45 protein-coding genes and 1 pseudogene (1 of these 46 running past the window's edge) are annotated in these 57,671 nt (G+C 73.5%); 16 read left to right on the top strand and 30 right to left on the bottom strand.

Annotation, left to right across the window (positions count from 1 at the left end; all coding sequences use genetic code 11):
- Together ABZ857_RS21175 and ABZ857_RS21170 are read left to right on the top strand one after the other, a co-directional pair.
- On the top strand, positions 1-30 hold the 3' portion of the coding sequence (locus ABZ857_RS21175) for a MerR family transcriptional regulator (RefSeq protein WP_357045340.1). Its footprint begins 729 nt before the window's first position; the window shows 30 of its 759 coding nt (coding positions 730-759); the start codon falls outside the window, past its left edge; its stop codon occupies positions 28-30.
- The gene (locus ABZ857_RS21170) at positions 27-572 is read left to right on the top strand and encodes a hypothetical protein (protein WP_357045338.1); all 546 of its coding nucleotides are present in this window, start codon (positions 27-29) and stop codon (positions 570-572) included. The genes ABZ857_RS21175 and ABZ857_RS21170 overlap by 4 nt, the downstream gene beginning before the upstream one ends.
- A gap of 70 nt (positions 573-642) precedes the next feature.
- Here ABZ857_RS21170 and ABZ857_RS21165 read toward each other — a convergent pair whose 3' ends face one another.
- The 4 genes from ABZ857_RS21165 to ABZ857_RS21150 form a co-directional block, all read right to left on the bottom strand.
- A complete protein-coding gene (locus tag ABZ857_RS21165; RefSeq protein WP_357045336.1) occupies positions 643-891 on the bottom strand; it encodes a hypothetical protein in 249 nt (82 codons plus the stop codon).
- Positions 892-953: 62 nt separating this feature from the next.
- Positions 954-1,874: an FAD-dependent monooxygenase gene (locus tag ABZ857_RS21160; RefSeq protein ID WP_357045334.1), complete on the bottom strand. Its 921-nt coding sequence runs from the start codon at positions 1,872-1,874 to the stop codon at positions 954-956.
- Positions 1,875-1,960: 86 nt separating this feature from the next.
- The gene (locus ABZ857_RS21155; RefSeq protein ID WP_357045333.1) at positions 1,961-2,707 is read right to left on the bottom strand and encodes an SDR family oxidoreductase; all 747 of its coding nucleotides are present in this window, start codon (positions 2,705-2,707) and stop codon (positions 1,961-1,963) included.
- Positions 2,704-3,006, bottom strand: a complete 303-nt coding sequence (locus ABZ857_RS21150; protein WP_357045331.1) for a hypothetical protein — start codon at positions 3,004-3,006, stop codon at positions 2,704-2,706. Before ABZ857_RS21150 ends, ABZ857_RS21155 begins: the two co-directional genes overlap by 4 nt.
- A gap of 85 nt (positions 3,007-3,091) precedes the next feature.
- Here ABZ857_RS21150 and ABZ857_RS21145 point away from each other — a divergent pair, with 85 nt between their 5' ends.
- Entirely contained in the window at positions 3,092-3,982 is an 891-nt protein-coding gene (locus ABZ857_RS21145; protein ID WP_357045329.1) for a LysR family transcriptional regulator, read from the top strand.
- A 74-nt stretch (positions 3,983-4,056) separates the two neighbouring features.
- On the opposite strand, the gene ABZ857_RS21140 is transcribed toward ABZ857_RS21145, so the two are convergent.
- Complete coding sequence (locus ABZ857_RS21140; RefSeq protein WP_357045327.1) at positions 4,057-4,770, bottom strand: GntR family transcriptional regulator; 714 nt, start codon at positions 4,768-4,770, stop codon at positions 4,057-4,059.
- Positions 4,771-4,956: 186 nt separating this feature from the next.
- Here ABZ857_RS21140 and ABZ857_RS21135 point away from each other — a divergent pair, with 186 nt between their 5' ends.
- Positions 4,957-6,258, top strand: a complete 1,302-nt coding sequence (locus ABZ857_RS21135) for a hydroxyacid-oxoacid transhydrogenase (RefSeq protein ID WP_357045325.1) — start codon at positions 4,957-4,959, stop codon at positions 6,256-6,258.
- A 262-nt stretch (positions 6,259-6,520) separates the two neighbouring features.
- Here the strand turns inward: ABZ857_RS21135 and ABZ857_RS21130 are convergent, their stop codons facing one another.
- On the bottom strand, positions 6,521-10,123 hold the full coding sequence (locus ABZ857_RS21130; protein ID WP_357045323.1) for an SMC family ATPase: 3,603 nt from the start codon (positions 10,121-10,123) through the stop codon (positions 6,521-6,523).
- A gap of 133 nt (positions 10,124-10,256) precedes the next feature.
- The gene (locus ABZ857_RS21125; protein ID WP_357045321.1) at positions 10,257-11,357 is read right to left on the bottom strand and encodes an exonuclease SbcCD subunit D; all 1,101 of its coding nucleotides are present in this window, start codon (positions 11,355-11,357) and stop codon (positions 10,257-10,259) included.
- 127 nt (positions 11,358-11,484) lie between these two features.
- On the opposite strand from ABZ857_RS21125, the gene ABZ857_RS21120 reads away from it, so the two are divergent.
- The gene (locus tag ABZ857_RS21120; RefSeq protein ID WP_357045319.1) at positions 11,485-12,990 is read left to right on the top strand and encodes a prolyl oligopeptidase family serine peptidase; all 1,506 of its coding nucleotides are present in this window, start codon (positions 11,485-11,487) and stop codon (positions 12,988-12,990) included.
- A 99-nt stretch (positions 12,991-13,089) separates the two neighbouring features.
- Positions 13,090-14,601, top strand: coding sequence for an LCP family protein (locus ABZ857_RS21115; RefSeq protein ID WP_357045317.1), 1,512 nt, complete (start codon positions 13,090-13,092; stop codon positions 14,599-14,601).
- A 352-nt stretch (positions 14,602-14,953) separates the two neighbouring features.
- On the opposite strand, the gene ABZ857_RS21110 is transcribed toward ABZ857_RS21115, so the two are convergent.
- The 7 genes from ABZ857_RS21110 to ABZ857_RS21080 all read right to left on the bottom strand — a co-directional run bounded on the left by ABZ857_RS21110 (position 14,954) and on the right by ABZ857_RS21080 (position 24,478).
- Positions 14,954-15,949, bottom strand: a complete 996-nt coding sequence (locus ABZ857_RS21110) for an enolase C-terminal domain-like protein (RefSeq protein ID WP_357045315.1) — start codon at positions 15,947-15,949, stop codon at positions 14,954-14,956.
- Positions 15,950-16,043: 94 nt separating this feature from the next.
- The gene (locus tag ABZ857_RS21105; protein WP_357045313.1) at positions 16,044-17,408 is read right to left on the bottom strand and encodes an MFS transporter; all 1,365 of its coding nucleotides are present in this window, start codon (positions 17,406-17,408) and stop codon (positions 16,044-16,046) included.
- A gap of 17 nt (positions 17,409-17,425) precedes the next feature.
- Positions 17,426-18,559 carry a VWA domain-containing protein gene (locus ABZ857_RS21100; protein WP_357045311.1) on the bottom strand — a complete coding sequence of 378 codons (1,134 nt, stop codon included), beginning with the start codon at positions 18,557-18,559 and terminating at the stop codon, positions 17,426-17,428.
- On the bottom strand, positions 18,559-20,916 hold the full coding sequence (locus ABZ857_RS21095; protein ID WP_357045309.1) for a DUF5682 family protein: 2,358 nt from the start codon (positions 20,914-20,916) through the stop codon (positions 18,559-18,561). The genes ABZ857_RS21100 and ABZ857_RS21095 overlap by 1 nt, the downstream gene beginning before the upstream one ends.
- Before the next feature lie 46 nt (positions 20,917-20,962).
- A complete protein-coding gene (locus ABZ857_RS21090) occupies positions 20,963-22,030 on the bottom strand; it encodes an AAA family ATPase (RefSeq protein WP_357045307.1) in 1,068 nt (355 codons plus the stop codon).
- Positions 22,027-23,382: a DUF5691 domain-containing protein gene (locus ABZ857_RS21085; RefSeq protein ID WP_357045305.1), complete on the bottom strand. Its 1,356-nt coding sequence runs from the start codon at positions 23,380-23,382 to the stop codon at positions 22,027-22,029. Before ABZ857_RS21085 ends, ABZ857_RS21090 begins: the two co-directional genes overlap by 4 nt.
- An 88-nt stretch (positions 23,383-23,470) precedes the next feature.
- On the bottom strand, positions 23,471-24,478 hold the full coding sequence (locus tag ABZ857_RS21080) for an SWIM zinc finger family protein (RefSeq protein ID WP_357045303.1): 1,008 nt from the start codon (positions 24,476-24,478) through the stop codon (positions 23,471-23,473).
- A 115-nt stretch (positions 24,479-24,593) separates the two neighbouring features.
- On the opposite strand from ABZ857_RS21080, the gene ABZ857_RS21075 reads away from it, so the two are divergent.
- Positions 24,594-25,139: a DinB family protein gene (locus tag ABZ857_RS21075; protein WP_357045301.1), complete on the top strand. Its 546-nt coding sequence runs from the start codon at positions 24,594-24,596 to the stop codon at positions 25,137-25,139.
- Between the two features lie 207 nt (positions 25,140-25,346).
- On the opposite strand, the gene ABZ857_RS21070 is transcribed toward ABZ857_RS21075, so the two are convergent.
- Positions 25,347-26,087 carry an SDR family oxidoreductase gene (locus ABZ857_RS21070; protein WP_357045299.1) on the bottom strand — a complete coding sequence of 247 codons (741 nt, stop codon included), beginning with the start codon at positions 26,085-26,087 and terminating at the stop codon, positions 25,347-25,349.
- Positions 26,088-26,211: 124 nt separating this feature from the next.
- Between ABZ857_RS21070 and ABZ857_RS21065 the strand changes: the two genes are divergently transcribed.
- Positions 26,212-26,598, top strand: a complete 387-nt coding sequence (locus ABZ857_RS21065) for a helix-turn-helix domain-containing protein (RefSeq protein WP_357045297.1) — start codon at positions 26,212-26,214, stop codon at positions 26,596-26,598.
- Positions 26,599-26,661: 63 nt separating this feature from the next.
- On the opposite strand, the gene ABZ857_RS21060 is transcribed toward ABZ857_RS21065, so the two are convergent.
- The 11 genes from ABZ857_RS21060 to ABZ857_RS21010 all read right to left on the bottom strand — a co-directional run bounded on the left by ABZ857_RS21060 (position 26,662) and on the right by ABZ857_RS21010 (position 39,654).
- Positions 26,662-27,531, bottom strand: a complete 870-nt coding sequence (locus ABZ857_RS21060; RefSeq protein WP_357045295.1) for a fumarylacetoacetate hydrolase family protein — start codon at positions 27,529-27,531, stop codon at positions 26,662-26,664.
- Between the two features lie 317 nt (positions 27,532-27,848).
- Positions 27,849-30,338 carry a hypothetical protein gene (locus ABZ857_RS21055; protein WP_357045293.1) on the bottom strand — a complete coding sequence of 830 codons (2,490 nt, stop codon included), beginning with the start codon at positions 30,336-30,338 and terminating at the stop codon, positions 27,849-27,851.
- Positions 30,311-31,567 carry a hypothetical protein gene (locus ABZ857_RS21050; protein WP_357045291.1) on the bottom strand — a complete coding sequence of 419 codons (1,257 nt, stop codon included), beginning with the start codon at positions 31,565-31,567 and terminating at the stop codon, positions 30,311-30,313. The genes ABZ857_RS21055 and ABZ857_RS21050 overlap by 28 nt, the downstream gene beginning before the upstream one ends.
- Positions 31,567-32,304 carry an SDR family NAD(P)-dependent oxidoreductase gene (locus ABZ857_RS21045; protein ID WP_357045289.1) on the bottom strand — a complete coding sequence of 246 codons (738 nt, stop codon included), beginning with the start codon at positions 32,302-32,304 and terminating at the stop codon, positions 31,567-31,569. Before ABZ857_RS21045 ends, ABZ857_RS21050 begins: the two co-directional genes overlap by 1 nt.
- The gene (locus tag ABZ857_RS21040; RefSeq protein ID WP_357045287.1) at positions 32,301-33,101 is read right to left on the bottom strand and encodes an amidohydrolase family protein; all 801 of its coding nucleotides are present in this window, start codon (positions 33,099-33,101) and stop codon (positions 32,301-32,303) included. Before ABZ857_RS21040 ends, ABZ857_RS21045 begins: the two co-directional genes overlap by 4 nt.
- On the bottom strand, positions 33,091-33,906 hold the full coding sequence (locus ABZ857_RS21035) for an amidohydrolase family protein (protein WP_357045285.1): 816 nt from the start codon (positions 33,904-33,906) through the stop codon (positions 33,091-33,093). The genes ABZ857_RS21040 and ABZ857_RS21035 overlap by 11 nt, the downstream gene beginning before the upstream one ends.
- 14 nt (positions 33,907-33,920) lie before the next feature.
- Positions 33,921-35,060: a mandelate racemase/muconate lactonizing enzyme family protein gene (locus ABZ857_RS21030; RefSeq protein ID WP_357045283.1), complete on the bottom strand. Its 1,140-nt coding sequence runs from the start codon at positions 35,058-35,060 to the stop codon at positions 33,921-33,923.
- 5 nt (positions 35,061-35,065) lie between these two features.
- Entirely contained in the window at positions 35,066-35,914 is an 849-nt protein-coding gene (locus ABZ857_RS21025; RefSeq protein WP_357045281.1) for a carbohydrate ABC transporter permease, read from the bottom strand.
- Complete coding sequence (locus ABZ857_RS21020) at positions 35,911-36,843, bottom strand: sugar ABC transporter permease (protein ID WP_357045279.1); 933 nt, start codon at positions 36,841-36,843, stop codon at positions 35,911-35,913. The genes ABZ857_RS21025 and ABZ857_RS21020 overlap by 4 nt, the downstream gene beginning before the upstream one ends.
- Entirely contained in the window at positions 36,840-38,156 is a 1,317-nt protein-coding gene (locus tag ABZ857_RS21015) for an extracellular solute-binding protein (RefSeq protein ID WP_357045277.1), read from the bottom strand. Before ABZ857_RS21015 ends, ABZ857_RS21020 begins: the two co-directional genes overlap by 4 nt.
- A 133-nt stretch (positions 38,157-38,289) precedes the next feature.
- Positions 38,290-39,654 carry a hypothetical protein gene (locus ABZ857_RS21010; protein ID WP_357045274.1) on the bottom strand — a complete coding sequence of 455 codons (1,365 nt, stop codon included), beginning with the start codon at positions 39,652-39,654 and terminating at the stop codon, positions 38,290-38,292.
- Positions 39,655-39,872: 218 nt separating this feature from the next.
- Between ABZ857_RS21010 and ABZ857_RS21005 the strand changes: the two genes are divergently transcribed.
- On the top strand, positions 39,873-40,622 hold the full coding sequence (locus ABZ857_RS21005; RefSeq protein ID WP_357045272.1) for a creatininase family protein: 750 nt from the start codon (positions 39,873-39,875) through the stop codon (positions 40,620-40,622).
- Between the two features lie 387 nt (positions 40,623-41,009).
- The gene (locus ABZ857_RS21000; RefSeq protein ID WP_357045552.1) at positions 41,010-42,545 is read left to right on the top strand and encodes an aldehyde dehydrogenase family protein; all 1,536 of its coding nucleotides are present in this window, start codon (positions 41,010-41,012) and stop codon (positions 42,543-42,545) included.
- 207 nt (positions 42,546-42,752) lie between these two features.
- Here ABZ857_RS21000 and ABZ857_RS20995 read toward each other — a convergent pair whose 3' ends face one another.
- Complete coding sequence (locus ABZ857_RS20995; RefSeq protein WP_357045270.1) at positions 42,753-43,856, bottom strand: glycoside hydrolase family 11 protein; 1,104 nt, start codon at positions 43,854-43,856, stop codon at positions 42,753-42,755.
- Positions 43,857-44,242: 386 nt separating this feature from the next.
- Here ABZ857_RS20995 and ABZ857_RS20990 point away from each other — a divergent pair, with 386 nt between their 5' ends.
- Both ABZ857_RS20990 and ABZ857_RS20985 read left to right on the top strand, forming a co-directional pair.
- A complete protein-coding gene (locus tag ABZ857_RS20990; RefSeq protein WP_357045268.1) occupies positions 44,243-47,239 on the top strand; it encodes an AAA family ATPase in 2,997 nt (998 codons plus the stop codon).
- Positions 47,240-47,278: 39 nt separating this feature from the next.
- A complete protein-coding gene (locus ABZ857_RS20985) occupies positions 47,279-48,784 on the top strand; it encodes an aldehyde dehydrogenase family protein (protein WP_357045266.1) in 1,506 nt (501 codons plus the stop codon).
- 99 nt (positions 48,785-48,883) lie between these two features.
- On the opposite strand, the gene ABZ857_RS20980 is transcribed toward ABZ857_RS20985, so the two are convergent.
- Together ABZ857_RS20980 and ABZ857_RS20975 are read right to left on the bottom strand one after the other, a co-directional pair.
- A complete protein-coding gene (locus ABZ857_RS20980) occupies positions 48,884-51,856 on the bottom strand; it encodes an AAA family ATPase (protein ID WP_357045264.1) in 2,973 nt (990 codons plus the stop codon).
- A gap of 13 nt (positions 51,857-51,869) precedes the next feature.
- Positions 51,870-52,544 carry a hypothetical protein gene (locus ABZ857_RS20975; protein WP_357045262.1) on the bottom strand — a complete coding sequence of 225 codons (675 nt, stop codon included), beginning with the start codon at positions 52,542-52,544 and terminating at the stop codon, positions 51,870-51,872.
- 383 nt (positions 52,545-52,927) lie between these two features.
- Between ABZ857_RS20975 and ABZ857_RS20970 the strand changes: the two genes are divergently transcribed.
- Positions 52,928-53,254: a carboxymuconolactone decarboxylase family protein gene (locus tag ABZ857_RS20970; RefSeq protein WP_357045260.1), complete on the top strand. Its 327-nt coding sequence runs from the start codon at positions 52,928-52,930 to the stop codon at positions 53,252-53,254.
- 76 nt (positions 53,255-53,330) lie between these two features.
- A complete protein-coding gene (locus tag ABZ857_RS20965; protein WP_357045258.1) occupies positions 53,331-54,080 on the top strand; it encodes an SDR family oxidoreductase in 750 nt (249 codons plus the stop codon).
- Position 54,081: 1 nt separating this feature from the next.
- Here the strand turns inward: ABZ857_RS20965 and ABZ857_RS20960 are convergent, their stop codons facing one another.
- Positions 54,082-55,320, bottom strand: coding sequence for a nucleotide sugar dehydrogenase (locus tag ABZ857_RS20960; RefSeq protein WP_357045256.1), 1,239 nt, complete (start codon positions 55,318-55,320; stop codon positions 54,082-54,084).
- A 166-nt stretch (positions 55,321-55,486) separates the two neighbouring features.
- Here ABZ857_RS20960 and ABZ857_RS20955 point away from each other — a divergent pair, with 166 nt between their 5' ends.
- Both ABZ857_RS20955 and ABZ857_RS20950 read left to right on the top strand, forming a co-directional pair.
- Entirely contained in the window at positions 55,487-56,656 is a 1,170-nt protein-coding gene (locus tag ABZ857_RS20955) for a glycosyltransferase (protein ID WP_357045254.1), read from the top strand.
- Positions 56,653-57,671, top strand: a pseudogene (locus tag ABZ857_RS20950) (hypothetical protein); the annotation flags it as partial. The gene ABZ857_RS20955 and the pseudogene ABZ857_RS20950, both read left to right, overlap by 4 nt.

The raw sequence follows: 57,671 nt of genomic DNA, 5'->3' as shown, positions 1-57,671 counted from the left end.
GCGCTGCTGGCGGGCGGGGAGTCGTCGTGAGGCACGCCGTGAGCTACAGCCGGGAGCAGACGCCGACGATGGCGGCGCTGCTGTTCGTGCTGGTCCTGGAGACCGTGGGGGCGGATCTGCTGCTGCGCCGGTTCGGGCTGCCGGACCTGCCGCGCCTGGTGATCCTGGTCCTCGACGCGGCGTCGGCCCTCGGCGTCCTCGGCGTCATGGTGAGCTGCGCCCGCCGCCCGCACACCGTGTCACCGGACGGGCTGCGCCTGCGCTACGGCCGCCTGTTCAGCCTGGACGTCCCGGCGGAGCTCATCGCGTCGGCGCGGATCGATCGCCGCTACGACGAGCGGAAGCTCGTACGTCTGTCGGACGGCGAGCTCGCCCTCGCGGTCTCGTCGCAGACGAACATGGTGGCCGAGTTGCGCGAACCGATCGAGGTGCCCCGTCCGCGCCGTCCTTGGCGGGCCGTACACACGGCGGCGGCCGTCCGGCGGGTGCGGTTCTTCGCCGACGACCCGGCGGCGGCGCTGCGGGCCGTCGCCGCGCTCACCACGACGATCACGGGCGAGCGCGCTCCCTGACCTGCCGTTCATCACCTCATGTCGGTCGGTCTGGTGCGGTCACCCCAGGTCATCCCGGTGGCGTACGGCTTCATGTGCTCACTTCCTGGGTCGACATGATCCGGGCCAGGTCCTTCGTCGCCGTCTCCAGCTCCGTCGTGTTACCGGCCACGGCGAACGTGTAGCGGTCCGGGCGGATGACGGCCGCGGTCGCCGAGTTCGCGGCCAGCCAGTCGTCGACGTACGGGCCGGTGTCCGTGACGACCACGACGCCGAGTCGCCGCCACAGCTTCGCGATCTCGGCCGACACGGCCGCGGTCACGTCTCGCCTGCCGACCACGGCGAAGTTGTATCTGGTGGCGTCGTCGAGTTTCGCGCCGTCGGCGGCACGGGGCTGGGGGCTCAGCAGGCCGGCCGCCCCGTCCGGTCGCTCGGCGAGCCCGGGCCCCAGTGGCGGCCGAAATGGCGGGAGGGTTTGGGGTTCGGCCAGTTCCGGGTGGGTCTCGCCGGTTCCGAAGGATTCGATGAGGTTGGATTGCCGCGCTGATTCGATGATGTACGGGCGGACGTGCGCGACGTCGCCGGCGAGGAGCAGCCTTCCTGATCGCCAGCCGTGCGCGAGCCGGGCGTGCCACTCGTAGGTGTCGGTTCGCATGATATGCGGTAGCTGCCCGGTTCGATCCAGGGGCTGAGCTTGTCGTACACCGACTGCGGGCGTTCGAGTTCGGCGGCGTCGTCCCCGTCGAGCAGCATGAACTCGAATCGCAGCATCGGCGGGAAGATCGGCACGTACGTGACGGGGCGCTGTCCCTGGCACAGGATGAAGCCGGTCGCCGGGGGGAGCGCCGAGGGGTGCCGGAACGGATGGATGTCGACGATGAGCGAGCGCTGCGTGCCCCGCAGGTCCTCGAGGTCGGTGCCCATCGCCTGCCTGACGAACGAGTTCGCACCGTCGCAACCCACGGCGTAGGCCGCCTTCAACGCGGTCACCCGGTTCGTCGTACGGTCCACCAGCGTGAGGTTCACCGCGCTGGAGTCCTGATCGATCGCCGTGACCGCCCAGCCGAACCACAGGTGACGTGCGGGCCGACCGAACACAGCGGCCGGGACATCGCCGCGGAGCACAAACTCATCTGCGAACGCGCCATCGAGCGAGATGTCCCGGGCACGATCGAAGCACTTCGCGACCACATCGAGCGCACCACGACGATACTGCTCGACGAGTACGGACGCCGGCGCGGCGACCTCGACGCGAACCCGGCCTGAGCGACACCGGACGCGCCCGGCCCGAGCGACACCGGACGCGCCCGGCCTGAGCGACACGGACGCGCCCGGCCTGAGCGACACGGACGCGCCCGGTCGTGCGGCGGCCGATCTCCGCGATGCCGTTGAGCCGAGCGCGATGCCCCTCAGGCCCGTCGCCCGCCGTCTACCGACATCGCGATCCCGGTGACGTAGGACGCGGCGTCCGAGCAGAGCCAGACCGCCGCCGCCGCGACCTCCTCCGGCGTGGCCAGCCGGCCGAGCGGCGTGATCGCCTCCTGCCGCGCGATCATGTCGGTGCCCGCCGCCACCTTCTCTAACCCGGCGGTGTGGGTCGGGCCGGGGCAGACGGCGTTGACCCGGATGTTGTCCGGCGCGTAGTCGACCGCGGCGACCTTGGTGAGGCCGATGATGCCGTGCTTGGCTGCTACATAGGCGGGGGCGGTCGGGATCGCGTACAGGCCGCCGTTGGAGGCGATGTTGACGATCGCGCCGCCGCCTTTGAGCAAGGGCAGCTCATACTTCATGCACAGGAAGGTCCCGGCCAGGTTGACGTGGACCACGCGCTCGAACTCGCTCAGGGTCATCTCGTCGAGCCGGCGGTGGTGCGAGGCCATGCCTGCGTTGTTCACGGCGAAATCGAGGCCACCGTACGCCGTGACCGTGCGCGCGACGGCCGCCTGCACGGAGCGTTCGTCGGCGATGTCGACGGTGACGGTCAGCGCTTCCCCGCCATCTTTTCTGATCATCTCGGTGGTCTCGGCCGCCGTGCTCTCGTCGATGTCCAGGACGGCGACCGAGGCGCCGCCCTGGGCGAATGCCAGTGCCGTCGCGCGGCCGATCCCGCTGCCGGCGCCGGTGACCAGGCCCACCTTTCCGGAAATGTCGCTCATGTCAGTGGTTCGTGGTTCGCCCAGGCGACCTTGTACGGGTGCCGCGACTGCCAGCGGTCGATGACCTCGTGCAGGCTGGGCGCGGTGAACGCCTTCGCCAGTGTGTCGATGTCGGCCAGGGAGACCTGCACGATCGCGGTCGCGATCAGCGCTGGAATGGCCTCCTCGCCGGGGATGGGGATGTGCCGCCGGGCCACGACCGACTGCGCCAAACCGGTGTCGAGCATGGCCCGTTCGATATCCGCGAGGTACTGGTCGAGTTCGGCGGCAGGCAGCGGCTGATCGAAGGAAACGATCATCGTATGGGTTATCACGCGTCAATTCTTGATGGTGTGCACCGTCGGTGTCCAAGACCGCTTCGACATTCGGCGATAACCTGGAGGCATGGTCGAACTGGAGACTCGCGAGCTCGAATACTTCATGGCGGTCGCCGACGAGCTGCACTTCGGCCGGGCCGCCGTCCGGCTCTCGATCGCCCAGCCGGCGCTGTCGAAGGCGATCCGGCGGATCGAGACCCGGCTCGGCGTCCCGCTGTTCGTCCGCTCCAGCCGCCACGTCGAGCTCACCCCGGCCGGTGAGGCGTTGCGGGAACACGGGCGCCATGCGCTCAACGCGGTCGCTGCCGCCGTCCGGAACGCCCGGCGCGCCGGCGACGCCCAGACCCACCTGCGGCTCGTGCTCAAGCCCGGCGGCGACGCCGGCCTGCTGTCCGGGATCCTGGCCGCGTACGCCCACCAGCCCGACGCCCGCCGGGTCGACGTCCTGTTCAGCGGCCCCGCCGACCGCTCCGACTTCCTGCGCGACGGCCGGGCCGACGTCGGCCTGCTCTACGTGCCGTTCGACGATCTCGACGGCCTGGCCCACGAGACGTTGCACACCGAGGACCGCGTGGCCATCGTGCCGTCCGGGCACCGGCTGGCCGGGCAGGTCTCGGCGCGAATGTCCGATCTGGAGGATGAGACGCTGCCGCGCTGGAAGGGGGTCCCCGGAGGGAACGGCGCCGGTCCCGAGGTCGCCGACGTGGTCCAATTGCTTCACATGATCACGCTGGGCCGGATGATCGGGGTGCTGCCCCGCTCACTGGTCGAACCGGCCCCGGCCGGCCTGGTCTGCGTCCCGGTGGCCGACGCGCCGCCCAGCAGTCTCGTGCTCGCCTGGAACGAGCAGGACCGCCGGCCGCTGGTCGCGTCGTTCGTGGCCGCCGCGCTGGATGCCCGGTCACATCGGACGATCTCGGGGCGGGTACAGCAGCTGCCTTCGGCCTCCACCCGATGACGGTCTTGCCGACCACGGCCCGGGCGGCTCCGGCCCCTGATGCCTGCTCACCGTTCGGCGGCGCGCTGCGTCCTTTACATCGTAGATTCGTTGGATGCGTCGTGGATGAGAGCGATGTCGGCGGGGTCGGCGGGCCCCCCGTTCTCGGCGGCGGCCTGGGCCACGAGGAGCTCGCCGGTGTGGGCCACGTGGGCGCGCATCGCCGCGGCGGCGGCGGCCGGGTCGCCCCCGAGGACGGCGGCGAGGATCGGCTCGTGCTCTGCGGCGACGTCCGCCAGTGAGCGGGACCGGTCGACGGTGGAGGCGCCCAGCGTCACCGTGGCGTCCCTGAGCCCGGCGACGACCCCGGCGAGCCGCCGGTTGGCCCCGGCGGCGAGGATCGCGTCGTGGAACGCCCGGTCGTGCCGCATGAACCGCGGCTCGTCGTGGTCGGCCGCAGCGGCGCGCATGGCCTCCAGCTCCTCGCGCAGCGCGCGGGCGAGGCCGGGACCGGCGTGGCGGGCCGCCCGCCGGGTCGCCGGCACCTCGAGCAGCAGCCGCAGGTGGAACACCTCCGCGATCTCCCGGGGATCGCGGCGCAGCACCCGGAAACCCCGGCTCCGCTCGAAGCGCACCAGGCCGGCCTCCGCCAGCCGGAGCATCGCCTCGCGTACGGGGGTGCGGGAGACGTTGAGCTGCTCGGCGAGCCGGTACACCGAATAGAGCTCTCCGGGCCGCAGCTCTCCCGAGAGGATGGCCTCCCTGACCGCCTCGATGACCTGCTCGGTGAGACTGGACGTGCCGGCCACCGCTCGCACCGTCTGACCACCCTCCGGAGGGTCGTGGGCCCGCCCGCGTACGGCGGTGCATTGACATGCAGCATGCTACATGTCAGGTTGCCCATCAGGTATGGCCCCGGGTCCGGGCGCAGGAGACGCCCGGGAACCGCGGCTTTCCCGGCACCGGCATCGCGCGTGCCCTCATGACCCCCGCGAGTGGAAGGCCCAGCGATCGTGATCGTCCCGAGCAACCCCGAGTCCGTCTTCACGTACGGCGCGCCCGCGCTGAAGTTCGGCCCCGGCGCGTCCGCCGAGATCGGCTTCGACCTCGGGCAGTACGGCGTGCGCCGCGTGCTGGTGGTGACCGACGCCGGCGTGGCGGCGACGGGCGCTCCGGCGCGGATCGCGGAGCAGATCGCCGGGTTCGGCATGCACGCGGAGGTGTACGACGGCGTGCGCGTCGAGCCCACCGACGAGAGCCTGCTCGCGGCGATCGGGCACGCCCGCGCGAGCGGCCCGTGGGACGCCTTCGTGGCGGTCGGGGGCGGGTCGAGCATCGACACGGCCAAGGCCGTCAACCTGCTGACGACGAATCCGGGCGAGCTGATGGACTACGTCAACGCGCCGATCGGCGCGGGCCGCGCCCCCTCTCGGCCGCTCAAGCCGCTGGTCGCGGTGCCCACGACCACGGGCACCGGCTCGGAGAGCACCACGATCTGCGTGCTCGACGTGCTCGGGCTGAAGGTCAAGACGGGGATCAGCCACGCCCGCCTCCGCCCGGTGCTGGCCGTCGTGGACCCCGGCCTCACGATGACGCAGCCGCCCGAGGTGACCGCAGCGGCGGGGATGGACATCCTCTGTCACGCCCTGGAGAGCTACACCGCCCGGCCCTACACCTCCTACGAGCGCAGGCGGCCGGAGGAGCGCGTGCCGTACTGCGGGTCGAACCCGGTGGCGGACATGTGGTCGGAGCAGGCGATCCGGCTGCTCGCGGGCTCGTTCCGCACCGCCGTACGGCACGGCGACGACGCGGAGGCGAGGGGCGCGATGGCGCTGGCGGCGACGTTCGCGGGGCTGGGATTCGGCAACGCGGGCGTGCACATCCCGCACGCCAACGCCTATCCGATCGCGGGCCGTGTGAGGGACTTCCACCCACGGGGCTATCCCGGTGGCGAGCCGATGGTCCCGCACGGCATGGCCGTGGCGCTGACCGCGCCGGAGGCGTTCCGGTTCACCTTCGAGGCGGACCCGGCGCGGCACCTGCGCGCGGCCGAGCTGCTCGATCCCTCGGCGGCGAAGCCGGACGAGCCGGCGGAGTTCCTGCCCGGCGTGCTGACCGCGCTCATGCGCGACGTGGGCATCCCGAACGGCATCGGCGGCGTGGGATACGCGGAGGGCGACGTGCCGGCGCTGGTGGAGGGGGCGATAAAGCAGCAGCGTCTGCTCACCACCGCCCCCAGGCCCGTGGAGGAGGAGGACCTCACCGGCATCCTGACCCGGTCGCTCGCCCTCTGGTGAGCCCGCCTTTCCCCCCGCGCTCCCGCGGAGGTGGAAGCGGCCCAGGGATGTGGACGTCCTCAGCAGTGCTTGGGCAGCGACATGCGTGTGATCAGGGGGTACAGGCCGGGGTCGAACCGGCCCTCGGCGTGCCATCGATACTCCCGCGGCCAGGCGAGGGGCAGGCTCTTGACGAACTCGGTGCTGGTGCCGCACGGTTGCGGAGCGCTTGACCTTCTCCTGCCCGTGACCGCTCCTGCCCCGACCGCTCTTTGCCCCGGGGTCAGCGGTGCGACAGCGTGGAACCGGAACGGCCCTTGACCACGCGGAGCTGGGCGGGGATGCGCACCCGAAGCTCGGCGACGTGGCTGACCACGCCGACGGCCCGGCCACCCTCGCGCAGGCCGTCGAGGATGTCGAGCACGTCGTCGAGCGTCTCATCGTCGAGGGTGCCGAAGCCCTCGTCCACGAAGAGGCTGCCGATCTCCGCGCCGCCCGCCTCGGCGGTCACCACGTCGGCCAGGCCCAGCGCCAGGGCCAGCGAGGTGATAAAGCTCTCGCCGCCGGAGAGCGTGGCGGGGTCGCGTTCCACGCCGGTCCAGGCGTCGAGCACGCGCAGGCCCAGCCCGCCGCCCGAACGGCCCCGGTCGCCCGCGGACCGGTTCAGGTCGTGCCGCAGCAGGTAGCGCCCGCTCGACATGCGGTCGAGGCGCTCGTTCGCCGCGTCGACGACCTGGCGGAGGCGCTCGCCCAGCACGTACGCCGACAGCCTCATGTGCCACCGGTTGTCACCGGACGTGCCGGTCGCCAGCTCGGCGAGCCGGCGCGCCAGGCCGTGGCGCTCCTCGGCGGGCCGGTAGGCGCGCAGGGCGGCGTCCAGTTCGCCGGCGAGCCCCGTGAGCTGGTCGAGCCTGCCCTTGGCCCGGTCGTGCGCCGAGGTGCGGGCGGCGTGGTCCCGCTCGGCCCGCTCGTGTCCGGCCTCCAGCTCCGGCAGGTTCGCGGCGGGCTCGGCCGCCGCCGCGACCAGTTCGGGATCGGCGAGCAGCCCTTCGACCGTGGCCCTCTCGGCGTCCAGGTGTCCCAGCCGCTCGGACATCGCCTCCCGGTCCTCCGGAGTGCGCACGGCGGCCGCCGCGTGCTCCACGCTCGCGAACCCCTCGCCGGTGGCGGCCCTGGCCGCCTCGGCCAGCGCCGTCTCGCTCTCGCGGTCGGCGGCCGCCGCCTCGGCCGCCGCCTCGGCGGCCTCCCTGAGCAGGTCCGCCTCCTCGTTCAGCCGGTCGAGGCGGACGCCGAGCGAGGCGTCGCCGCCGCGGGCGGCGTCGATCACCTCGGCCAGCCTGCGCTCGTCGGCCGCCAGCCTGTCCCGGTGCGCGCGTGCCTCGGCGAGCGCGGCGCCGGTGCGCGCCACCCGCGCGCCCAGCTCCTCCAGCTCGGCCGCGAGCCGGGTGGTACGCGCGGCCAGCTCCTCCTCGGCCGCGGCCAGGGACCGGGCGCGTTCCAGGTCCGCCTCCGCCGTCGGGAGGTCGCCCTCCAGACCGGCGGCGAGCCGCTCGCCCTCCGCGAGCAGGGCGTCCCGCCTGGTCCTGGTCTCGGTCAGCAGCCCGGTCAGCTCCGCGGCGCGGTCGCGGGCCGCCTCCAGCTCAGCGGCGAGCCGCCCGGTCTCGTCCTCGGCCGCCGGGACCGCCGTCTCGGCCGCGCGCAGCCGCGACAGCTCCTCGCCCGCGTCCGCGAGGGCGGCGGACGCGTCCTCCTGGGACAGGTCCCCGGCGCGCGCCGCCGCGTCGCCGAGCCGCGACGAGAGCGCGGCGACGGTCGCCTCCGCCTCCTCCCGAGCCCGCTGCGCGGCCTCGAACGCATCCTGCGCCGCCTGCTCGTCGTCCGCGGTGGCGGCCCGTCCGGCGGGCACGGCAGGACGGGGGTGTTCCGTGGCGCCGCAGACGGCGCAGGGCGCCCCGGCCACGAGCCCCGCAGCCAGTTCGGCGGCCATGCCGTCGATCCTGGCCTGGCGGACCTCCTGGAGCCGGTCCCGGCGCTCCTGCGCCAGGTCGACGGCCGCGCGCCGGTCGTGCTCGGCCGCCTCCAGCTCGGCGGTCAACGCGTCGCGCAGCCGCGCGGCCTCCAGCCGCTCCCCCGCGAGTTGGGCGGCGGCCTCCAGCGCGGGGACGCGCGCGGCCATGTCGCGCAGGCCCCTGAGCCGCTGCTCGGCGCCGGACAGCAGCGCGGGCAGCTCCGCCTGCGCGGCCCGTGCCCGCGCCTCGTCCTCGGCGAGCCGCGTCAGTTCGTCGTCCAGCAGCGCGGCCTGCCCGGTGACCTCCCGCAGCCGCAGCGCGGCGTCCCTGGCGGCCGTCAGGCCCGGCAGGCTCGCCGCCGCCGTACGCGCCCGGGCGAGCCGTTCCTCGACGTCGAGCCGCTCGGCGGGCAGGGCCGCCAGCCGCCGCGTCAGCTCCGCCTCCTGCTCGGTCAGCTCCGCCAGGCCGCGTTCGGCGTCCGCGCGTTCGTTCCGCACCCGCCGCAGGCGCGCCTCCTCCGGGAGGATCTGGCGCACCCGGGCGACCTCGTCGCGCCGCTCCCGCTCCAGCACGGCCAGTCGCTCGGGATCCGGCCGCTCGGAGTCCAGCCGCTCGGAGTCCGGCCGCTCGGAGTCCAGCCGCTCGGAGTCCAGCCGCTCGGAGTCCAGCCGCTCGGAGTCCAGCCGCTCGGGATCCGGCCGCTCGGGGTCCGGTCCCCGCACGTGCCCCGCGGTGTCGTCGGCGCCCGGCCACGTGACACCCGGCCACTCCGCGCCCGAGTCCGCACGCCTCTCCGCGCCCGGTCCGGCGTCGAGGCGCGAGGCCGCCAGGCCGGGAAGCGCGCGGAGCACGGCGTCGGCGGCCACCCGCCGCGCCTTGGCCGCGGCCTCCGCCCGCTGGCCGGCCTGCCGGATCAGCGGCGCGACCCGGTCGGCCCGCGCGGCCTCGTCGAGCATCGCCTCCAGGTCCGACCGCTCGTCCGCCGCCGCGTCGAGCTCCTGCCGCCTGGCGAGGGCGGCGGCGTGCCTGCGCTGCCGGTCGGCCAGGGCCTTGCCCTCCTCCAGCCGGGCGCGGGCCGACAGCAGCGCCTCCTGGCTCGCCGTGCGGGCCGCGACCGCGCCGGCGAGCGCGCCGCGGGCGAGGTCGAGCACCTCCCGCGCCCAGGCCGCGGGATCGTCGGCGTCCTCCGGCAGCGGCAGGTCGTCGCCCGCCGCGCCGCGCATGCGGTCGAGCACCGACTCGACCCGCTGGCCCAGCTCCTGCGCCTCCCGCCAGGTGCGCGTGCGGTGGTCGGCCAGCCATCGCTCCACGTCACTGAACACGCGCACCGAGAAGAGCCGCTCGAGCAGCTCCCGCCGCTCCTCGCCGCCGGCCCGCAGGAACTTCGCGAACTCGCCCTGCGGCAGCATCGCGACCTGGCAGAACTGGGCCGCGGTCATGCCCGTCAGCGTGTTCACGAAGTCGCCGGCCTCGTCGCTGCGGGTGCTGCGCACGATCCACTGCCCGCCGGGCTCGGTCAGCTCCTCGATCCGGGCTTTGGCCTTCTCCTCCACGAGGCCCGAGCCCCTCAGCTTCGGCCGCATCCAGGCGGGCGAGCGGGTGATGCGCAGGCGCCTGCCCCGGATCGTCAGCTCCAGCGTGACCGACGGCCCCCGGTCGGGCGGCGCGTGGTCGCAGCGCAGGCTCCGGGCGCTCTCCCGCTGGCCGGGCACCCTGCCGTACAACGCGTAGCAGACGGCGTCGAGCACGGTCGTCTTGCCGGCGCCGGTCGGCCCGTGGATCAGGAACAGGCCCGCCTCGCCGAGCGCGTCGAAGTCGACCTCCTCCGTCCCGGGGAACGACCCGAACGCGACCAGGCGCAGCCGATGCAGCCTCACCGGACCTCCTCACTCGTCCACGGGCCGGGCGGGCCGCTCATGCCACCCCTCGCCTGGCGGCTCGGGTCTCGTCGTGCCGGAGACCGCAGGTGGCCGCGTCGCGAATCGCGACTGTGCTTACCGATTCGCTCGCTCACGCGCTCTCCTTGATGCGGCACGCCTCGACCGCCTCCTGCAGCAGGCGCCGTTCGTCGTCGTCCGCGGGCTCACCGCGGACCTCGCGGACGAAGTCGAGCGCCACCTCGATCTCGGGCCGACCGGCGATCCTGGCGCGGCCCACCGGTCCCGCAGCCGCGCCGTCCGGCTCGAAGGCGAGCGCCAGCGTGTGCGGGAAGCGCCGGCGCAGCCGCTCCATCGCCTCGCGCGGCCGCACCGGATCGGTCAGCGTCACCTGCAGCCAGTGGTCCTCGTACCGCTCGAAGCGGCCGTCGGTCAGCAGGTCGTCGATGCGGCCCCGCACCGTGCTCACCGGCCGGGGCACGGGTGCGGGGACGAACTCCGTCCGGCCCGCGTCAAGGTCGGCCAGCCACGAGCCCTTGGTGTGGCCGGCCTCGGAGAAGGAGTAGGCGATCGGCGAGCCGCTGTAGCGGACCGTCTCGCTCATCACCTGACGGCCGTGCAGGTGCCCCAGCGCCGCGTAGTCGACCCCGGAGAACGCGCTCAACGGCACGTGCGAGACCCCGCCGACGCTGATGTCCCGCTCGCTGTCGCTGGCCTCTCCCCCGGTGACGAACGCGTGCGCGAGCACCACCTTGCGCGCCGCCGGATGCGCCCGCACGCGGTCCATCGCGTACGTGACGGCCGCGGTGTGGCTGCGCTCGGCCAGCTCCCACGGCCCCCGGACGAGCTCGGGCTCGAGGTAGGGGATGCCGAAGAACGCCACGTCGCCGATCACGACCGGTTCCCAGGCCCTGCCGGGGTCGGTGCGCAGGTGCACCCGCTCCATGAGGTCGGCGCCGAAGCCCAGCCGTACGGCGGAGTCGTGGTTGCCGCTGATCAGCACGGTGTGCGCGCCGAGGGCCTTGAGCCTGGCCAGCGCCTCGTTGCACAGCGCGACCGCGTCGACGGGAGGCAGGGCCCGGTCGTAGACATCGCCGGAGACAACCACGACGTCCACGCGCTCGGCCCGCACGGTCTCGACCAGGTGGTCGACGAACGCGGCCTGGGCGCCGAGCAGGCTCTCGCGGTGGAACGACCGGCCGAGGTGCCAGTCGGAGCTGTGCAGGACACGCATGTCGCAGGAAGCTAACAGGTCCCGCCGACAAACGCGGCCCCAACCGCCCCTCTGGTGCACGACGCAAAGGAGGAGTAATGACTTAGCCTGGGTTCGGTATCGCGAGCACGCATGGGGGAGCGGCCTCATGAACGTCGGCCGGGGCACTCTCGGGGTGATCGCCGGTGTGCTGATGGTGGTCCTCGCCGCCGTCGGCCATCTGCTCTCCCCACCGGCCTTCGATCCCCCACCTCTGTCCGCTTCGCCCCAGTTTCGCGATATACCTCCCCAGCCCGCCGCCGAAGTGCGGCCGGTCGCCCGCACCGACCGGTTCCGTACCGAGACGCTGCTCGTACCGGCGAAGAACGAGACGCTGAAGGCGACGATCAGGGCGCCCCTGTCCCCGGGACGCCACCCCGCGATGGTGTTCGTGCAGGGCTCGGGGTCGGGCGACGGCGGGGAGTTCACCCAGCAGGCCGAGTGGCTCGCCCAGGCGGGCATCGTGACGCTGGCGTACGACAAGCGGACGGTGGGCTACTCCTTCCGCAGCCGCGACTTCGGGCTGCTCGCCGACGACGCCCTGCGCATGCTGCGGGTGCTGCGCGGGCGTCCCGACGTCGACCCGGCGCGGGCCGGCCTGTGGGGCGTCAGCGAGGGCGGCTGGGTCGTCCCGATCGCCGCCGCGCGCGACCCGCGGGCCGCGTTCGTGGTCCTGGTCTCCTCTCCGAACGTCTCGCCGCTGCGCCAGGTCGCCTGGGCGCTGAACGAGCAGCTGCTGCGCCTGCACGCCCCGACCGGCGTACGCGACCTGCTCACCCGGGCGATGGGCGGGGTCGGCTTCGACTTCCTGCGGTACGACGGGGTGCCCGCCCTGCGCGGGATCACCCAGCCCGTCCTGGCGCTGTACGGCACCGACGACCCGTCCATCCCGTTCGTGGAGAGCACCGAGACGCTCACCCGCGCCCTGACCAAGGGCGGCAACACCGACTACACGATCCGCTTCCTCGCCGGGGCCGACCACGCCATGCGGATCCGCGGCGGACCGTACGCGGCGGACTACCTGCCCGCGCTGGCCAACTGGATCAAGGACCTGCCGCGTACGGCGAGGCCCTCGGTGGCGATCGCGGGGGCGACGCCGGTGCAGCGCTTCGAGGCGGCCGACGTGCCGGCCGCGCCGTGGTGGGGGAACAGCACCATCCTGTGGCTCACGCTCTGCCTGGCCGCGGTCGGATACGTCGCGGCGCCGGTCACCGAGATGGTCGTCCGGCTGCGCGGTCGCGACCTGCGGCTGCAGGCCAGGATGGAGGCCAGCGTGCGGCTGTGGCCCACCATCAGGCGGCGGCTGCGCCGGATGGCCTGGACCGGGCTGGGGGAGCTCGCCGCCGTCCTGGCGTTCATCACCCTCATCGTGCTGTTCTCGGTCAACCAGGCCGGCGCCTGGCCCGCCGTTCAGGCCGGATGGCTGGTCGTACGCCTGCTCGCCATCGTGATGCTCGTGCAGACGGTCACGACGTTCGCGGCGGTGATCGGCGGCCTGCGGGACGGCTGGGAGCCCACGCCCTGGCAGAAGAGCGTCCTCGCCGGTGTGCTCGGCGGAACCGCGCTGCTACTGGTGACCGCCGCCTACTACGGCCTGTTCGCCTTCCCCTGGTAGGCCGAGCCGCGGGTCGAGCCTCGGTCAAATGCCGGTATGGACTGCTCCGGCTCGGGCCGGTCACGGGTTTTCGGCGGCCGGTGTCGCTTCAATTGACGCGTGGTCACCCCTGATCTGGCACCTCCGAACGGCGCCCCGCAGGCGACGCGTCGCGGCGGGCCGGCGTTCAGAGCCGCCGCGCTCATCGGGTGGGTGGCGCTGTCGGCGGTGCTGCCCGGCGCGGCGCACCTGCGAGCGGGCCGGTGGCGCGCCGGGCTGCTCCTGCTCGGCGGCTACCTGACCGTGGTCGCCTGTGTCGCGGGCGTGGCCGTGGGCGCCGACGCGGGCCTCGCCGGACGCGCGCTGGGCTGGCTGGGCCAGATCTCACTGGTGTTCGCGGCCTGTGCCGTCGCCTGGTTCTGGCTGGTCATCCGCTCGTACGTCGTCCTGCGTCCCGGGCGGCTGCCCCGCTCGGGGCAGGTCCTCACCGGGCTGGCCGCGGGCGTGCTCGCGGTCGTCGTCGCGGTGCCGTTCGCGGTCGCCGCCCGGTATGTACGCGTGTCCGAGCGGACTCTCGACTCCCTGTTCGCCGCGCCGGGCGGGGCCGTCCAGGCGGGCGGCGCCGTACGCCCGGACGACCCGTGGGCGGGCCGCGACCGGGTCAACGTGCTCCTGCTCGGCGGCGACTGGGGCAGCAACCGGATCGGGATGCGCACCGACAGCATCAACGTCGCCAGCGTGGACGTGCGGACGGGCAACACCGTGCTGCTCGGCCTGCCCCGCAACCTGGAACACGTCCGCTTCCCTCCGGGCAGCCCCATGGCCGCCCGGTTCCCGTTCGGTTTCCAGCTCCCGGAGTATCGCCCCGGCTGGCGCGAGGACCTGCTGTTCTCTGTCTGGCAGTACGCCGACGACCACCCCGAGCTGTTCGGCGGACGGCGGCACATGGGCGCCGAGGTCCTCAAGGAGACGGTCGGCCACATCCTGGGCCTACGGATCGACTGGTACGCGCTGGTCAACATCTGGGGCTTCGCGAAGATGATCGACGCGCTCGGCGGGCTCGTCATGACGGTGGACCGCGACATCGTGTACGGCCTGCACAACGAGGGCGCCGTCAGGGCGGGCACCCGGCGGCTGAACGGCAGCGAGGCGCTGTGGTACGCCCGCTCCCGCACCTTCAGCGACGACTTCGACCGGATGCACCGGCAGCGATGCGTCCTCGGGGCCCTGCTCTCCCAGGCCGACCCGGCCACGGTGCTGACGCGGTTCACCGAGATCGCGGCGGTCACGCGCAGGATCGTCCGCACCGACGTGCCCCGGCCCATGCTGGAGCACCTGGTGCCGCTGGCCTGGAAGGTCAAGCATGCCTCGATCACCAGCCTGCAGTTCGTGCCGCCCCTGATCAACACCGCCTATCCCGACTGGGAGCGGATCCGGCTGCTCACGGCCAGGGCGATCCACGCCTCGGTCCACGCCCAGGCCGGCCCCTCCGCCACGCCCTCGCCCGCTCCGGGGCCGCGCCGGCACCGGCACTCCCCGACGCCCTCCCCCACGCCCGTGCTCTCGCCGCCGGGGACGCCGAGCCCGATCGACGACGGCTGCGGGGCGCCCCACACGGCGATGGCACGCTGACCCCGCCGGCGGCGAGAGCGCCACACGGCGATGGCGCGCTGACCCCGTCACTTCCCGTCCGCGGCGGTGAGCGCACGCGGGGGCCGGCGGCCGGAGACTCGCCGCGCACCGGGCAGGGGGCTCAGCCCCGCTCCTCGTCCCGGCGGTCCCGGCGTTCCGCGACGCCCGTCTCGTACGACCCGACCAGGCGGGCCAGCTGACGGCCCGCCGCGCGCAGGGCTCTTCGCCGCGGAGGACCTGGGCCGTCACTTCGGCGCCTTCCAGCGTGCTGATGACCGTGGTCGCCAGGTCCCGCGCGTCCTCGTCGCGGACGCCCGCGTGCAGCAGCCGTCGGACGCCGCCGGCTCGCGGATCAGACGCGGAACGACTCGCGGGCCATGCGGCGCACCCGGTCCTCGTCCACGGTGTGCCCGAGACCGGGCTGGGTCAGCGGCACGGCGACGACCCCGCCGGACGCGCCGACCGGCGGGAGCACCACCTGGGCGCTGCGCGGCGGCTCGGCCACGTCGCTGGGCAGCGAGCAGCCCGGCAGGCTGGCGACGGCGACCGTCGCGGCCCGGGCCAGCCCCGCGCCGAGGCCGCCGGCGCAGACGATGTCCCACCCGGCCTCCACCGCGCGGTCGTGCGCGAGCCGTACGGCGCCGAGCGAGCCGAACCTCGCGGGGCGCAGCAGCATCGCCCGGCCCGCCTTGAGGCTCACCGCCTCGTCGAGCTCGCTCACGGAGGTCACCTCGACCGCGACCGCGGCAGACACCCGGTCCTGCAGGTCGGCGCTGGTCAGCAGGTCCTTGAAGGGGCGTTCGATGGCCACCACCCCGTAGGCGTCCAGCGCCTCCAGCTGGGCGATCTCGGTGTAGGCGCCGCGCCCGTCCACCGCGATGGCCAGGCCGGGGTAGGCGGCGCGCACGGCGCGCAGCGGCTCGACGTCCCAGCCGGGATGGACGTCCAGCGTCACGTGCCCGTAGCCCGCGCAGACGTGCCGGTTCACCCGGGCGACCATGCTCTCCAGCGAGCGGTCCGCCGCCAGCCTGACGGTCGCGATCAGCGACGTACGGCTGCCGCCGAGGGCGTGGGCGAGCGGGACGCCGTTCATGCGGCCCCACAGGTCCCAGCAGGCCATATCGCCGGCCGCGCCGCCGGGGATCTCCCCCAGCTCCGACGGGTGCTCCCAGTCGAGGCCGATGAGCGCGGGCAGGGCCCGCTCCAGCGGGCCGGCCTCGGCGGGATCGACGGCCTCGCCCCAGCCGACCATGCCGCCGTAGTCCGTGATCTTGATCAGGACGGTCTCCGGACGCCTGCCGTACGGCAGGGTCATCCTGAAGACCTCCAGTTCCCGGACACGCGGCACTCGGATCCCCTCGCTTCTTTCCCCGGATCCCGCCGGCGGCTCGGGGAGCCTTGCGTCCGGCCGGCCTGCTCCACGGCGGGATTTCCGGGATTCCCTAGACCTCCATGGTGCCCGCTTCGCGGCGGTGCTCGAAACGGCCCCCGACGAGCGTGGCCGTGCCCGCCATGACGACGAGCAGGCCCAGGCACGTCAGGTAGACCCACGGCCGACCCCCGTACGCGGCGAACAGCGCCCCCGTGATCGCGACGGCGACGACGGAGAAGACCGACTCGCCGATGCTCAGCGACGCGCTGTTGCGGCCCTCCTCCCCCGGCGCCGACAGCTCCAGCACCAGCACCGACAGTGTCGGGAAGACCATGCCGATGCCCAGGCCCGCCACCACCCAGCCCGCGAAGACCACGACGGCCGGCGTGGCGGGGATGACGATCAGAGCGGTGACGCAGATGCCGGCGGCGATCAGCGTCGCGCCGAGGCGGATGGTCAGCGCCCGCGCGTGGGGCCTGCGCCCCTGGATCCACGAGCCGAGCGACCATGCGAGGGCCCCTCCGGTGAGCGCGAGCCCGGCCTCGGCCGTGTTCAGGTGCCGCTCCTGCACCAGCATCAGCGGGACGAACACCTCGGCGGCGAAGAACGACCCGGCGGCCAGGCCGCGCAGCGCGATCACGGTGGGCAGGCCGCGGGCCGCGCGCAGCGTCCCCTGCGGCAGCAGTCTCGGCAACGTCAGCGCGAGGACCGCCAGCCCGGCGACCGCCAGAAGGATCCCCGCGCCCGCCGCGCCGCTGCCGTACTGCAGCAGGGCCGCGCCGACGGCGGCGCACACACCCCAGGCGAACCGGGGCAGGAAGGCCCGGCCCATCGCCTCCTTCGGCTGCCCGGCCGACGCGGGCAGGCCCCGCCACATGATCAGCGCGGCGGGGACCGACAGCACCGCCACGCCCAGGAAGATCCAGCGCCAGCTCAAGGTCTCCGCGACGGATCCGGTGACGGCCGGGCCGACCACGGACGGCAGCACCCACGCCGCGGCCAGCGCCGAGAACACCCGTGGATGCATGGCGGAGGGGTACGCCTGGGCGACGAGGACGTACAACGCCACGTTGAACAGACCGCCGCCGAGCCCCTGGAGGAACCGGCCGACGAGGAAGATCTCCATGGCGGGCGCGAACCCGGAGACGGCCAGCCCGGCGACGAATCCCGCCACGCCCGTCCACAGGGCGGGGAACGGCCCCCGCGCGTCGCTCCAGCGCCCGCCGACCACCGTCGCGATGACGTTGGCCGCCATGCCGCCGCTGAACGCCAGGCCGTAGAGGTGGTAGCCGTTCAGCTCGCGGCCGATCAGGGGCATCGCGGTGGCCACCGCCAGATACTCGAACGCCACCAACATCACCAGGGCCACGATCCCGACGCTCAGGGCGCGGTATCGCTGGCTGAAAACAGTTGGGGCGGTCATTACCGAAGTCATGATACGGACATTACAAATCACCGGCCGGGAGCGGCCATGCGACCTTGGTCGTAGGACCGGCGCTCGATGGCGGCCGCCATGAGACCGGGAAAGGCGTCCGGCGTGCAGGCGAAGGCCGGGACGCCCATCGCGGCCAGCGCCGCCGCGTTGTCGTGATCGTACTGCGGCGCCCCCTCGTCCGACAGCGCGAGCAGCACGATCACCTGCACTCCGGCGGCGGTCATGGCGGCGATCCGGCGCAGCATCTCCTCTCGCGGCCCGCCCTCGTACAGGTCGCTGATCAGCAGGAAGATCGTGTCGGCCGGCCGGGTGACGAGGCTCTGGCAGTAGGCCACGGCCCGGTTGATGTCGGTGCCGCCGCCCAGCTGGGTGCCGAACAGCACCTCGACGGGGTCGCGCAGCCGGTCGGTGAGGTCGGCCACGGCCGTGTCGAAGGCCACGAGCGAGGTCTTGAGCGAGCGCATCGAGGCGAGCACCGCCGCGAAGACGCCCGCGTACACGACCGAGGCGGCCATCGATCCGCTCTGGTCGACGGCCAGCACGACCTCCCGCCGGACGGCCCGCTGCCCGCGGGCGTACCCGACCAGCCGGGACGGCACGACGGTCTTCCGCTCGGGGAGGTAGTTGCGCAGGTTCGCCCGGATCGTACGGTCCCAGTCGACCTCGGCCGCCCTCCTGGGCCGGTGGGTCCTGGCCGAGCGGTCGAGGGCGCCGGTGACGGCCGCGACGGTGCGCCGCGTCAGCCGCGCCTCCAGCTCCCGCACGACCGTGCGGACGACGGCCCTGGCCGACTCGCGGGCCCGCTCCGGCATCAGCCGGTTGAGGGACAGCAGCGTGCCCACCAGGTGCACGTCGGGCTCGACGGCCTCCAGCATCTCGGGCTCCAGCAGCAGCCGGGTCAGGTCGAGCCGCTCGATGGCGTCCTTCTGCATGACCTGCACGACGCCGGCGGGGAAGTGTTCCCGGATGTCCCCCAGCCATCGGGCCACCCGTGGCGCGGACGCGCCGAGGCCGGCGCCGCGCCGCTCCTGCCCGTCGTAGAGAGCCGTGAGGGCGGCGTCCATGCGGGCGTCCGCTCCCTCCAGCGTCCCCTCCGCCGCGCCGCCCAGCACCAGCCGCCAGCGGCGCAGCCGCTCGTCCTCGCCGCCCATCAGGGCCTCCCGCCCGTCTCTCGTCCCAGGATTTCGCGCACGGTTCGCACGGCCCCCGCCGCCAGGCCGTCGTCGCAGTCCGCCCCCTCGGCGCCGCCCGCTTCCGAGGAGCCCGGTGCGGAGGAACGGAGTGTGGAACCGGAGCGGACCCGCCCGCCGATCATCCGCCGCTCCGGCGCCGGGAACGCCCCGAACGTGCGCCGCAGCAACGGCAGCACGTCCACGAACGCCTCGGGGGACAGGCCGGTGAGCCAGGCGTCCACGGTGGCGAGCAGGCGCGTGTCGTGGACGAGCAGCAGGCCGCCCCCGGACAGGAAGCCCTCCATCCAGGCCGCCGACCGGGCCGGGGGGTTGCCGGGCGACATCGACCGCGCCATGCGGGCGGCCACATCGTCCTCCAGGGCCTCGGCGTCGGACAGGATCCGCACGATCCGGCCGTCGAGCAGCCCCGGCAGGTCGTCGCGCCGGGCGATCCCGGCGAGCGTCGTGAGCCACCGGCCGCTCCCCATCAGCCCGGCCGCGGTGTGGACGCCGTCCATCAGCGCCGCCATCTCGCGGGCCGCGTCCTCGTCCAGCCCCGTCAGGGCGGGCGACAGCCCGGCGCAGATCCGCGCGAGCATCGACTCGGTGACGCCCGCGAGGCCCTCGGTGCCGCGCACGTCCCCGTAGCGGCGGGCCCGCACGAGCGCGGGCAGCGCCCCCATGAGGTGGCGCACCTCGCCGTCGAGCGCCGCCCGGTCCTCGATCCGCCCCAGGACGTACGGCAGCGCGTCCGGCAGGTGGGCGAGCAGGCAGCGCTCGACCAGCGCGGCCAGCTCGGGCAGGCCCGCGCCGCCCGCGAGGGCCCGCACCCGGGCCGCCGCCGCCGCCTCGACCGTGATCCCCCACACGGCGGCCTCGATGAGGGCCACGTCGAGCTCAGGACGCCACTCCAGCGACCACGACTCCTTGAACGTCCCCTTGCTCCGGGCCCGCCGGGCCGTCCCCCAGGGCACGTCGAGCAGGGCGAGCCGGTGCAGCAGCCGGCTGCGGCCGAGGTCGAGCGGCCTGCGCAGGTCGAGGTCGTGCTCCCCGGCCATGGCCTCGGGCTTCATGCGCAGCCGCCGCTGCTCGTCGCGCAGGTCCCGCCGCAGCGGCACCATCGGCGTGGCGTCCGGCACCCGCCCGAGCCGCTCCCCCACGACCATCCGCCGCTGGACCAGCTCGACCGGCAGCTCGTCGCCGTCGCACAGCACCGCCCTGACCGCCTCGGTGACCTCCGACAGCCCGGCGAGCGGCCTGCCGCGCAGCGCCGCCAGTCCCTCGGCCAGCCGTACGGCCTCGATGACGTGCGCGGAGGAGACGGGCAGGTCCTCCTCCCGCAGGATCGCGGCGGCGCGGGCGAGCCAGCGCTCCACCGGGCGGTCGGGCGCCGTGAACAGGTGCTCGTACCATCCGGGCGCGGCGACGCCCGCGCCGTAGCCCGCGCCCGCGGCGAGCCGTCCGTGGGTCCACGGCACCCACGTCATCTCGACCCTGACCTTGGGCAGGCCGCGCAGCAGCCGCTCGTCCTCGGCCGCGGAGGGCGGGCGGCCCGGCCCGTCCGGCGCCTCCGGGCCGGACCCGGCGGTGAGTCCGGACCCCCGGGCGCGGCGTCCCGGCGGGGACGGCGTGGGCGGGGTCAGCGTGGGCGGGGTCAGCGCGGGCAGGGTCAGCGCGGGCAGGGTCAGCGCGGGCAGGGTCAGCGCGGGCAGGGTCAGCGCGGGCGGGGTCAGCGCGGGCAGGTGCCAGGCCCCGCATACCACCGCGATCCGGGCGAAGCCCTCCCGTGCCGCCTTCCGCACCGTCCTGCGCATGTACGCCTCGCGCCGGGCCTCGACGCCCTCCGCGGCGTGCCCCTCGCGCACGGCCCGCATCGCCTCGGCGACCACGTCGAGCGTCCCGGCCTCGCCCCGGTGCTCGACCAGGTCCTCCCACCACCGCTCCGGGTCGTCGTACCCCGCCGCACGGGCCAGCTCGCCGATGGGGTCGCGGCGTACGGGGTCGGCGCCCAGCGCGAGACCGTGCGCGGCGGGCAGGTCGCAGAACCGCACCTCGACGCCCGCCCTGGCGGCGTAGGCGATCGCCTGCCACTCCGGAGAGAACTCCGCGAACGGCCAGAAGGCGGCCCGCGACGGCTCCCCCGGCACGTACGCCAGCAGCGCGACGGGCGGGCGCATGCCGGGGTCGGCGGCGAGCGCCAGCAGGTTGTCGGCCTCGGGCGGGCCCTCGACGAGCACCAGGTCGGGCCGGATCCTGTCCAGCTCGTCACGCACGGCCCTGGCCGATCCCGGCCCGTGGTGCCGCACCCCCAGCACCGTCAAACGCGGTACCGACAAACGCGGCACCGACACCTCCGGGCCGGACGAGGCACCGGCGGCGATCTCAGCCGGCATCGCGGCAGGCCCGGTAGAAGTCGCGCCAGTCGCCGCGGTCGCGGACGACGGTCTCCAGATACTCCTGCCACACCACGCGGTCGGACACCGGGTCCTGGACCACCGCTCCGACGATGCCGCCCGCGACGTCGGCCGGGCGCAGCACACCGTCCCCAAAGTGGGCGGCGAGCACGATCCCGTTGGTGACGACCGAGATGGCCTCCGCCGTGCTGAGCGTGCCGCTGGGCGACTTGACCTTGGTCCGCCCGTCGGCGGTCACGCCCGCGCGCAGCTCCCGGAAGACCGTCACCACGCGGCGGATCTCCTCCAGCCCGGTCACGGTCTCCGGCAGCTCCAGTGAGCGGCCGAGCTGCGCCACGCGCCGGGCGACGATGTCGACCTCCTCCTCCGTGGTGGCCGGGACCGGCAGCACGACGGTGTTGAACCGCCTGCGCAGCGCGCTCGACAGGTCGTTGACCCCGCGGTCGCGGTCGTTGGCGGTGGCGATGACGTTGAAGCCCTTGGCCGCCTGCGCCTCCTCCCCCAGCTCCGGGATCGGCAGCGTCTTCTCCGACAGCACGGTGATCAGGGCGTCCTGCACGTCGGACGGCATGCGGGTGAGCTCCTCGATCCGGGCCAGCCGTCCCTCCGCCATCGCCCGCATGACGGGGCTCGGCGTCAGCGCCCGGCGGGAGGGGCCCTCCGACAGCAGCCGCGCGTAGTTCCACCCGTAGCGGACGGCCTCCTCCGCCGTGCCGGCCGTGCCCTGCACGAGCAGGGTCGAGTCGCCGCTGATCGCCGCGGCGAGGTGCTCGGACAGCCAGGTCTTGGCCGTGCCGGGCACGCCGAGCAGCAACAGCGCCCTGTCGGTGGCGAGCGTCGCCACCGCGACCTCGACGATCCTGCGCGGGCCGATGTACTTCGGCGTGATCTGGCCGCCGTCCCCCAGCACGTACGTCGTCACCGCCCAGGGCGACAGCCGCCAGCCCGGCGGGCGCGGCCGGTCGTCGGTCTTCGCGAGGATCGCCAGCTCGTCGGCGAACTGGTCCTCCGCGTGCGGGCGCAGAACGGTGGTCACGCAAGCTCCTTCAGCATGTCGAAGCGGAATCGCAGGGTCGCGGCCAGTTCGGGGACCTCCCCGGCGTGCTCGTGCATCGCGGGGTCGAACCGCTCGCCCGCCAGCCGGATCAGCTCGCCGGCGTTCCACGGCTGCGTGCGCGTGGTCTCTACGATCTTCTTGAGCACGGCCCTCGCCAGCCGGTGCCCCCACGGCCGCGGCACGCCGCCCAGCATCATGACCATCTGGCCGTCCACCGGATGGCCCGCCACCAGCTCGGCCGCCCGGTGGGACCGCTCCTCCGGCGGGAGCACGGCCAGCAGGTCGGTCAGCGGCTCGGCCTCGAACAGGGCGCGCGCCCACGTCGCGTCCCGCTGCAGGATGGCGGCCCGGGTCCAGCCCATGCGGACCTCCCGCTCCCAGTCGCCGATCCCGGCCCCGGCGATCTCGTCCGGCGGCATGCCGAGGTGACCCGGCCAGAACGACAGCGGCGTGTGCGCCACCACCTGCTGCAGCCACCAGCCCCGCGTCTCCATCCCGGCGGGCGGCCGCGCCCTGACGCCGTCGCGCTCCATCGCGGCGTCGCAGGCCGGCGGCGGCTCCGCCCGGAGCCCGGAGCCGTTCCCGGTCACGAACCGGCGCGCCCGTGCGGTCATGCGGAGCGCCAGCCGCGACCGCGGCAGGCGGGTGAGGAGGTCGGCGGCGGCCTGCCGCACCTCGCGGCGCCGGTCGTCGAGCACCGCCTCCAGGAACGGCTCGTCGGCCATGCCGAGGCCGTCGGCGAGGATCGTCACGAAGACGGCCCGGTCCTCCGGTGTCTCCGCGCTCCAGCCGCGTTCCAGCAGTTCCCGCGCCGCCGCGGGGTCTCGGCGGCGCAGCGCGGTCAAAAAGGCGCGCCTGTCGCCGCTCGTGCCGAGCTCCCACACCTCGTCGGGCGGCACGGGCGCCGGCTCCGCCAGCAGGTACGCCCAGGCGGAGTTGAGACCGGCGAGCCAGCGGCCCCGGGCACCGGTGACCGCCCCCACGCAGGCGCGGATCGACCGGTCCCGCGCCCCGAGGTCGAGCAGCCCGGGGATCATTTCGGCCGGAACGCGCACCCGCCGCGCGGCGGCCGTCTCCAGCCACTCGGTCAGCAGCCTGCTCTGCTCACCGGCGAGCATGCGGGCCAGCCGGTCCGCGGCGGCGGCGGGCACGAGCGGCAGCGTCTCCGCCGCCGCCGGGGCCGGCGGCCCGCCCCTGCCCGGCCGCCGGCCCGCGCGCATCCGGACCACCTGCTCGGCGGCCTGCTCCAGCAGGCTCTCCGGCGGGACGGCGCGGCGGTCGGCGCCCACCAGCGCGGTGGACACCGTCTCCTCCCAGGAAGCGGTCACCATGCGGCACTCCTCCTTCCGGGAAAGCCGCGAAGCCTTCTCTCGCGGGAACACCAGGCGCCACGCTCCGCGGGGAGCGGCCTGACCGGGGTCATAACCGCACCACCGCGCCTTCCTCGTCCCAGGTCGTGAGCGGGAGCATCCCGCGCGGCGTCCACTCGGCGGCGACCGTCACCGGCCGCCCGCCGGAGACGGCCAGCAGCCGCCACGGGACGCCCGCCGACGGGTGCAGGGGCAGCGCGTTCCCCTCCTCGTCGGCGAGGCCGTCCTGGCAGGGGATGACGCCGGCGAGCACCAGCGGCCAGGAGTCGGTCCAGGGATCGGCCGCGAGCACCTCGGCGATCAGCGCGGGCACCCGGGAGACGTTCGTCCCCGGCGGCGGTCCAGCGTCGACGAGGCCCCGCCGCTCGGCCACCAGGGCCCGCAGCGGCGACGCCCCCGGGTAGAAGGCCAGATCCGCGTCGATCGTCGTGCCAGGAGGCGGGAACGGGTCGAGCGGCTGCCCGACCGGCGCGAACGACAGCACCATCGCCACCCGGCCCGTCGTGCGGCCCGCCAGCCACACCCGCCGGGCGACCAGGCGCTCCTGCTCCTCGTCGCGTGTGCCCACGACGTCCCAGTGGTCCCGCACCGCCGGGGTGGCCAGGACGGACTCCCTGGTGACCGGGAAGCCGACCCGTGCCCGCACGGTCTGCCGCAGCGGCCCGGGCAGGGCGGCGGCGCGGCGGTAGGCGACCGCGAGCAGATGCAGCAGCGCGTACTCCTCGAGGAGAAGGCTCGGCCAGTCGTCGGCGGCGAGCACGCGAGAGAGCCGGGTGACCGTGCCGGCCACGCCGGGGGCCTGCGCGTCGACCAGCCGCCTGGCCAGGTCGTCCCAGTCCGCCGGGCCTGTCTGGCGTGCCGGTGCGATCCCCTGCCCGATCTGGTCGGCGAGCCACCGCTCCAGCTCCGACAGGCCCGCCGCGACCCTGCGCTCCCGTTGCTCGGCCTGGGTGCGCCTGGCCGCCGCCCGGCCACCGGCCTCGGCGCCGGCTCGGGCGCGGCCTGCCTCGGCGTCGCCCGTGCTCTGGGTCGCGGCCCGGCCCCACCGTTCCTTCACCCGCCGCACAGTAGCCACGCACTCCGACAAAACCGGGCCCGGCCGCGGACGGCCGCCGCACCGGCCAGGAGCGCGGCGGGCGGAACTGTCGGGGCCGTCTGGCAGGGTCGAACCCATGAGCGAGATTCCCGAGGCGAACTACTCGAAGAAGTGGGACGACGACTCCCGGACCGCCCCTCCCCTCGTCGGCGACGAGCGGGAGGTCCTCACGGCCTGCCTCGACTGGCACCGTGAGACGTTCGCGCTCAAGTGCTCGGGCGTTCCGAAGGAGCGGCTGTCGGACAAGGGGGTTCCGCCGTCCGGGCTCAGTCTCCACGGCATCCTTCGTCACCTCGGGGGCGTCGAGCGGTGGTGGTTCCGCATCCAGTTCGCCGGTGAGGACGTTCCGCTCCTCTACTACTCGGACGACGACCCCGACCAGGACTTCGAGGATCTGGGCGGGGACGTCGACGAGGCGTTCGCCGTGTGGCGGGCGGAGTGCGAGCGCTCCCGCGAGATCGTGGCCGCCGCCCGCTCACTGGACGAGACCGGAGTGCACCGCGCCAGCGGACAGCCGATCTCGCTGCGCCGCATCCTGGTGGACATGATCGCCGAGTACGCGCGCCACAACGGGCACGCCGACCTGCTCCGCGAGCGGATCGACGGCGCCACCGGCCGGTGAGGCACGCGAGGCGGGCACAACCTGGACGATCGGCCGACGCGCGCCGCCGGAGCCGTCTCGCCTCCCCGATCCGGCCTGCTCGCCCCTCACGGCCGCTCCGGGCGCCTGGCGCTCCGCGCGGGAGCAGCCGACGCCATGCCGACGTCATGCCGACTTCATGCCGATGTCATGCCAAGGTGCCGTCCGGGCGGTCGCGCGACCGCCGCCTCACTGGTCGAGGAGAATGCCGTGTCCGGCGTCCACGGTGACGCGGGTCCCGGTGACGGCGTGGAAGCCCCCGTCGGCGACCGTGGCGATCACCGCGGCCACGTCCTCGGGCTCCAGCATGCGCCCCAGGACCGAACGCCTGCCCAGTGCGGCCTCCACGTCGGGGGTGCGAAGCCCTGCCGAGGCGTCGGTGCGAACCGCGCCGGGGGCCACGATGTTGACGGTGATCCCGCACGGCCCGGCCTCTCCGGCCACCTGCCGGGCGAAGGCCTCGAGCGCCGCCTTCGCGGACGCGTGCGCGACGCCTCCCGGACGGACGAGGCCGGCGGCGACGCTGGAGACGTACACGATCCGGCCCTGTCGCTCCTCGCGCATCCTCGCGAGAGCGAGCTTGCTGACGTGGAACACGGCGGCGAGTTCACCGGTCACCTTCCCGGCGAAGTCCTCCCAGGCCATCAGCTCCAACGGGGCGAACGGCGGCTGGATGTTCGCGTTGCACACCAGGACGTCGAGGCGGCGGCAGGCCGCGATCAGGTCCTCCACCTGCCGCGGCTCGCGCACGTCGGCCCGGACGGGCTCGGCGGTCCCCCCGGCCTCCTCGATCGCGTCGACCACTGCTTTGACCGCCGCCTCGTCCCGGCGGTAGTTCACGATCACGTGATATCCCCGCGTCGCCAGTTCCCGGGCGGTCGCGGCGCCGATCCCCCGGCCGGCACCTGTCACGAGTGCGACCTTCTCCATCTCCGTCTCCTCTCGGCTCGATGAGTCACGATAGGAAGCGGGCTTTCTTCTGGTAAGGACGTACCTTTAGGTAAGCTCATGAGATTAAAGTCGGGACCCAGGCCGGACGGTGGAGGCGGAGCCGTTGAGTGACGCGTTTCACAGCGACTGCGCCGCACGCATGGTGCTGGAGCATGTCACGAGCCGCTGGGGCGTGCTGGTGCTGACCGCGTTGTCCGGCGGACCGCACCGGTTCTTCGAGCTACGCGAGAAGATCGAGGGCATCAGCGAGAAGATGCTCTCCCAGACGTTGCGCACGCTCGCCCAGGACGGCCTGGTGCACCGCACCGTCGTGCCGTCGGCGCCGCCCCAGGTGAGTTACCGGCTGACGCCGCTGGGCGCCGGCATCAGCGAACCACTGCGCGGCCTGACGGCCTGGATCCGCGACCACGCGGACGCCATCGTCGCCGCCCGGGCGGCGCACGGCACGCCGGCCGCCTCGCCCGGCGAGCAGGCGAGCGCCTCACCGTGAGCGCCCTCATGCCGTGCGAGGCCGCCGGCCCCCTGACGCCCGATCACCGGCCGGCTGCCCCGGTCACAGGTCGATGTCCGCGACCGTGCCCACGGGGGTGACCAGACGGCCCAGGCCGTCGATCTCGATGCGCACCTCGTCGCCGGGCGTCAGGGTGAAATCCGACTCGGGCACCAGGCAGGTGCCGGTGGCCAGCACCACCCCGTACGGATACCGGTCGGCGCGCAGGAGGTGCTCCACCAGGTCGTCGATCCGCCGGTGCAGCTGGCCGGTGCTCGCCGAGCCCGCCCAGATCTCCCGGGAACCGCGCGAGATGCCGAGACGGATGCCGAGGGCGTAGGGGTCCGGCACCTCCCAGGCGGGGCGGATCCCCGGCCCCAGCGCGGTGCCGCCGAGGTAGACCTTCGCCTGCGGGAGGTACAGCGGGTTCTCGCCCTCGATGGAACGGGAGCTCACGTCGTCGCAGATGGTGTAACCGGCGATCTCCCCGTTGGCGCAGACGACCACGGCCAGCTCAGGCTCCGGGACGTTCCAGGACGAGTCGGGCCGTACGGCGATCGCCTGCCCGTGCCCGCGCACCCGCCAGCCGAGCGACTTGAAGAACAGCTCGGGGCGGGGAGCGTCGTACACCATCTCGTAGACGTCGGGGGCGCGGCTCTCCTCTCTGCGCGCCTCCCGCGATCTGCGGTAGGTGACCCCGGCGGCCCAGACCTCCGTCCAGTGGTCCACGGGGGCCGCGAGCGAGGCCAGCGTCACGGCCTCGCCGGTCGCCGCCGCGAGGGACCGGCGGAAGTGGCCGAGGCCGGACGAGAGCGCCTCCCCGAGCGAGAAGTCCTCGGGAAGCAGGCGGTCGCCCTCCTCGTCGCGGACCGCCCAGCGCGCGGGGCCCGAGGCGCCGGTGTGATCGAGGAGGTAACCACGAACAAGTCGCATATGTACGCCTTCACGAGTCGATGGGAGGTGCCGCCCCCAGCCTGTACGAGCCGGGCCCGGCAGGGGAAGAACGACGGCCGACCCGCGGCCGGGGCGCTTATGTCGGGCGCCCCGGCCGTACGACGAGCAGCATGCCGTCGCGGATCACCCCGAGCGGAGGTGGCGGGCGGGGCCGCGGAGCCCAACCGGGCCCCGCCCGCCTGCTGCCGGGGCGGCGCGCCATCGCCAGTTCGCCGCCGCGGCAGGCCGGTAAGCGTGGCAGCGGTGCCGTCACGCCGAGACGCCCGGTCAGACCGGCCGGTGGGAGATCGGGCCGGTCAGCGCGAGAACCGCGCCGTCACGGTGACGTGCCCGCTCAGGCCGGTGAGGTCGATCGTGTCGCCGGTCACCGGCAGCGTACGGCCGCCCGCCTTCGCCCCGGTCAGGGTGTGACCGGCGGGCACGCGCAGCCTCAGCTTCACCGCGGCGCCGCGGAGGCCGGAGGGCAGCCGCACGTCGGCGCGGACCACTCCCTTCGACAGCTGGGAGGTCAGCGTGTAGCCGACCGGGCCGTAGACGGTGGGCAGGTCGCCGGCTCCCACGGTCTTGCCGTCCGCCAGCCAGCCGCGGGGTGTGGCCGAGGCGAGCCGCAGGCCGGTGGGCCTGCCGAGCTCGTCGCCCTCCTCGTGCACCAGCATCTCCCGCAGATCCTTGAGGAACGAGGCGTTGTTGGCGCTCAGCGGCGACAACCAGGTGCCGCGGTGGAACTTGCCGGGGCACGGGTCGAGGTTCGCCCCCTCCCCGACCATGAACGTGTCGCGGGAGAACCCGTGGGCGAGCTGCCCGTAGAAGGAGAGCACCTGCCGGTCTGCCTCGTCGTTGTTCGCGAGGAACCGGTTGTACTGGTAGCCGTAGACCTGGTCCACGCCGGTGCCCTCGTAGCCCGCGAGCCCGTCGGGCTTGCAGTCGCCGATCGCCTGGCCGGTGTAGTTGAACCGCACCATGCCGAGGAAGGTGCCGCCGTGCGTGTGGACGTACTTCAGCAGCTTCGCGTTCTCCTCCTGGGTGAAGAAGCCCGAGGCGTAGCCGTAGTAGGCCAGCAGGTTCCAGTAGCTGGAGTCGCGGCTCTGCGTGATCGTCTCGTACGGCTGGTCGCCGGACAGCAGTTCCCTGGGCACGAACAGGGATCCGTCGGGCAGTTCCACCTTCGACGCGTCGATCACCGTCCGCAGGTTGCGGCCGAAGGTGTCGAACGGCCCCGCGTAGGCGTCCACCAGGTCCTGCCGGCCGGTCCGCCGGAACACCTCGACCATGTCACGCCAGCCCCACCACGAGACGAGCTGGGCGTGCGTCCAGTATCCGGCGTTCCAGTTGTCCTCGCAGCAGCGCTGCTTCTCCAGGATGCCGTGCGGGTCGGCTGCGGCCTGCCGGACGTAGTCGTCCAGGTAGCCCCGCAGCTTGTCCAGGTTGCGCTCGACGAACTTCCGGTCGCCGGTGAGCCGGTAGTAGCGGGCGGCGGCCAGCAGCTTGGCGCCCTGCTCCCAGTTCCGGTACATGACGGGGTAGGCGGGGCCGCCCTCCTTCGTCAGGTCGAGCAGCGTCTGCAGGTTGTTGCGGTAGTCGTCGGTGAAGCCGAACTCGCCCAGCGCGGACACCGTGTCGACCATCTCCGGCACGTACTGCTGCTCGTAGAAGTTGCCGATGCTGTAGCGCCAGCCCATGGTGAGGTTCTGGATCAGCAGGTTGCGCAGCGCGTCGGTCGCGTACTCCTCGGGGATGGAGATCTTCGCCCCGCCGTCGAGCTTGCCGCGCCAGTAGCGCGCCACGTCCTCGCGCGCCGCTTGGTACCTGCGCAGCGCGGAGACGCCGTCGCCGCGCACCTCGGCGGGGTTGTTGAGCACGACGAGGGTGACGGTGCGCGCGCCCCTCGACAGGTCCAGGTCGTAGGTCAGGTCGCCGCCGGTGAGCGCGGGCCGGCCGTCGGCGAGCAGGTAGACGTTCCGCCCGGCCTTCACCTTGTGCCCGTCCAGCGTCAGGCCGGGGCTCTTCGGGTCCCGTACGTGGACGCGGAACCTCGCGGCACGAGCGGTCCCCCTGCCGGTGGCGGTGATCTTCACGAAGCTCACCAAGGAGGAGGTCTCGGGCACGCGGGCGGCGAAGGACTCCTGGACGTAGTCCACCCCGGCGGCGTCGCGGTAGCCCGTGCGCAGGACCGGCAGGTAGCCGTCGAGCAGGGTCTGCCCGGTCAGTCTGCCGAGGTCGGAGCCGTAGCGCTCGGCGCCGTCGGCACCCACGAAGAACTGGGCCTGCCAGAAGTTCGCGCAGCGGGCGGTGAACGCCTCCGAGTAGTCCTTGGTCCAGGGCGCGGCCTCGCACGGGGTGTGCCAGTCGGCGGTGACGCCGCTGCCGTCCGCGGTGTGCAGCGCGTAGTGGTTGGAGGTCGGCTCGGGCGGCGACTGCGTCTTCGCCGTGTCGCCCTGCGGCAGCGTGAGCGGCAGGTAGTGGTAGCCCGTGTCGGAGACGCCGAGGGCGCCGTTGTCCGGCTCGCCGGTCGCGACGCCGCCCGTCGCGATGGGCACCAGGTAGTCCTTGATGTTCTCGAAGGTGGGGCCCTCCGGCATGGAGATCAGGTGCTCGCCCCACAGGTCCGTCCCGGACCGCAGCGCCTCCCGCACGCCCTCGACGTACGGCTCGCTCAGGTTCGGCCAGACCTGCTGACCGCCCAGGGGCGGGGGCACCGGCTCGGCCTGCGCGGGGGCCTGTAATGGCCCCGCGCAGATCGTCGCCGCGACGATCCCGGCTAAGAGGATGCTTCGACGTCGGTGCATCCGGGTTCCTCCTCGGTGTGGGTTCGGCGTGCGGCGATGGCGCGTGCTTGGCGGATGCGGTCGAGGGCCGCGAGCGGGCTCAGACCGTAGTGATAGAAATCCACGCGATCCAGGCAGAGATCGCGGGCGACGCCGAGTTTGCGGGCGAGGTTCTCGGCGGAGTCGCAGTCGGGGCTCATCGGGCGCAGGGCGACGCCGAGACGCGCCGCGGGCCCGGCCTGGGCCCGGTAGGCGGCCGTCTCTGCGCGCACCCGCATCGGGTCGCGAGCGTAGGCGGTGACGGTGATCGGGCAGATGCGGCCGACCCCGGCCGGGTCCACCCCCAGTTCCCCGGTCGCGGCGACACCGGGCGGGCCCTCGGGACGGCCGTCCGCCCAGCCGAGCAGCCCGGCGGACAGGTCGAGCAGCCGGAATCCGGCCCCGGCGCGGGCGGCCGCCGCGGCCAGGTCGGCGACCAGCGCGGTCACCCGCTCGCACCGCGCGGCGAGGTACTCCCGCAGCCCGGCCCGCCACACCCGGCCGGCCGGGCCGGGCGCGGGCGGGTCGCCGGTGAGACAGGCCTCGACGTGCGCCCAGGCCGCGGCGAGCAGGTCCGGCACGTCCACCCCGCGTTCGCCGCCCGCCTGGCGGCAGTGCCGGCAGAAGCACAGCCCGAGCAGGAGCGCGGCGGCCGGGTCGAGGGAAACCGACCGGCGTTCGTGCCCGTGGCCGTGCTCGAACGGCAGCCAGTGCGGCGCCTCCGCAAGCACCGTGCCGATCGGATAGCGGCACACGTCCTCGGTGAGCGCCACCGCGTACGCCCGCACCTCCGGGGAGGCGGGGCACAGCACGTGCGGGTACGCGTCGCCGTACAGGTTGCGCACCACACCGGGCCGCGCCCCTGGGCCATCGTCGTGGAGGTACACGATCCAGGCGTCCACCTTCACGCCGTACGACCCGGCGGCGCCGCACAGCTCGCCGAGCAGGTCACGGCCCATGGCGAACTCGCTTTCCGCGGGCCGCAGGGCCGGGCCCGGATAGCGGTCCCACTCCGGCCTGAAGCAGACGCCGGCGCCGCCGTCCGCCACCGCCCGCAGGGGGTTGTGCGGCAGCAGGTCGCGGGCCGCGTGGTAGGCCACGGCCGGCGCGATCCGCTCGACGCCCGCGCGCTCGCGGACGTTGCCCAGGACCGTGCCGACGCCCTCCCCCGCCAGGTCCAGCGGGCCGCAGAAGATCGAGAACTGGGTCACTACATGCCGACCGTGAGGCCGCCGTCGACGACGAGCGCGTGACCCGTCACGTACGAGGCGTCGTCCCCGGCGAGGAACGCCACCGCCGCGGCGATCTCCTCGGGGGCGGCGAACCGGTGCAGCGGGATCCGGCCGGTGAAGTGGGCCTTGGTCTCCTCGTCCCAGCCGCTCTCCGCCCAGATCTCGGTCCACGTCGAGCCCGGGCAGACCGCGTTCACCCGCACGCCGAACCGCGCGTACTCGACCGCGAGCGTCTGGGTGACCGATACCAGCGCCGCCTTGGACGCGTTGTAGTGCAGCATGTCGGGCTGGCCGCGCATCGCGTTGACCGACGCCACGTTGACGATGGAGCCGCGGCCGGCCGCGCACATCGCCCGCCCGGCCTCCCTGCTGATGAAGACGGCGGCCTCCACGTTGACCCGCAGCGTCTCCCGCAGGTCCTCGGGGCTCAGGTCGGCCAGCGGGATGCGCGGCGCGACGGCCGCGTTGTTCACCACCACGTCGTACGGCACCGGCCGCGCGCCGATCAGGCGGGCCATCGCGGCGTGGTCGGCGACGTCGGCGACCAGGGGTTCCACCTCGCCGCTGAGTTCCGCCACCGCGGCCGCGAGCCGGTCGGCCTGGACGTCGCAGGCGGTGACGCGGGCGCCCTCGGCGGCGAGGCGGGCGGCGACGGCGCGGCCGATGCCGCGGGCCGCCCCCGTCACCAGGGCGGTGCGTCCGGCGAGCCGGGTCATGCCGGCACCTCCGTCATGGTGTCCACCCGGAAGAGCGCGGCGGCGTTGGCCCCGAGGATGCGCTCCTTGTCCTCGCGGTCCACCCGGGCGTACACGCATCCGCCCAGTTGGAGCGCGGCGTTCATGAACGGCATGTCGCTGCCGTAGACCAGGCGCCCGGACCCGAGCTCGCGCACCAGGAACTCGACGACGCCGTCCCAGGAGAGCGGTCCTGTGAGGTCGAGGTGGATGTTCGGGCGGCCGGCGACCACGTCCACGACCCGGTCGAGGCCGTAGTCGAGACCGGCGTGACCGAGCAGGAGCGGCACCGAGGGATACTCGTCGGCCAGGGCCGCGAACACCGCGAGCGGATCGCCCGCGAAGTAGCTGTGCGACAGCACCGGCACGCCCCGCTCCGCGGCGAACTCCCAGACCGGCCGGTACGCGGGCCCGTCGAGCGGATAGTCGCCGTGCAGCTCGGGGTGCAGTTTGACGCCGCGGAAGGCCGGGTCGGCGAAGCACCGCTCCAGCTCGTCGCGGACCTCCCCCGCGTAGTTGGGGTTGATGCAGCAGTAGCCGAGCACCCGGCCGGGATGCCGCCGCGCGGCCTCCATCACCTGGTCGTTGCCGAACCGGTAGTCGGCGTAGATGCCGGCGTGCGCCGCCACCACGGCGACGTCCACGCCGAGCAGGTCCATGACGCCGACCATCGCGTCGATGTCGTTGCCGGGGATGTGGAAGTTGCGGAACGCGCCGAGGTGGCAGTGGGCGTCCACGACCAGCGGCCAATCAGTGGGCGGGGTCCTGTCAGCGGGCATCGGCGACCGTCTCCTTGATCTCGACGTCGGACAGCAGCCGGGTCAGCGTTCCCGACGCGATGAGCTCCTTGTCCGCCTCGGGCAGGTCGGCGCGGTCGAGGTGCAGCCGGGCCCCGCCCAGGGAGCGGAGGGGGAAACCCGACCCGAAGACCACCCGGTGCGGGCCGAAGCGGGCGACCAGGTCCTCCAGGCCGCGGTGCACGTTGAACCCGGCCGACTGCACGAGCAGGTTGCCGAACCGCTTCAGCAGGGGATACAGGGTGCGGTTGTTGCGGCCCTGGATGTCCATCAGGATCACCGGCAGCCCGGGATGGTTGTCGGCCAGGTCGTGGATCTCCCGCCACGGCGGCTCGCCGCGCCGGAAGAGGGTGAAGTCGACCGCGAGCGGGATGCGCACGCGCTCGAGCTCGGCCAGCAGCTCTCCGGAGCACCATGAGGCGAGCGAGAACCGATGCCCGGCCATCACCGACGACGGGAACACCCGCGCCATGCGCACGCCCGCCGCCAGCAGATCGGCCACCAGGCGCTCCGGCTCCGGCATCTCCCCGGTGTGGGGCGGCAGCACCACGCCGACCGGGCGCAGCCGCTCCCGCACCCCCTCCTGCGCCTGCTCCAGCTCGCGCAGCAGCAGGTCGTTGCCGGTCTGCGGGGCGTACTCGTGGGCGAGCACGTGGTAGACCGCCGCCTCGTGGACGCCGACCCGGTCCATCTCGGCGACCAGGTCGGCCGCGCTCACCGCGCGGGTGAGGTGGGGCCGGTGCCCCGCCGGGCGGCCGATGAAGGTGTTGCAGTCGAGATAACGCAAAAGATCCTCGCTTGTCAGGACACACGGAGTGAGGGACGGACCATCGCGCCGGGGTCGATCCGGTAGGCGTCGAGCTTGTCGCGGTCGAGCTCGACCCCCAGCCCGGGACCGGTCGGCGGCAGCAGGAACCCGTCCTCGACGACCAGGCCGGTGCGGACCACGTCGTCGGCGTGGTAGAGGTGCCCGGCCACGTCGCTCGGCTGGTCGAGCCGGGGCGAGCTGAAGGCCACGTGCGCGGCGGCGGCCGTGCCGATGCCCAGTTCCGGCATGCTCCCGATGGCCACCCCGGTCCCGGCGGTCGCGCAGAGGTCCGCGATCCGCCGGGCCCGGACCGGTCCGCCGGACTCGGGCACGTACACGTTCACGATGTCGGCGGCACGCGCGCGCAGCACCCGCCAGGCGTCCCCCGGCGACCACACGCTCTCGTCGGCCATCACCGGCACGGGTGAAAGGGCGCACAGCTCCGCCATGCCGTCCACGTCGTCGGCCGGCAGCGGCTGCTCGACCGACATCACGTCGTACGGCTCCAGCCTGCGGATGAGCCGCAGCGCGTCCTTGGCCAGAGGGCAGGCCATGTTGAGGTCCACCCGGATGCCGAGCCGGGGCCCGAACTCGGCCCGCAGGGCGGCGACGACCTCGACGAGCCTGTCGTGGTCGCCGCCGCCCTTGGCCTTGAGCGTGCCGAAGCCCTCCCCCACCAGCCGGCGGGCCCGGTCCAGGACCTCTTCCACCGGCGCGATGGGCAGCGACATGGACAGCGGCACGCGGTCGCGCGCCCGGCCGCCCAGCAGGTTGTAGACCGGCTGCCCGGCGGCCTTCCCGGCCAGGTCGAGCAGCGCGGTCTCGACCGCGGCGACGGCGGCCAGCGTGTGCCTGCCGAAGGCGAGCAGTTCCGCCGCCGCGGCCTCGAACCGGGTCAGCTCGAACGGATCGGCGCCGGCGACCGCCGGGGCCAGCAGCCGTTCGACGAGGTCGCAGAGCGCGGCGCCGTTGCCGTGCCAGATGAGGGAGATCTCGCCGAGACCGATCGTGCCGTCGTCGGCCTCGGCGATGACGATCCCGTAGTCGGAGGTCGCCTGGACGCCCAGCGCGGAGGTGAACGGCTCGCGCAGCGGCACCGAGACGGGCACGGCCTCCAGCCGTGTCACTTTCATGCGGTTCATCCCTTGGTCGATCCGGCCAGGACGTCGGAGAAGAAGAAGCGCTGGAGCACGAGGAAGATGACCACCACCGGCAGCGACGCGATGACCGCGATGGCCGCGATGTGGTGCCAGTTCGAGGTCAGGGTCGACATGAAGTACTGCAGGCCGACCGAGATGGTGAACTTCGCGTGGTCCCGCATGATCACCAGGGGCCACAGGAACTCGCTCCACGTGAGGGTGAAGACGAGGATCGCCGACGTGGCCAGCGGCGCCTTCACCAGCGGCAGCATCACCCGCAGGAGCAGCCGCGGCGGCGAGCAGCCGTCGATGACGGCGGCCTCCTCCAGCTCGTCCGGCAGTCCACGGAACGCCTCGCGGAGGATGTAGACCGACAGCCAGAGGGTCATCGCGCTGGTCGGGATGATGATCCCGAGCAGGTTGTCGGTGAGGCCCATCTCCTTCACGGCGATGAACAGCGGCAGCATGATGGCCGGGAAGGGGATGACCATGGTGCTGAGACCGAGCAGGAACAGCAGGCCCCGCCCCCTGAAGTCGAACCTGCCGAGGGCGAACCCGAGCAGCGCCGCGGCCGACACGTTCAGCAGGACCGTCCCCAGCGACACCAGGAGGCTGTTGGCGAAGTAGCGCTGCACATCGGCCTGGCCCCACACGTACGCGTAGTTGTCCAGCGTCGGATGGGCCGGGACGATCTCCGGCGGCACCGTGAAGACGTCGCCGCGGCTCTTGAACGAGGTGGACACGAGCCACAGCAGCGGCCCGGCCGCGACGAGCGAGGCGACGCCCAGCACGGCGACGATCACGACACGGCCGGCCGGGCCGAACGCCCCCTTGGTTCCCGCGCTCACGACGCCCTCCTCGCGAGCCGCAGCCCGAGGAGCACCAGCCCGAGGACGACCACCAGCAGCACGACCGCCATCGCGCTGCCGTACCCGAACTTGAAGAACGAGAAGGCCGACTCCCAGATGTGATAGGCGGTGTTCTTGCTGGCGTTCACGGGACCGCCCCCGGTCATGACGTAGATCTCGTCGAAGGTGCGCATCGCGGCGACGAACGCGATGACGGAGCTCAGCACGATCGAGCCGCGTAGCTGCGGCACCACGATGCTCGCGAAGGTCCGCGCGTGCCCGGCCCCGTCGAGGGAGGCCGCCTCGAACAGGTCGCCCGGCATGGTCGACAGCCCGGCCAGGTAGATCAGCAGGTAGATCCCGAACGCCCGCCACACGATGACCCCCACCACCGACCAGATGGCCCAGGCCGGGTCGGAGAGCCAGGAGACGGGACGGCCCACGACGCCCAGGGTCACCAGGACGTAGTTGACCAGCCCGTTGTCGTCCAGCAGCCACTTCCACGCCACGGACGAGACGATGATCGGCACCACCACGGGCAGGTAGAGCACGGTGCGGAAGAACCGCCGGAACGGGATGCCCCGGTGGATCCAGTACGCCACCGGGAGCGGCAGGCAGACGAGCAGGACGGTCACCACCACGGTGATGACGAGCGAGTTGAGCAGGGTCTGCCTGAAGACGGCGTCCGAGGCGAGCGCGGTGTAGTTCCCCGCGCCGACCCAGGAGGCGGGGGTCAGCCCGTTGAAGTCGGTGAAGCTGAAGACGAGCGTGTTGAGCGCGGGATAGAGGACGAAACCGCCGATCAGCCCCACGGCGGGGACGGCCAGGAGCCATCCCCAGCGTGAGTCCCTGACCCGGCGCCAGGAGCGCGCCGCCCGGCGGCCGCCGGCCGCGCGGATCCGGCCGGTCGGGAGTGCCGATTCGCTCACTGGGTCCCCGAAAGGATGCGGTCCCAGTCTCCGGCCGCCTCGTCGAGCGCCGCCTTCGGCGTCTTCTGGCCCAGCAGCGCGGCCTGGAAGCGCGTACGGAGGGAGGCGAACAGCTCGGCGACGGCGGGATGCTTGGGCCAGTAGAACTTCACCTCCTGGTCGACCAGCACCTTGGTCTCGGGGGACGACTGGAAGTAGGGGTCCTTGCCGACGGAGGCGAGCCCGGGGATCACCGGGGCCTGCTTGGCCAGTTCGAGCACGGTGGAGCTGAAGTAGCGGGCGAAGTCGAGCGCCTGCTTGGGGTTCTTGCCGGCCTTGGGGATCGCGAACTGCTGGAGGAATCCGTTGGCCGCGCCTCCCGCGCCCTTCGGGTGCTCGGCGACCCTGAACTGCTTGAAGGTCGCCTCGTCGGTGTTGTCCTTCAGCCAGCGCAGGATCCACGGCCCGAGGAAGACCATGGCCGTCTTGCCCTGGGCGAGGACCTTGGCCCCGTCCATGACCGCGCCGTTCACGGAGGTGCGGTCGATCCAGCCCTCCTTGACTCCCGTGGCGTACTGCTCCAGGTGGGCGACCGCCTCGGGGGTGGCGAAGGCCGCCTTCTTCCCGTCCGGGGACAGTAGCGGCACGCCGGCCTGACCCGCGAGGATGTCGGACGGGTTACCCGCGTCGTCGAAGTCGTCCAGCGTCTGCACGAACCCGGAGGCGCCGGTCTTCTCATGGATCTTCCGGGCGGCGGCGAAGACCTCGTCCCAGTTCGCCGGGGGTTTGTCCGGGTCGAGCCCGGCCTTCCGGAACAGCTCCGCGTTGTAGATGAGCGCGGAGACGCTGCCGTAGAAGGGGATGGCGTACGCCTTGCCGCCGATGACGCCGGCGTCCCACAGGCCGGGGGTGTACTCGGCCCCGATCGACTGGACGTCGGGGGCCAGCTCGTCGATCGAGTAGATCGTGTTGGTCGACGCGAACTTCGGCAGGATGAACGGGGTCATGTTGACCACGTCCGGAGTGGCGCCGCCGCTGATGGCGGCCAGCAGCTTGCTCTGGGTCTGCTCGAAGTCGGGGATGTCCACCCACTTGATCTTCACGCCGCTGTGCTGCTGCTCGTAGGTGCGGATCGCGCCCTCGATGTACGGCGTGTAGCCCTCTTTGAGGTTGATGGTCCAGAACTCCAGGGAGACCGGGCCGGAGCCCGAGGACGAACCGGATGACGCCGTCCCGCCGGTCGTGCCTCCGAAGACACCGCAGGCGCTGAGCACGCCCGCGGTGAGCAGGAGGGCACCTGCCCTGAGGAGGTTGCGACGCTGTATCGGCTCCACGGTCTGCTCCTTTCTCCCCTGGGGCTCCGGGGAGGGGCAAGGATTTACGACTATGTTCGGAAATAGTTCGTTTAGTTGCCCTAGTGTGCAGGCCCCCGTGGGGCGCGTCAAGAGTCCGAAATGCGGGCTTCGGTCAGGCCGACCGGCCGGCGCCCTTCAGCCGGCTGTTGATGTCCAGCCGGTACAGGCTCTTGGGCCGGCCCCGCTTGGCGGGCTGGGAGAGCCCGACCGGAAGGGCGAGGCCGTTCTCCCGCAGGACGCGGATGATCCGCCGGCCGCTCGGTACGCTGACCCGCAGCGCCTGCCCGATCTCCTCCGCGCTGGCGCCCGCGCCGTCCAGGCGCCGCTCCAGGTCGGCGAGGCGCGACAGCGTGGACACGCCGAGGCCGACCCGCCCGGCCAGCTCGCGCAGCCCGCGGTCGTCGGTGCGGTCGTCGGCCTTGTAGGTGTAGCGCAGCGGGTCGGTCGCGACCCCGATCGGGCCGATGACCAGGCCGTCCTCGGTCATGAGATAACCGGCGTCGCCGCCCTCGGCCATGGCCCGGCGCACCGCCATCTCCGCGTGCCGCACCGAGTCCCTGACCGACTCCCCCACCCCGAAGCCGACCGCCATGCGCACGCCGAGCCGGGACCGCGCGTCCTCCAGCAGCGGCACCGCGGTCCAGGAGGCCGTGATCTGCTCGAGCAGGCCCTTGTGCGCGAAGACCAGCACGGACTGGTCCCCCCGCGGCTCGATCCAGGCCTCGCCGAACTCCGGCGCGTCGAAGAACATGCGCAGGGTGTTGACCCGCTCTACGCCCGCCTCGTACAGACCGGAGTCCTCCAGCAGCCGGTACACGGCGGCGGCGAAGCGGAGGTTGGAGTGCCGGGCCGACACCGCGCGCAGCACCACCTCGTTCATCGCGGACCGGATCGAGGCCACCGTCGGCACCGAGCGGAGCACCGGGACGTCCATGCTCTCCAGCAGCCGCGCGTAGACGCCGCTGCGCCCCGTCACCGCGTAGTGGGTCTGGTGGCGCCGCCGCGTCTCCAGGTGGAACCGCACGATGTCCTCGACGTCCTGCCCCGGCGCGTACGGCAGCGCGCGCATCGCCATCACCGGCAGGCCGAGCTCGCGGGCGAGCTCCTCCACCACGTGCTCGTCGAAGGTGTCCACGCTCGCCGGGGCGAGAGCCAGCCCCCGCTCTCGGGCGCGCAGCAGGGCCAGCGCCAGGTCGATCGGGCCCTGGCGGGCCGCGGCGACCGGCATCTCCTCGGGCAGCAGCGCCCGGCACCGGTCCAGGGGCATCGGCCCGGCGAAGAACACCGCGTCGACGTCCTGGAGGACCTCGCGGACCGCGAGCTCTATCTCCCCCTCGTCCTCGTAGCGCACCCACCGGGCCTCCACGCCCTGCAGGCCGGCCAGGGCCGATTCGAAAACGCTCTCGCTGGACGTGGGCACCACGAGGCCGAGCCGGGTGCGCATCGGCGACCGGGTCTCCAGAGGGATGGGCTGCATTTCGGACACGCTAACAAAATAGTTCGTAACGACCCGTCTCGCGGCCCGTCCGGCAGAGTCGCGGGCCCCGCGGAGGCTCCGGGCGTCCGGAACCCCGGCGAGATCGGAAGGCCTTCCCCTCTCGACGGTGTGCGTAAATAGCTCGTAATGTGGGTGCCCGACCCCGCCGCGGCGATGCCCGGCCGGGCGGAAAGCCGTTCACGCGCATTGGAGCCAGCATGCGGTCCCACGTCCTGAGCGAACTCACCAGCGCCGAACTCGCCTCGCTGTCGCCGGAGGCGACCCTGGTCATCCCGGTCGGAGCGACCGAACAGCACGGATCCCGCCTCCCGGTGGGCACCGACGCCGTCGTGAGCGAGTGCGTCGCGGGCATGGCCGCGGCGAGGACGCGCTCGGCCGTCCTCGTCGCGCCCGTCCTCGCGTACGGCTCCTCGCATCACCATCTGCCGTTCGCCGGAACGCTCTCGCTGCGGGGCCGGACGCTGCTCGTCGTGCTGGGCGACCTGCTCGACAGCGCGGCGCGTACGGGCTTCCGCAGGATCGTCGTCTTCAACGGCCACGGCGGCAACGACGACCTCGTCCGCCAGGCCGCCAGGGACGCCGTGCTCGACCACGACGTCACGGTGGCCGCCGCCTCATACTGGTCGCTCGGCGGCGACAGGCTCGCGACCATGGCGGGCGAGGCGGGAATCTCCCACGTCCCTGGCCACGCCGGGGCCTTCGAGGCGGCCCTGCTCCTCGGCCTGGGCGTGCCGATCGCCGAGGACGGCACCGCACCCGAGCGAGCCGGCGGCGTGCTTCCGATGACGGCGGACGGCGTCTTCGTCGCCGAGCACGGCTGGATCGCCCGGATGAACGGCACCACCGACCCCGTCACCCCGGCGACCCCCGAAGCGGGACGCCGTCTGCTCGACCACCTCGTCGCCGAGTTCGCCGGGTTCCTCGACCGCTTCGCGCAAGCCGCCTGACCACGAGCCCTCTCACCACGAGCCGCCCGGGCACGAGCCGCCCGGGCACGAGTCGCCCAGGCACGGGCCGCTCAGCCCCTGGAACGACCTTCGCGCGCCCGTCCGGGGCGGCAGGTCCATCCCGCACGCCACCGGGGCCGGCCGCGCCGCCGAGCCGCGCCCGCCGATCGCCCGCCCGCCGATCGCCCCTGCCAGGCCGAACGCGGCGTACGTACGCCGGCGGGTGTCTCGCGCCGGCGTCCGGACCCCGCAGGCAGCCCGAGTAGCCGTCACTCCGAACGGAGCCACGTGTCCCCCGAGATCAGCACCGAGATCACCACCGAGATCACGCCCGAAGACACCACCGCGGCCGGCCCCGGCACGGGCCGCGGGACCACACCCGAGGGCCTGGACGCCGTCCTCGCCGCGAGCGCGGCGAGCGCGCGGGCCCTCGCCCGGACGACGCCCGAGCAGCGGGCCGCGATGCTGGACGCCCTCGCCGCCGCGCTCGACGCCGACGCCGGAGAACTCGTCCCGCTCGCGCGCGCCGAGACGCACCTGCCGGACTCCCGGCTGAGCGGCGAACTGCGGCGGACCTCCTTCCAGGCCCGTCTGCTGGCGGCGCGGCTGCGGGAGGGACTACTGGCCGACGTACGCGTCGACCACGCCGATCCGGACTGGCCGATGGGACCCCGCCCGGACCTGCGCCGCACGACGGTGCCGCTCGGACCCGTGCTGGTGTTCGCCGCCGGCAACTTCCCCTTCGCCTTCGGCGTGGCCGGGGGCGACACCGTCAGCGCCCTGGCCGCCGGCTGCCCGGTCGTGCTGAAGGCGCACCCCGGATACCCCGGCCTGTCGAGGCGTACGGCCGAAGCGGTGGCCGGAGCCCTGACGGCGGCCGGGGCGCCTGAGGGGGCGTTCGCCCTCGTCGAGGGCGTGGAAGCGGGGGTCGCCGCCGTACGGGACGAGCGGATCCGCGCGGTGGCGTTCACCGGCTCGCAGCGGGCCGGCCGTCACCTGTTCGACCTGGCCTGCGCGCGCGAGACGCCGATCCCGTTTTACGGCGAGCTCGGCAGCACCAATCCCGTCGTGGTCACGCCGGCCGCGTGGCGGGAGCGGGCCGGCGAGATCGCGCGGGGGCTGGCCGCCTCCTTCACCCTCGGCTCCGGGCAGTTCTGCACCAAGCCCGGGGTCGTGCTCGTGCCCGACGCCGCGGCGCTCGCCGCCGCCCTGCCGCCCCTCACCGCGGGACGGATGCTGACGCCGGAGACGGCCGGGCGCTTCCGCGGGTCGCTCGCGGAGCTGGCGGCCGAGCCGGGGGTCGAGGTCGCGCTGTGTGGCGAAAACCTGTGTGACGAAAACCCGGGTGGCGAAAACCTGTGTGGCGAAAACCTGCGTGGTGACGACCCGGGTGGCGGGGCACCGCGTGGCGAGAGGCCGCGCGGCGGGAACCCTCGGGGCGAGGAGACGTGTGACGCCGAGGTGGTCCCCGTGGTGCTGCGTACGACCGCCGCCGCCGCGCTGGCCAGGCCCTCGATTCTCGCCACCGAGTGTTTCGGCCCCTCGACTCTGCTGGTGGAGTACACGGACGAGGCCGAGGTGTACGACGTCGTCGCCGCGCTGGGCGGGCACCTCACGGCCACCGTCCAGGCCGGATCGGACGGCGACCGGCTCGCGCTCGCGCTGGTGCCGCTGCTCGCCGAGCACGCCGGGCGCGTGCTGTGGAACGACTGGCCGACCGGCGTGACGGTGAGCGACGCCCAGCAGCACGGCGGCCCCTACCCGGCCTCCACCGCACCGGCGACGACGTCGGTGGGAACCGCCGCCGTGGCACGCTTCCTGCGGCCCGTGGCCTTCCAGAACGTCCCGGAGGCCGCGCTGCCGGCCGAGCTGCGCGACGGCGCGCCCGGCCCCCGCCTCGTGGACGGCCGCCGGGCCGGCTGACCACATCGCGGAGAATCGCAGAAGGGATCACCGGGATCAGCACGCGACGGGCCTTGCGGTGAACGCTCCGGTGCGGCGGATTCCACCGCACCGGAGCCCTCCGTCACCAGGAAGGGGAGGATCGGCGGGTGCGCCCGTCGCGAGGATGTGCCGTCCTCGCCCGGGAGGGCGCCGCACAGGGCAGGGACTGCCCGAGGCCCTCAGGGATCAGCTCCGGGTCCATTTCTGATTGTCGCCGCCCCAGCAGGAGTAGAGCTGGATCTGGGTGCCGTTGCTCGTGCCCGCGCCGACGGCGTCCAGGCACAGGTTCGACTGCACGCCGACGATGGTCCCGTCGGAGTTGAGGCGCCACTTCTGGTTGTCGCCACCCCAGCAGCTGTAGATCTGGACCTTGGCGCCGTTGCCGGTGCCCGCGGCGTCCAGGCACTTGTTGCCGTAGACCCGCAACTCCTGGGCGGAGGTGTAGGCCCACTGCTGGTTGCTCTGACCGTTGCAGTCCCACAGCTGCACCTGGGTGCCGTCCGCCGTGCCGGCGTTCGGCACGTCCAGGCAGCGGCCGGAGGCGACGCTCTTGATCTGGCCGCCGCCGCCGCTCGGGGGCGGGCTGGAGCTGCCGGTGGGGGAAGAGCCGCCTATGGTGATGTTGGAGTTTCCGCTGCTCTGGTATCCCTCGGTGGCGAGGATCTGGTAGTCGTGGCTGCCCAGGTTCATGCCGTAGCGGGCCCACGCGTCGAAGTGGTTGCCGGTGGTGATGCTTCCGCCGGTCCTCTTCTGCTGCCGGACGCTCCAGTACTGGTTGAACGTCTTGTTGCCCTCGATGGAGGGCGCGTTGTAGCGGGTCGTCTGGTAGATGTCGTAGGTGCCGCCGTCGGTGGTGACGGTCCCCTTGTAGGTCCCCGTGGGCCGGTAGGTGCCCCAGTTGTCGACGACGTAGTACTCCACGAGCGGGTTTCTCGTCCACCCGTAGAGAGCCAGGTACGCGTTGCCGGACGGGTTGAAGCTGCCCGAGTAGGTCACGGTCCTGCGCCCGCCGGTGCTCCAGCCCTTGCCGGCGACGAAGTTGCCGGTGTTGCGCCAGGAGGTGCTGTAGTTGCCGCCGGACCCCAGCTCCATGGAGACCGTTCCCTGGCTGTCGGTCCAGAACGAGTAGAAGTAGCCGTTGTTGGTGCCCGTCTGGTTCGTGGTCACGGCCGCGTGGGCGACACCGGGCAGCATCGCCACGGCCGCGGCCAGCACCACGGCGCAGGCCCGGCCGACCAGCAGCCGGACGCGGCCGCGTCTGCGGCCTTTCCAGTGAGCGGGGGCGTTCATTGCGCGCTTCCTCCTCATGAAGGCTGGCGGGGGGCCAGGCAGCGTGGGCTGGGGCGGCCGACGTGAGCGCCACCCCGCGCGCCGGCGTCGCTACTGCGAAACTATCGGCGCAGTGGCGAAAGTATCGGCTCGCCTCGCCGAGCCGTCAACGAATTCCCGACCGTTTCGAAAAGGTTCTCTCGATCCCGCATCACGAGAAGGAAGACATCGTCCCTGGTGAATGGCGACGCCTATGCGATTGAGCACTCAGTGCCCGGAGCGACGTCGCTGAAAATTACAGGGCCTTCCCGATAACGCTTCGCCGGTCAGGTACGGCCGCATCGGATCCCTGGGCAGGTGGAAGCGCGGGGGCGGTTCTGTCGGAGCCGCGTGTCATACTCACCTGCGTGGTTGCGCGTACGCCGCAGAAGGTGCTGATCGGGCGTTCCGCCGAGCTCGATCGGCTCGTGGGCGTGCTCGACGCCGCCGCGGCCGGGCTCGCGGGGGTCGCCCTGGTGGGCGGCGACGCGGGGATCGGCAAGACGCGGATCGTCACCGAGCTCTGCGACCTCGCGCAGCGGCGGGGGTTCGTGACACTCGTCGGCCAGTGCGCCGAGCTCGGCGACGCTTTGCCGTACCTGCCGCTCGCGGACGCCCTGCGCGGCGCCGCCGCCGATCCCGGCGGCCCGGTGGGCACGGCCACCGCGGCCCGCCCCGCCCTGCGGCGGCTGCTGCCCGGCGACGAGTCGGGCCCGGCGGAGGCGACCACCGGCGGGCTCGCCCAGCAGCGCCTGTTCGGGTCGGTGCTCGACATGCTGTCGGAGGTGGCCGGGCGGCAGCCGGTCCTGTTCGTGTTCGAGGACCTCCACTGGGCCGACCGCTCGACCCGTGACCTGCTGGTCTTCCTCACCCGCATGCTGCAGCGCGAACGGGTCTGCCTCGTCGGCACCTACCGGACCGACGACCTCCACCGCCGCCACCCGCTCCGCCCGGTCCTGGCCGGCCTGCGGCGGCTGCCGCTGGTCACCTCCGTCGAACTGCCGCCGCTCCGCGACGACGAGATGGCGGAGTATCTCGCCGCCCTCGACCGGTACGGCGAGGGCGCCGCGGGATCGGCGGCGGAGCGCGGCCTGACGACCGTGATCGAGCGCGCCGGGGGCAACCCGTTCTTCGCCGAGGAACTGCTGGCGGCCGGCGCCGAACGGGCGCGACTGCCGGGAACCCTCGCCGACCTGCTGCTCGCGCGGGTGGAGGCCCTGTCGGACACCGCCCGCCAGGTGCTGCGGGTCGCCGCGGTGGCCGGCCGCCGGGTCGGCCACGACCTGCTGCGCGACGCGACCGGGCTCGGCGACCTGCCGCTGGAGGACGCGCTGCGCGAGATCGTCTCGCGGCGGCTGCTCACCGCGGGCAGCGACGGCTACGCGTTCCGGCACGCGCTCCTCCAGGAGGCCGTCTACGACGACCTGCTGCCGGGCGAGCGGACCCGCCTGCACACCACGTTCGCCGCGCTGCTCGCCGAACGCGGCGGCTCCCCCGCCGAGCTGGCCCATCACCACCTCGCCGGGCACGACCTGCCGGGCGCGCTGCGTGCGTCGGTGGAGGCCGGGCGGCTGGCCGCCGGGCTCGGCGCGCCGGCGGAGGCGCACCGGCACTTCGAGCGGGCGCTGGAGGTCTGGGACCAGGTGCCCGGGGCCGAACAGTTGGCCGGGGAGAGCCGGGCGAGGATCGCGCTGGCCAGCTCCGCCGCGGCGGCAGCGGGCGGCGACTACCACCGGGCGGCGGAGCAGTTGCGGCGGCTGCGCCGCGAGGCGAGCGACCCGGTCCTGATCGCCGAGACCGGTGAGCGCCTGTCCTACTATCTGGCGGACGCGGGCGGCGACGAGGCCGAGGCGACCACCGCGGCCCGGGAGGCGGTGGACCTCGCGCCGCACAGCCCGCTGCTGGCCAGGGCCCTGGCCACCTACGCCCGCGCCCTGTCCCGGGAGTACCGCTTCGGGGAGGCGGCGACGACGGCGTCCAGGGCGCTGGAGGTCGCGCAGGCGACCGGCGCCCGCGACGCCGAGGCCAGCGCCCTCGTCTCGCTCGCCGTGATCGATGAGGAGATCGGGAGCAGCGTCGAACGCGCCGTCGACCTGCTCACGCGGGCCACCCGCCGCCCCTCGGGCGACCTGTCCATCGACCTGCGGGCGCGCTTCAACCTCGCCCGCATCCATTACGAGAACGGCGCCCTCTCGCTGGCCGCCCGCATCACCGAGGACGGCGTACGGCTGGCCGGGGAGACCGGGCTCGCCTGGAGCACGTTCGGCACCGACCTGCGCTTCCTGCACTACCTGGTTCACTACGCGGACGGCGACTGGGACACCGCGGAACGGCTGGCGGGAGGGTTCGGCGTCCGGGTCGGCACCCGGGCCGAGGCCCAGCTGTCGTCGTTCGCCCTCTTCGTGGAGGTGGGCCGGGGACGCCCGGGCGCCGACGAGAGACTGCGGTGGCTGTCCCGCTTCTGGCCGGACACGCTGGTCGGCTACATGGCGCGCGGCATGGCGGCCGAGCAGGCGCTGTGGCGCGGCGACCCGCACACCGCGCTCGACCACGTCGACGCGATCATCGCGGCGCTCGAGCCGTTCGATCCCAGCGTGATCCGCATCGCGGCCACCGGCCTGTGGGCGCTGGCCGACCTCGGCCGGACCGGCGAGCCCTGCGACGACCTGCTGCGGCGGGCGCGGTGGGCGGCGGAGAACGGGCCGAACGGCCCGCGCGCCCGGCTGGGGCCGGAAGGGGTCGCCTGGCTGGCCCGGGCGGAGGCCGAGTGGCACCGCGCCCACGGCACGGCGGACCCGGAGGTGTGGCGGCGCGCCACCGCGGCCTTCGGATTCGGCTTCGTCTACGAGGAGGCGCGGTCGCGGTGGCGCCTGGCCGAGAGCCTGCTGCGGACGGGCGACCGCGCGGCGGCCCGCGCCGAGTGGGAGCGCACGGTGCGCGTCGCCGCCACGCTGGGAGCCCGGCCCTTCCTGGAGACGCTCAGGTCGGTCGGCGCGCGGGCCGGCTTCCCCGATCCCACAACCACCGGCCACACGACCACCGGCGCGACGGCCACCACGACCGACCCCGCGCCGGGGGTCCCCGGGGCGCGGAACGGGACGGCCGGCATGAACGGCCAGGAAGCCGCGCGGGAACCGGGACGGCTGGCCGCGCTCACCGCGCGCGAGCGGGAGGTGCTCGCCCACGTCGCGGACGGCCTGGCCAACCGGGAGATCGGCGAGCGGCTGTTCATCTCGCAGAAGACGGTCAGCGTGCACGTCTCGAACATCCTGGCCAAGCTCGGCGTGACCAGCCGCACCCAGGCCGCCGCGATCGCCCTCCAGGAGGGGCTGTCGACGGGCAGCGCGGGCGGAAATACTGTGTAATCGAGGCTCGGCACCAGAAACAATTTCCGGAGGTCAGCGGTGACTCGGCAGATCGTTTCCGTCGTGGCGGGTGAGGAGCTCCCTTCGGGCACGCCGTACGAGTCCGTCAACCCGGCGCGGCCCGCGGAGACCGTGGCGACCGTCCTGCTCGCCGGCGCGGACGACTTCGCCGGCGCCTGCCGCGCCGCGGCGGCGGCCCAGCGGGAGTGGGCGCGTGTCCCCGCCCCGGTGCGCGGACGGGTGATCGCCTCGATCGGCCGCCTGGTCGAGGCCAACACCGAGGCGCTGGCCCGGCTGGTGACCGAGGAGATCGGCAAGCCGTACGCCGAGGCGCTGGGCGAGGTCCGCGAGATCGTGGACACCTGCGACTTCTTCCTGGGCGAGGGCCGCCGCCTCTACGGGCAGACCGTGCCGTCGGAGATGCCCGACAAGAGCCTGTTCACCTTCCGCGTCCCGGTCGGCGTGGCGGCGGTCGTGACGGCGGGCAACTTCCCGGTGGCCGTCCCCTCGTGGTACCTGGTTCCGGCGCTGCTGTGCGGCAACGCGGTGGTGTGGAAGCCCGCGGAGTACGCCGCGGCCTCCGCGCACGCGTTCTACCGGCTGTTCGCGGCGGCCGGGCTGCCGGACGGCGTGCTCAACGTCGTCTTCGCCGACGGCGGCCAGACGTACGAGGGCCTCGACCGCGCGCTCGGCGAGGGCACCGTGCAGAAGGTCGGATTCACCGGGTCGAGCGCGGTCGGCCGGGTCATCGGCGAGTTGTGCGGACGGCACCTGCAGTCGCCCTGCCTGGAGCTCGGCGGCAAGAACCCCATGGTCGTCATGCCGGACGCCGACCTCGACCTCGCCGCCGAGGGCGCCCTGTTCTCCGGGTTCGGCACCGCCGGTCAGCGGTGCACCTCCCTCGGCACGGTCATCGTCCACGAGGACGTCCACGACGAGTTCCTGCGCCGGTTCACCGCCGCCGTGCGCGACGCGAAGATCGGCGACCCGAACGGCGACGTGCTGTACGGCCCGCTGCTCGACCACAGATTCGCCGAACGGTACGAGGAGTACCTGGGCTGGATCCAGCCGCACCACACCGTGCTGCCGGGCCCGGTCGGCCGGATGGACGGCGAGGGCCTGTACTACCACCCCGTCGTGGTGGACGGCGTCCGCCCGGACGACCGGCTGTTCCTGGAGGAGACGTTCGGCCCGATCGTGGGCGTGACGACGTTCTCCACCCTCGACGAGGCGATCGACCTGGCCAACCGGCCCGGATACGGCCTGTCGTCGTCCATCTACACCACCGACCCGAAGGCGGTGTTCCGGTTCCGCGAGGGCGTCTCGGCCGGCATGGTCAGCGTCAACAACTCCACCTCCGGCGCGGAGGCCCACCTGCCGTTCGGCGGGAACGGCAAGTCGGGCAACGGCAGCAGGCAGAGCGGCATGTGGGTGCTCGACCAGTTCACCCGCTGGCAGGCGATGAACTGGGACTACTCGGGCCGCCTGCAGAAGGCCCAGATGGACGTGGCGGAGATCACGCCCGACCTGGGCTTCCGCCTCTGACGGCTCACGACGCCGACGCCGGCCGCGGAAGGTGCGGTGAAGGCGGTATCGCCGATCCCCGGCGGGGCACGCCCACCGGGGATCGGGTCGCAGGGCGTCTCAGGCCTCCGGGCCTCGCCTGCCGTCGTAGCCGAGCAGCCGCATCGCGACCTCGGGGTCCATGGCCGCCGCGAGCAACTGCGCTCGTTCGGCCGCCCGGTCTCTGGCCTCCTCGGCCCGCCGCCGCCCCGCCTGATGGGAGCGGACCAGCAGGACCGCGACCGCGATGCCGCCGATCACCGCGACCAGCGCGACGGCCAGCAGGACGGCCGTGCCGGCGGGCACACCCGCGACGGTGGCGGCGCCCCCGGCGCCCGCCACACCCCGCGGCGAGGCGAACAGCAGCACCCCCAGCAGCGTGAGCAGCACCACCGCCACGACGACGCCGACGACCGCCCACAGCGCGCCGTACGACGTGCGGGACGGCGGGGCGGGCGACGGCAGGAGCGGCGAGACCGGGGAGACCGGTGGCGGGGCGCCGTTCCACGGCACGAAGTCCGGCTGCGCCGGCTCCGCGGGCTGCACCGCCGGGGCGTGCCCGTTGCCGCCGGCCAGGCCGTTCGACGGCGGGGCGACCAGCACCGGCGCGGCGCCGCCGGAGGACGCCGCCACGACCGACGCCTCGATCACCCGCGTCCGGGGCAGCGGAAGCTCGATCGGGACCTCGCTGTGCGCCTGGTGGGCGGTCGCGGCGGCCACATGGTACGCCTCGATCTCCTCGTAGAACTCGTCGGAGGTGTAGACGGTGCCGTCGATCAGCGGGCCCATCCTGCCCTCGATGACCGCGACCACGTCGTCACCGTTGAGCGTCTTGTGCTGCTCCAGCGCGTGCGCGACCGACAGCACCTCGCGGCGGTTCTCCCGCAGCAGTTCGGCCGTCTTCTCCAGCAGCCGGCTGAGGTTGAACTCGATCCGCTCGGGGAGCATGTCGGGCACCATCTCGTCGCGCCGGCCCACGGGAGTGCCGGTGAAGCCGGTGCCGCCGCCCCCGGGCTGCGGCTGGGCCGCCTTGCCCTCGCGCAGGCCGAGCTCCTGGAGGGCGGGCAGCGAGGCCACCCCGATGCCCATGCCCCAGTGGGCCTCCATGAGGCCGGTGATCGCCGTGGCGCTCTGCAGGTCGCCGGAGACGCCGGAGGAGTTGTCCTCGCCGAAGAACATCCGCTCCCCCGCCAGCGAGGCGAGGGACACCATGATGTCGGCCTCGTACTCCGACTTCCACCGCGTGAACTGGTCCTCCGGCTTGATGCTGGCCACCATGCCGAGATAGTCGGCGCCCTTCTCGATGGTCGCCAGGTCGATCTCCAGGTGGTGGCGGGTGCGGTAGGCGGCGACCGCGTGGCACGCCTCGTGCACCGCGACCGCGTGCCGCTCGCGCTCGATGTACTCGACGTCCTCGGGCGGCCCGAGCTGCTTGAGCCGCTTGGCCCGCATGACGTCCGACCAGGTGATGGTCTCGCGGCCGTCCCGGATCGCGGTGATCAGCGACTCGTTGACCAGGTCCTTGATCGTCGCACCGGTGGCGTACGGCGTGATGGTGGCGAGCTTGTCGATCTGCTCGTCGGTGAGCTGGTGGCTGACCTTGTCGAAGTAGCCCTTGTACGTGCGGATCCGGCCCGCCTTGGAGGGGTAGCCGACCTTGTAGATGCGGTCGATGCGGCCGGGCCGCAGCAGCGCCTCGTCCAGGGCCTCGGGCAGGTTGGTGGCCATCATGATGAGGATGCGGTACTTCGGCGGCGGCTTGGGCCGCATGCCGAGCAGCCTGCGCACGTAGCGGTTGACGAAGCCGCGCGGCTTCTTCAGTCCGGAGATCTCGGTGAGCAGCGCCTCCAGCGTGCCCATGCCACCACCGCCGCCGCCCATGCCCGCGCCGTACACGATGCGGTTGACGAAGGCTCCGGTGCGCGGCATCCGCGGGGGCGCGGCCTCGGCGGCCGGACCGGCGGCGTGACGGCCGAGCACGGTGCGGGTGTGCGGGTCGAGGTAGGCGAAGCCGTTGCAGCCCGCGTCCTCGAACGGCGCCGGCACCGACCTGCCCCAGCCGCCGGGCCCGCCCTGCGCGAGGGCGCCGCGGTTGCCGAGCGAGTCGGCCTCGTCGAAGAACACGATGACGCCGCCGTACCGCAGGGCCAGCTTGCGCAGCTTGCGGAACAGCGACTTCACCTTGAGGACGCCGACGCCGAAGAACATGTTGATGAACGCGCCCGGGTCGACGAACACGTACGGCTTGCCGGTCGAGCCGGCGACCGCCTCGGCCATCAGCGTCTTGCCGGTGCCGGGCGGGCCCCACAACAGGATGCCGCTGGGCACGTAGCCGCCCCTGGCCTCGATCTCGTCCGGCTTCTCCAGGAAGACGATGTTCTCCTTGACCCGCTCGACGACGTGGTCCTGGCCCCAGACGTCGGAGAAGCGCGTCTTGATGTCGTCGGGGTAGTAGACGTCGACGCCGCCCCTCGAGAGGAACCAGAAGATCGCCACGAACTGCCCGACGGCGACCACCATGATCAGCACGAGCTGCAGGACCATGGGGAGGAAGCCCCACACGGTGGCCGGGACGCTGAACAGCGCCTGCAGCGGCGAGACCTGCTGCACCCTGCCGAGCACCAGCGCGATGACCGCGATCCAGACTGCCCACTTGATCGCCCGCGCGATGCGGTAGCGGTTCCAGTCGTTGAACCTGCGGTGGGTCCATCGGTTCCAGCCGCCGAAGACCTTCTGCGTCCAGAACCGGTGGTAGCCGGCCGAGCGTTCGCTGATCAGGAAGTGGACCTGCCGGACCACCTCGGCGCCGGCGAGCCACAGGATCCAGGACGCGTCCCTGACGGTCAGCGCCAAGGCGTCGCGGAGGGGCATGATGCCCTCGTACGTGGCGACGGTGTTCCACACCAGCACGCCGAACGCGACGGCGAGCAGGATCAGGAACTTCGTCCGGTCCCACAGCGGCAGACGTTTCCTGGTGACGGGGTCGCGGTCCACCGGACCCGACCCCGGCTCGCGAAGCCCCTCGTGGTGCTTCGGTGGGAGGGCCGTGCTCATGTGAGGGGCTCCTTCACGGGTTGATGAGGCGCTTGACCTTGAAGGACTTGACGACGGTGTCGATCTCCGCGGCCCGTTTCCGGTAGCACAAAGGTGAGCAGCGGATGAGAAGGGTGGAGACCGTCGTCCCGTCGGCGGACAGGTAGGCGGTCTCGTCGAAGGTCTGCACCGGGCCGCCCAGCAGACGGTAGTTGAACACGCTACGCACCCCGCGCACGCCGTCCGTGACGGGCAGCACCTCGTCGGCCAGCAGCTCGAAGCCCTTGTAGGCCGTGGCCTCCTCCATCTTCTTGCGCGTCTCCTCGGGCACGGCCACGTAGAGCCCGCTGGAGTTGCGCAGCTCGTTCAGCGACACCGCGTTCTGCGCGTCCTCCGTGAGCTTCTCCACCTTGGCGAAGACGAACGGCTGGTCCTCGGCTCCGGGCGAGCCCTGCAGCAGGTGCCCCGCGGACGGCTCGGCATGGGCGTCGAAGGCCGTCGTCCACACCAGCTGTTTCACCACCTGCGCGGTGGCCGACTCCGTTTCGCCGAAGACCTCCTTGTCGAGGCTCTTCTGGTCGATCTGCCGCCAGGAGGCGGGGACCTTGAAGTAGGTGCCGCCCGCGTCGTCGCGTACGTAGGTGTAGTCGGGGCCGGCACAGCCGGACAGCACAGAGGCGGCCACCGCCGCCCCCACGACCGTTCCCACCACCCCGGTCCTTACCCGTGGTCTTTCCACCAGGGCCTAACCTCCGCTTTGCGGGTCTACGAGGTAGTAGTGCCCGTTTTCCAACTGTCCTTCTCACGGTAAGTCTGCGACGCGCCGGAAAACTAGACCGAATCTTGCCCGGATCTTGGCTCCTCCTGTTACACGGAGGTCACCCGCTTCACCGGCGGGACCCGGCACCGGGACGCCGATCGCGGCGGCGGACTCACCTCTGATGCCGATACCCAATGGACGACGATCGAAAGCGGGCCCCGGCACAACAGCCGCCGCCCGGACCCGGGAGCCGATGATGTAACACCTGACTGCCTCGAACACGACAACTTGATGCATGCCGTCAGGAATCACCGTGGGAGGGGCTGGCGAACATGAAGCAGGTCTACGAAGAAGACGGCGCCGGCGAGAGGCCGGACGGCTTCTTCGGGGTGACGGCGGAGCGCATGTTCTCCGAGGTGTGGTCCCGGCAGGTCCTCACGGTCAGGGAACGGCGGTTGCTGCTGCTCGGCCTGCTCGTCGGCCAGGACATGGACGACATGCTCCGACTGCACCTCGACACCGCTCTGCGCTCGGGCGAGCTGACCCCGGCCGAGCTGCGCGAGACGGTCGTGTTCCTCACTCTGTACGCCGGATGGCCTCGCGCCGCCCGGCTCAGCGCGAAGGTGGAGGAGCTGATCAGCCGCACCGCCGAGGTGTGACCGCCGCCGAGGGCGGCGGGCGGGCCGGACCGACGGGCCGGACGGGACCGACCCGTGCGGTGGGTACGCTGCCGTCATGCCCACCGCACTCATCACCGGCGCGACCGCCGGGATCGGCGCCGCCTTCGCGCACCGCCTGGCCGCCGACGGATTCTCCCTGGTCCTCGCGGCCCGTGACGAGGAGCGGCTCGCCGCCTCCGCCGCGGCCCTGCACAAGCGGTACGGCGTGGCGGTCGAGCCGCTGTGCGCCGACCTGACCACCGAGGAGGGGATGGCGGCGGCCGAGGAACGGCTGCGCTCCGGGATCGACCTGCTGGTCAACAACGCCGGGTTCGGGCATCACGGCGGCTTCCTGGACACCCCCGTGGAGGACGAGGTCCGGATGCTGCGGCTGCACTGCGAGGCGGTGCTGCGGCTGACCCGGGCGGCCCTGCCGTACATGATCTCCAAGAGGCGGGGCGGGGTGATCAACGTGGCCTCGGTCGCGGCGTTCCTCCCGGGCGGCACCTACAGCGCCACGAAGTCGTGGGTGGTGAACTACAGCGCCTCGGCGGCCAACATGGTCAACCGGCACGGCGTGCGGGTGATGGCGCTGTGCCCGGGGTTCGTGCGCACCGAGTTCCACGACCGGGCCAAGCTCGACATGTCCGGCCTGCCGCGCTTCGCCTGGCTGTCCGCCGACCGCGTCGCCGCCGACGCGATGCGCGACCTGGCTCGCGGGGCCTGGGTGAGCGTCCCGTCGGCCCGCTACAAGGCGGTCGCGGCGCTCGCCAGGCTCCTGCCGCTCAACCTGGTCGGCCGCATGGCGCGATTGCGCTACCGCTGAGTCAAAGCCGTTCGACGTTCGGGCCGCGGCAGCGGCCCCGGGTGTCGAAGACGAACCGGCTGGCCCGCTGGACCAGGTCGTAGTCGTAGCAGTCCTGCCCGCCGAGCACGACGACGGCGTCGGCCCTGGCCAGCTCCGCCGCGTCCGGCTCGACCACCTCGACCCCGGCCGGTACGACGAGGTCGTCGGCGCTGGAATCCGCGGCACGGGGGTCGGCCGCCCGCACCCGGGCGCCCAGCCGGCACAGCGTCTTGGCGACCTCGACCGGCGACAGCCCGAGCAGCAGGATCCTGCTGCCCCTGATCGAGCGGCACCTCCGGTTGAGCGCGAGGCACAGCCGGTCGACCACGTGGGCGGGCATGTGCGCGTTGACGTCGTTGGCCGCCTCGACCAGGCGGAATCCCCGCCCGATGCCGCGCCGGATCCCCCACGGCAGGTACGCCACGTCGAGCGGCAGGCAGGAGTCCTCGGTCCCGGGGGAGGGCGCCACGGCGGCATGCCCGAAGGGCGTGGTGGCGGCGGCCTCGACCGCCTCCCACACGTCGACGCCGAGGTGCGCGGCGAAGATCGACAGCTCGTTCGCCAGGGCCGCGCCGACGTGCGCGCGGGCGCTCTCCAGCAGCGCGCACAGCTCCGACACGCGGGGCGAGGAGACCGGGACGGTCTCCCGCACCAGCCTGCCGTAGAAGCCCGTCACCGCCCGCAGCGAGGCCGCGTCGACGCCCGAGACGACCTTCGGCGTGTTGCCGAGCCGCCACCGCGGGTTGCCCGGCTCGGCCCGGTGCGGGCTGTGGCCGAGGTGGAAGTCGTCCCCCGCGCGCAGTCCCGACCCCTGTTCGAGCAGCGGCCGTACGAACTCCTCGGTGGTGCCGGGGTAGGCGGTGCCTTCCAGCACCACGGTCGCCCCCGGCCGCACGAACGGGGCGATCCGGCCGGCCGCCGAGCCGAGCGGGCCGAGGTCGGCCGCGCCGTTCCGCATCCGCACGGGTGTGGTGAGCACGCACACGTCGAACCCGGACGCGTCGGCCGCATCGGCGCTGGCCGCGTACCGGCCGGACGCGTGCGCGGCGGCCAGCGCGCCGGCGCCGACGCCCTCGGCGCAGGGCTCCCCCGCGTTCAGCCGCTTGACCCGCCACTCGTCCTCGTCGAGGCCGACGACGCGGAACCCGGCCTCCACGGCGCGCATCGCCAGGGACAGCCCGGCGCCGCCCTGGCCCACGACCACCAGCTTCTCCGCCACGCTACGACTGTAGGAGCGCCCATGCCGCCGCCCCCGGGATTGGCGGACGGGACGGCTGTAAGGCTTGGGTACGGATAGGGGAAAGTCTCTTCCGCCGGCGTCCGGGCACCCCGTCGGCGGTGTGACCTCGGGCTAGCTTCTCCGACATGATCAGGGAGGAGCCAGCATGAAACCGGATGACCGGATTCGTGTCATGGAGATAATCGCCCGGATGAACGTGAGCGGTCCCGCCACCCAGGTCACCGGGTTGTGCGAGCGGCTCAGCCCGGTCGAGTTCGACCACCGCCTGTACACCGGATACGTCGACGGCGGCGAAGGCGACCACCTGCAGCTACGCGACGCCACGATTCCGGTCCACCGGGTGCCGGGCCTCGGCCGTGCGATCAAGCCGGCCGACGACTACCGTGCCCTGTTCCGGCTGACGAACGCGATGCGCGAGTTCCGGCCGCACATCGTGCACACGAGGACCACCAAGGCGGGCGCGCTCGGCCGCCTCGCGGTGCGGCTGTCGGGTGTCGGGGCGGCCCGGGTGCACAGCTACCACGGCCATCTCCTCGACGGCCAGCTCTCCCGCCCCAGGCGGGCCGTCTACGTCCGCATCGAGCGCAGGCTGGCGAGGATGACCGACCGCCTCGTCACGGTCGGCGCCCGGGTGCGCGACGACCTCCTCGCCGCCGGGATCGGCCGGCCCGAGCAGTACGTCGTCATCCCTCCCGGCGCCGGGCTCGGCCCGCTGCCCGAGCGTGCCCGGGCCCGCGCCGCGCTGGGCGTCCCGCTGGACGCGCCGGTCGTGGCGTACGTCGGGCGGCTGAAGAAGGCCAAGCGGCCCGACCGGCTCGCGGAGGTCGCCAAGGCGGTCCTGGCCCGGCTGCCCGGCGCCCGGTTCCTCGTCTGCGGCAGCGGCGAGCTGAAGGAGGAGCTGGAGCGGGCCGTCATGCCGATGTGGGACTCCTTCCGGCTGCTCGGCTGGCGGCGCGACGTCGAGACCGTGTACGCCGCGGCCGACGTCGTGCTGCTCACCTCCGACAGCGAGGGCACGCCGCTGGCGCTCGTGGAGGCCGGCATGGCGGGCCTGCCGGTGGTGGCCACGCGGGTCGGCAGCGTCCCCGAGGTCGTCATGGACCGCCGCACGGGGTTTCTGACCGAACCTGACGCGGACGAGATGGCCGACCACGTCGTGCGGCTGCTGGTGGACCCCGGCCTGGCGCGGCGGATGGGCGAGTCGGCCCGGGCGTGGACCGGGCGGGCGTTCTGCGTGGACCGGCTGGTGGCCGACACCGAGGCCCTGTATCGGGCGCTGCGCGGCGCGACGCGGTCGGAGGTGGGCAGCCGATGACGCCCGTTCCGGCGCTGGCGCCCGTGCTCGCGGGAGCGGCCGCCTGCCTGCTCGCCGTGCCGGGCCTGCGCCCGGTGCGCCGTACGGTCCCCTACCTGACCGGGGTGACGCTGGCGGCGGCCACGGCGGGCGCCGCGGTGGCGGTCACGATGACGGCCCTGGGCCCGCCGGACCGTCGGGTGAGCGCGGTCCTGCTGGCCGCCGCGGCGGTGGCGCTGCTCGGGCTCATCGCGGACGTGGGCGCGCTGCCGCTCGTCACACGGCTCATCGTGGAGTCGGTCGCGGCGGGCGGCGTCGTGCTGTGCGGCGTGCAGGTGACGCTGACGGGCGACTGGCTGGACGGGCCGGTCAGCGTGATGTGGATCGTCGCGATGACCAACGCGTACGGGCTGCTCGACCGGCTCGGCGGCGCGCTGGCCGCGGTCGCCGCCGTCACCGGCGTGTTCCTCGCCGGGACGGCGCTCGTGCTGGGCGACCCGTCCCTCGCGGTGCTCGCGACCGCCCTGGCCGGGGCGTGCCTCGGCGCCCTCCCGTACGGCAGGGCCCGCGTCAGGGTGCGGCTCGGGCCGTCCGGCTCGTTGTTCGCCGGATTCGTCCTGACCTGCACCGCTGCCGGGCTGACGGCGGGGCGTGGCCCTGCCACTGTGGCGGCCGGACTGCTCCTGCCGGCGCTGGCGGCCATCGTGGGGGCCGGGGCGTACGCCGTCCGGCGGCCGCGGCGCGCGGGCTCGCGGCAGGCGCCGGCGCGGAAGGCGGCGCCCGCCCTGTGCGGCGTCTCAGCCGGCACCGGGACGGCCGGCCTCGCGGTCGCGCTCGGCTGGGTGCCCGCGGGGGCCGTGGGGACCGCGGCCGCGGTCACCGCCGCGACCGCCGCCGCGCTGCTCCTCTGTGCGCGCCTCCGGCACGACTCCTCCTGTGCGCGCCTCCGGCACGACTTCCACGTGTGGCCGAGGCGGGCGTGGAGGGTTTTCCTGATGCCGGTTGACGGCCGGCCGCGGGGGGGGGGGGGGGGGGG

The organism is Microbispora sp. NPDC046933, assembly GCF_040644635.1.
Lineage (GTDB): Bacteria > Actinomycetota > Actinomycetes > Streptosporangiales > Streptosporangiaceae > Microbispora.
This window is presented reverse-complemented; position numbering and strand designations above follow the sequence as displayed.

Coding starts and splice junctions, on each gene's coding strand:
- ABZ857_RS21155 (WP_357045333.1), bottom strand. CDS start 2,707: ATGAGCGACATTTCCGGAAAGGTGGGCCTGGTCACCGGCGCCGGCAGC.
- ABZ857_RS21150 (WP_357045331.1), bottom strand. CDS start 3,006: ATGATCGTTTCCTTCGATCAGCCGCTGCCTGCCGCCGAACTCGACCAG.
- ABZ857_RS21145 (WP_357045329.1), top strand. CDS start 3,092: ATGGTCGAACTGGAGACTCGCGAGCTCGAATACTTCATGGCGGTCGCC.
- ABZ857_RS21125 (WP_357045321.1), bottom strand. CDS start 11,357: ATGCGTGTCCTGCACAGCTCCGACTGGCACCTCGGCCGGTCGTTCCAC.
- ABZ857_RS21120 (WP_357045319.1), top strand. CDS start 11,485: ATGAACGTCGGCCGGGGCACTCTCGGGGTGATCGCCGGTGTGCTGATG.
- ABZ857_RS21105 (WP_357045313.1), bottom strand. CDS start 17,408: ATGACTTCGGTAATGACCGCCCCAACTGTTTTCAGCCAGCGATACCGC.
- ABZ857_RS21100 (WP_357045311.1), bottom strand. CDS start 18,559: ATGGGCGGCGAGGACGAGCGGCTGCGCCGCTGGCGGCTGGTGCTGGGC.
- ABZ857_RS21085 (WP_357045305.1), bottom strand. CDS start 23,382: ATGGTGACCGCTTCCTGGGAGGAGACGGTGTCCACCGCGCTGGTGGGC.
- ABZ857_RS21075 (WP_357045301.1), top strand. CDS start 24,594: ATGAGCGAGATTCCCGAGGCGAACTACTCGAAGAAGTGGGACGACGAC.
- ABZ857_RS21070 (WP_357045299.1), bottom strand. CDS start 26,087: ATGGAGAAGGTCGCACTCGTGACAGGTGCCGGCCGGGGGATCGGCGCC.
- ABZ857_RS21060 (WP_357045295.1), bottom strand. CDS start 27,531: ATGCGACTTGTTCGTGGTTACCTCCTCGATCACACCGGCGCCTCGGGC.
- ABZ857_RS21055 (WP_357045293.1), bottom strand. CDS start 30,338: ATGCACCGACGTCGAAGCATCCTCTTAGCCGGGATCGTCGCGGCGACG.
- ABZ857_RS21045 (WP_357045289.1), bottom strand. CDS start 32,304: ATGACCCGGCTCGCCGGACGCACCGCCCTGGTGACGGGGGCGGCCCGC.
- ABZ857_RS21040 (WP_357045287.1), bottom strand. CDS start 33,101: ATGCCCGCTGACAGGACCCCGCCCACTGATTGGCCGCTGGTCGTGGAC.
- ABZ857_RS21030 (WP_357045283.1), bottom strand. CDS start 35,060: ATGAAAGTGACACGGCTGGAGGCCGTGCCCGTCTCGGTGCCGCTGCGC.
- ABZ857_RS21010 (WP_357045274.1), bottom strand. CDS start 39,654: ATGCAGCCCATCCCTCTGGAGACCCGGTCGCCGATGCGCACCCGGCTC.
- ABZ857_RS21005 (WP_357045272.1), top strand. CDS start 39,873: ATGCGGTCCCACGTCCTGAGCGAACTCACCAGCGCCGAACTCGCCTCG.
- ABZ857_RS20995 (WP_357045270.1), bottom strand. CDS start 43,856: ATGAACGCCCCCGCTCACTGGAAAGGCCGCAGACGCGGCCGCGTCCGG.
- ABZ857_RS20980 (WP_357045264.1), bottom strand. CDS start 51,856: ATGAGCACGGCCCTCCCACCGAAGCACCACGAGGGGCTTCGCGAGCCG.
- ABZ857_RS20970 (WP_357045260.1), top strand. CDS start 52,928: ATGAAGCAGGTCTACGAAGAAGACGGCGCCGGCGAGAGGCCGGACGGC.
- ABZ857_RS20965 (WP_357045258.1), top strand. CDS start 53,331: ATGCCCACCGCACTCATCACCGGCGCGACCGCCGGGATCGGCGCCGCC.
- ABZ857_RS20955 (WP_357045254.1), top strand. CDS start 55,487: ATGAAACCGGATGACCGGATTCGTGTCATGGAGATAATCGCCCGGATG.